This is a genomic window from Tissierella sp. QWL-11 (assembly GCF_058683765.1).
On the sequence record NZ_CM178750.1, the window covers coordinates 288,358 to 346,028 of the forward strand.

Sequence of the window (57,671 nt, forward strand, 5' to 3'; positions counted from 1 at the left end):
TGGAGTAATAGGAGAAATGTCCTTTGGTAGAGCTATGGGAGCAGGGCCATTAGGAGCTTTTAAAAAAGCTTTTAAGATGAGAGGAAAAGATTATGGTGGAGTAATAGGAATGGTCCCTGTAATAGGTTCTTTAGGTATTGCAATAGGATATTCTGTAGTAGTAGGCTGGATATTGAGATTCTTAATCGGATCCTTTACAGGGTCTATGATAAATGCTCCAGATAGCGTAATGTACTTTGTAGAAATTGCAGGACCCTTTGGAAGTATAGTTTGGCATTTAGCTGGTCTAGGGGTATTGCTTATTATTTTATCCTTAGGAGTATCTTCAGGAATAGAAAAAGTAAATAAAATCCTTATGCCTACATTTTTTGCACTATTTTTAATATTAGCCATGAGAGTAGCCTTTTTACCAGGAGCAGTTGAAGGATATAAATTCATGTTTTTACCAAGATGGGGAGCTTTATTAGATGTAAAAACATGGGTATATGCACTTGGTCAAGCTTTTTTTTCTCTTTCTTTAGCAGGCTCAGGCACAGTAGTATATGGATCATACCTTAAAAAGAGTGAAGATATAATTGATAGTGCAAAGTATATAGCAATATTTGATGTTATAGCAGCTATGCTTGCAGCATTAGTAGTAATACCATCAGTATTTGCATATAATCTAGATCCAGCATCTGGACCACCACTAATGTTTATGACACTGCCAGAGGTATTTAAACAGATGCCCCTTGGAAATATATTTGCTATGGTATTTTTTGTAGCTGTATTCTTTGCAGCAGTTACTTCACTTATGAATCTTATGGAAACCCCTATAGAAGCATTACAAGATAAGTTTAAAATGTCTAGATTTAAAGCAGTAGCTACAATAATAGGTCTTACTGCATTCGTGGGAATATTTATAGAAAATGGAGATATAGTTTCGATTTGGATGGATGTATTATCTATATATGTAATTCCAATGGGAGCACTACTTGCAGGAGTAGTATTCTTCTGGGTAGCAGGAGTAGATTTTGCAAGAGAATCAGTTCAAATGGGTAGAAAGGAAAAGATAGGTCCTTGGTTTGAACCCATGACAAAATATCTATTTGTAGGAACAACTATATTTATATATATAATGGGAGTTATATATGGAGGAATAGGATAAAAATAAAAACAGAGCAGAGTTTTAGTCACTCTGTTCTGTTTTTATTTTGATACTTTTCGTATATATCTATATAGGGTAGGGGTTGAAACTTCTAGCTTCTGGGCTACTTCGTTTACAGCTCCTTTTAATTTAAAAACACCCTTTTCATTTAACTGTCTTACAATATCTATTTTTTCTTCTTGATTTAGCCTACTTGGGGGTATATCTAAATAGTCGAAATTTTCTTCTAAAAGATCATCAGTTACATTTGCAATAGAATTTGGGATATTTTCCATGAACTCTGAAGTATGTAGTGAATCGCTCTCAATAGAAGCGTTCTCCATCTGAGTAAGTCTCAATATCTTTTTAGAGAGGTTCACATATTTACTTCCATCGAAATTGATACATAGCATACCAGTTAGATTATTGTCCTTGTCTTTTATAAAGAAGGAAGACGAACGGATTACTTTGTTATTTTTAGTTATACCTTGATTACTTACAATATAGTTGTTGTTTGAAATAGTAGTATCAGATATAAATTTAAAATTTTTATCTCCTAAAGGCTCTTCTATACTTCTACCACTTATATGAGAGTTAGAAAGATAGATTATACTATCTTTCTCACCATCTATATCATGTAGTGCTATTTCGTATTCTGAACCCAATGTCTTAGTTAAGAATTCTGCTAATAAGATATATTGGGATTTTGTTTTATTATCCATTGTGTCAGCTCCATTTCTGTATTCATAACCCTATAAATCAATTTTATCACAATGACAATTGACTTTCATCTTAATAATGCAAAAAGAGACCTAAGGTCGATCTCTTTAGCCTTGTAAATAATCAATTTATATATCTATAGATTTCTTTACCTTATTGTTAGCAATTTGATAATTAGAAAATTTTATAAACTTACTTGACAAATTATTATAATGGTGATAATATTTTATTAAAGATTGAATTGTTGGAAATTTAAGTATCTTCAATAAATTCAAAATCTAATTATAAAAATGGGGGTTTTAATAATGACTGTAAAATATGTACCAGAACCATTTAGAATTAAAATGGTGGAGCCTATTAAGATGTTGACAAGGGAAGAGAGGGAACAAAAGATTAAAGAAGCTAAATATAATTTATTCAGCCTTAAAGGTGAAGATGTTTATATTGACCTTTTAACAGATAGTGGAACTAATGCTATGAGTGATATACAATGGGCTGGAGTTATGCGTGGAGACGAGGCATATGCTGGTGGAAGAAGTTACTTTAATTTAGTAGAAACCTGTCAAGATATATTTGGGTACGAATTTATACAACCAGTTCATCAAGGACGTGCAGCTGAAAAAGTATTGTTTGAACTTTTATTAGGAGAAGGAAAGTATGGAATATCTAATATGTTCTTTGATACTACAAGAGCTCATGTTGAACTAGCAGGAGCAAGGGCAATTGACTGTGTAGTTAAAGAAGCTACAGATCCATCACTTAGGGTTCCTTTTAAAGGGAATATGGATGTTGAAAGATTAGAGGGACTAATAAATGAACATGGAAAAGAGAAAATTGGAGCAGTTGTAATGACTATTACTAATAACTCAGCTGGCGGTCAACCAGTATCTATGAAGAATATGAAGGAAGTTTCAGAAATATGTAAGAAACATGGAATAACTCTTGTAATAGATGCTGCTAGGTTTGCAGAAAATGCTTATTTTGTAAAATTAAGAGAAGAAGGATATAGTGATAAGTCGATTAAAGAGATAACAAAAGAAATGTTTAGTTATGCAGACATATTTACTATGAGTGCTAAAAAAGACGCTATAGTGAACATGGGTGGATTACTTGCAATTAAAGATGATGCAGAGTTATACCAAAAGGTAAAGGGAAGAACCATATCATTTGAAGGATTCACTACTTACGGTGGTTTATCAGGAAGAGATCTTGAAGCTCTATCAATAGGACTCCACGAAGGTTTAAATGAAGACTACCTAGCTTATAGACATGGGCAAATGGAATATCTTGCTTCTAGATTGGATGATGCTGGGATAGCTTATCAATCACCAGTAGGAGGACATGGAGTATTCGTAGATGCGAAAGCATTATTACCTCATATTCCATATAATGAATATCCAGGGCAAGCTTTAGCTGTAGAATTATATAAAGAATCAGGAATTAGAACCTGTGATATAGGTTCATTCATGCTTGGTAATGATCCAGATACTGGAAAGCAACTTAAGGCAGATTTTGAATTTACAAGACTTGCAATTCCAAGAAGAGTATATACTCAATCTCACATAGATATAATGGCAGATGCACTTATTGCTATTAAAGAAAGAGGGAGTGAAGTTAAAGGTTATAGGATTACCTGGGAACCAGAAGTACTTCGTCATTTCCAAGCAAGTTTAGAACCACTTAAATAAGAATTATAATTTATATGGATAATGATTAATCATTATCCATATAAATATAAAAAATATATAAGGGAGAGGGTCTATGGTGGATAAAAACAGGGGGATTAATGATTCTGTAAGTCTTGAAAATGATAACAGAGAAACATTTGGTACAAAGTTTGGCTTCATTTTAGCTTGTGTGGGTTCAGCTGTAGGTATGGGCAATATATGGCTATTTCCATATAGAGTTGGACAGTTTGGGGGAGCTGCATTTTTAATACCATATTTCATATTTGTTGGACTTATTGGTTATATTGGAGTAATAGGAGAAATGTCCTTTGGTAGAGCTATGGGAGCAGGGCCATTAGGAGCTTTTAAAAAAGCTTTTAAGATGAGAGGAAAAGATTATGGTGGAGTAATAGGAATGGTCCCTGTAATAGGTTCTTTAGGTATTGCAATAGGATATTCTGTAGTAGTAGGCTGGATATTGAGATTCTTAATCGGATCCTTTACAGGGTCTATGATAAATGCTCCAGATAGCGTAATGTACTTTGTAGAAATTGCAGGACCCTTTGGAAGTATAGTTTGGCATTTAGCTGGTCTAGGGGTATTGCTTATTATTTTATCCTTAGGAGTATCTTCAGGAATAGAAAAAGTAAATAAAATCCTTATGCCTACATTTTTTGCACTATTTTTAATATTAGCCATGAGAGTAGCCTTTTTACCAGGAGCAGTTGAAGGATATAAATTCATGTTTTTACCAAGATGGGGAGCTTTATTAGATGTAAAAACATGGGTATATGCACTTGGTCAAGCTTTTTTCTCTCTTTCTTTAGCAGGCTCAGGCACAGTAGTATATGGATCATACCTTAAAAAGAGTGAAGATATAATTGATAGTGCAAAGTATATAGCAATATTTGATGTTATAGCAGCTATGCTTGCAGCATTAGTAGTAATACCATCAGTATTCGCATATAATCTAGATCCAGCATCTGGACCACCGCTAATGTTTATGACACTCCCAGAGGTATTTAAACAGATGCCCCTTGGAAATATATTTGCTATAGTATTTTTTGTAGCTGTATTCTTTGCAGCAGTTACTTCACTTATGAATCTTATGGAAACCCCTATAGAGGCATTACAAGATAAGTTTAAAATGTCTAGATTTAAAGCAGTAGCTACAATAATAGGTCTTACTGCACTTGTAGGAATATTTATAGAAAATGGAGATATAGTTTCAATTTGGATGGATGTATTATCTATATATGTAATTCCAATGGGAGCACTACTTGCAGGAGTAGTATTCTTCTGGGTAGCAGGAGTAGATTTTGCAAGAGAATCAGTTCAAATGGGTAGAAAGGAAAAGATAGGTCCTTGGTTTGAACCCATGACAAAGTATCTATTTGTAGGAACGACTATATTTATATATATAATGGGAGTTATATATGGAGGAATAGGATAAAATATTAAAGAGACCTAAGATAGGTCTCTTTAACTTTGCAAATCATCAATTTGTAAATCATCAACTTGTAAATCATCAATTTGTATCTCTATAGGTTTCTTTGGCTTGTTATTAGCAAGTAGATAATTATAAAATTTTATTAAATCATTATTTATAATATTGTAAGAGATATCAATTTTTTGTTCTGTCTCTTGACTTGCTATTAAAAACTCTTCCTTTAAATTTTCGTCCTCCACTAATAAATTTGTCTCTAAATCATAAGTTTTAGAATTAGATGCAAAGTAATAGTGATTTTCATCTACAAAGTCTCCATTAGGAAATGATACTTTGTTTTGTTCTACACTAAATATATCCTTTCCTATTTGATATGGATTAAATATTCCTACCATATTTGCTAGGGTTGGAAATACATCTACCATTCCCATAGGTTTATCTATTTTAGCTGTTATAGTTTTATCCTTTGACCATATTACAAGTGGAGTTTTTCTTATTTGTTTTAAATAGGATTTGTTGATTTTAACATATTCAGGATCTTCTTTATCTTTAAAAACTTCTAAATCTTTATCGTAATTATATATCTTTTCATAATCATCTTTAGATATTTTAGCATGATGATCTCCATATAAAACTACAATTGCATTATCTAAAAGTCCTTGTTCATCCATCCCATTTATGAAGCTCTCAAGGGCCATATCAGCATAGTGATAGGATTTTAAGTAATTTCCTATAGCTGTGTCTTCTAAATAATCTACTGTGAATTCACCATATTTTTCTAAATCATCAAATGGGAAGTGATTTGAAAGAGTTATCAAAGTTGCCATTATAGGCATATTTGTTTCTTCCTTTATTACCTTTAACTTTTCAATAGATTGTTTAAAAAATGATTTATCACTAAGTCCTAGACCTATTTCTTCATCTATTATATAATCCTGTTTATTGAAAAATCTGTCATAACCTAAAGTTTTATGCATTATATTTCTATTCCAAAAATCTCCATTATTACCATGCATACTTAAGGTGTAATAACCTTGTTCTTTAAGTAATTTTTGGATAGTTACATACTCTCTATCTGCATGAGTCATAAAAACTGTACCATTATTTACAGGAAGTAGAGAAGTGCTAAATGTAAATTCTGAATCACTACTTGTGCCTGTAGAGTGTTGAGGATAGAAGTTATTAAAATATAATCCTTCATTAGCCATTTTGTTTAAAAATGGAGTGACTTCTCCTTCAGAAAACTCTAAATCCATAGGAAATGTTTGGGCACTTTCATAGTGGATTACATATATATCTTTGCCTTTAAATATATCTGTATATTCATTAGTATTCTTAGAATTAGAATTAGTGTCTACTAGATTTTCTAACTCACTTGTGAACTCTTCATTGTCTACCTTGGCTTCGCTATTTGCAAGGGCATTTTTTACAAAGTCGGCAGTAGTATAGGAGTAAATTCCAAGTTGTTCTACTAGGTAAGGCCTATTCCACTGTTTTATAAGCCTACTTATATCTGTAGAAGTAAGGGTCAAAGACACCAAAAATAGCATTATACTACCTAATATAAAAGGTCTTATTACTTCTTTTTTATACTTTGTACTCTCTATCTTTTGAAAAAACTCTAGTTTCTTTAATTTTTTAAAGATCAAAATCAAAGTTATAGTAGGTATAAAAAACAATATTATCCCAATATCTAGTGTTTTATACAAGCTACCCTTCATATCTCCCAATTGATCAAATTGTTTTAATAGGGAAAAGGATAAAAATGAATTAAAATGTTTATAATATAAGTAATTGGCACCACTTATAAATCCAAATATTCCAGATAGGATTATATAAACATAGTTTCTATTCTTATAGTTTAAGAATAGAGCTAATATACTTATAATAAGTATTATTGAAACACTTGTTACTACAGGCTTAAATTTAAATGCGTCCCCCAGAGTTAAAGCCCTTAAACTAAAGTCATTAAAAATACCACCTAGTACTAAAAGTATAAGCATAATATTATTTTTAAAATTTGAATATATAGTATTTCTTTTTTTCGTTTTAATATCTTTATTTTTCATTTTAACATCTCTTTCTAAAATATTTTCATTATATTATATCATAATATATTTATATTGCACATTGGTTAATTTTAGGTTACAATTTAGTCATATATATAATAAATTTACAGTTTGACTATTTTTAAAATATAATGTATAATATAGTTTAATTAAATATCAAAGTGTAGAAGGGAAATAGTAAATAAAAAGATCTTTTAGAGAGCCAATGTTTGGTGGAAATTGGTAGATTAAATTATTGAATCCATCCTGGAGCTTGTGACTTTTTAAGTGAACTTTAAAAGTTAATTAGGGTGGCAACGCGGGTAACTCTCGTCCCTAGATTTATATCTAGGGAGCGAGAGTTTTTTTATGACCTAACACAACAAGCGTAGCGAGCAAACAAATCTGAGTTGAAAAGTAGGAGGAGGAAAAGACAATGTTAGATATTAAAAGAATTAGAATGAATAAAGAAGCAGTCAAAGGAGCTTTAGCAAAGAGAAATGGTAATTATAATATAGACCAAGTTTTGGAATTAGATGAAAAAAGAAGAAATATATTAGCGGAAGTAGAAAAGATGAAGGCGGAACAAAATAGAGTTTCAAAAACTATCCCACAGCTTAAAAAAGAGGGAAAGGATACAGAAGAAGTATTTAAAGAAATGAAAGAACTATCTCAAAAGGTAAAGGATGAAAATGCTAAGGTAAAGGATATAGATGTAGAACTTAGAAATATGCTTCTTGAAATTCCAAACACTCCCCATGAAAGTGTTATAATAGGAAAGAGTGATGAGGATAATGTTGAAATTAGAAGACATGGAGAACCAAAAACGTTTAACTTTGAACCAAAGGCCCATTGGGATTTAGGTACTGATTTAGGGATATTAGATTTTGAGAGAGCATCTAAAATTACAGGAGCAAGATTTACATTATTTAAAGGCTTAGGGGCGAAATTAGAGAGGGCAATAATAAACTTTATGGTAGATTTGCATACTGAGGAGCATGGATATACAGAAATGCTTACACCATTTATGGTAAATAGAGATAGTATGACAGGTACAGGTCAACTTCCTAAATTTGAAGATGATATGTTTCATCTACCTAGTAAAGACTATTTCCTAGTACCAACAGCAGAAGTACCACTTACAAACCTTCATAGAGATGAAATATTAGAAGAAGAAGATCTACCTATTTATTATACAGGATATACTCCATGTTTTAGACAAGAAGCAGGAGCTGCAGGGAGAGATACTAGAGGCTTAATTAGAAATCATCAATTTGATAAGGTTGAATTAGTAAAGCTTGCTAAACCAGAAGAATCTTATGATGAATTAGAAAAATTGACATTAAATGCTGAAGAAGTATTAAAGAGATTAAATATTCCATATAGAGTGGTACTTTTAAGTAGTGGAGACTTAGGATTTTCATCTGCTAAGACTTATGACATAGAAGTTTGGATGCCTAGTTATGATAGATATGTAGAAATTTCAAGCTGTAGTAATTTTGAAGATTTTCAAGCTAGAAGGGCTAATCTAAGATATAGAAATGAAGATTCAGGCAATGTAGAATATGTTCATACTTTAAATGGATCAGGCTTAGCTGTAGGAAGAACTTTTGCAGCAATTTTAGAAAACTATCAAAGGGAAGATGGAGGAGTAGATATACCAGAGGCCTTGAGACCTTATTTAGGCAATATAAATAGATTAGAAAAATAAATTTAAATAGAGTAGAATGAATGTCGAAAACCAGCAAATATTCAGATATTTGCTGGTTTTTTATCGCTTTGGTTCATTATTAAAAATTTTTAATCAAATATCACTGGTAAAAACTAGCTGCATATTGTATAATATTAATAAATTATATATTTAGAAAATTGTATAAATTGCTAAATATATAAAAAACATATTCGGAGGGGGATTTATATGTCCAAGAAAACGATTTCTTTACTATTGGTATTTGTATTAGTAACATCATTACTTGTAGGCTGTGGAGGAGATACTACTACAGACGGTGGTGGAGATGGTGGTGGATCAGATGTAAAAGAAACATATATATCTATAGCTACTGGTGGTACAGCTGGTACTTATTATCCATTAGGCGGAGCAATAGCAAAAATCTTTAATGACAATGTTGAAGGGGTAACTGCAAATGCTCAATCAACAGGTGCATCTGTTGAGAATATAGGTTTAGTGGCAAATGGAGAAACTGAAGTTGCATTTGTACAAAGTGATATAACTTATTATGCTTACAGTGGAACTGAAAGTTTTGCTGACAAAGAACCAATAGAAAATGTTCGTGGTATGGCTATGCTTTATCCAGAATTGGTACAGATAATAGCAACTAAAGATTCTGGGATAGAGTCTGTAGAAGACCTAAAAGGGAAAAAAGTGGCAATAGGTGCCCCAGGTTCAGGTACAGAGGCAAATGCTAGACAAATATTAGGAGCTCATGGAATAACTTATGATGATCTTGGAAAAGCAGATTATCTATCATTTGGTGAGGCGGCAGATCAACTTAAAAATAAACAAGTAGATGCAGCTTTTGTAACAGCTGGACTTCCTACTGCTGCAGTAACGGAAGTAGGTCAAACTTCGGATATAGTTGTTGTTCCAATAGAAGAATCTAAAATTGCAGAATTAAGTGAAGAATATCCTTTCTACACTAAGGTAACTATTCCAGCTGGGACTTATAAAAATCAAGATGAAGACAGAGACACAGCTGCTGTTATGGCAATGTTAGTAGTTCCGGAAGAATTAGATGAGGAATTAATGTATAATTTAACCAAGCAATTATTTGAGCAAAGACAAACAATAATAGACACTCATGCTAGAGGAAATGATATTAAATTAGAGACAGCAATAGAAGGTATGCCTATAGAGTTACATCCAGGTGCAGCACGTTATTATGAAGAAGAAGGAATCAAGTAAATCATATAATTGGGTAAGGGGTATTGGAAAAATTTCCAGTACCTTACCCAATTATATAAAATTTTTATCTATTGTATGTATCTTTTTACTTATAATATCATTTGTGCCTATAAAAGTTTTATTAGCAAAGGATTATAAAACAAATGAGTATATAAAATCATGGAAAATTAAAGAAAATGAAATCTTTACTATTTGGTATACTCACTCAGTGCAATTAACCCCTGTAACAGAAACATATAGAGTAGAAGAAGAAAATATAATTTTAACAGATTCTTTTTTTTATTCATTAGGTGCAGGACTTCCTGCCACAACACCTTATAAGTTTAGATTAAAAGATGAAGGATTTGAAATATATGATATCAATCAAAATTTGGAATATCTAGTATATAGAACTGGAGCTGAAAGGGCAAACCATAAATTGATGTTTGAAGATGTGGAATACGATTTTTTAGACTTTTCAAAACCAAGAACTGGGATAAAATTTCAAATAGACAGTATATCTATATTATCATTTATATTAAGGGAGGGTTTTAATTGACAGATAAAAACAATATCACAAATTCAGAAGAAGTCAGAGATGTAGAGAGTCTTATGGAAGAATATGATATGGAAACATCTAGGCTTAGGAAGCTAAAAGGACCTGTGGGAAAGGCTACTACAGTTATAGCCATAGCAATGTCAATTTTTCAATTATATACTGCAGGATTTGGTACTCTTTTATCAGCTAGGCAAAGATCTCTACACATAATGTTTGCATTTACCCTTGGATTATTGTTGTATCCTGCTCGGAAAAAATCTAGAAAAGATAGAGCGCATATATTAGATTTTGTACTTATTGGAATTGTACTTATAGTATTTGGTTATTTATTTATATTTGTAGAAGAAGTAGCTATAAAAGGTGGTATGGCAACTACTACCGACCTTATCTTAGGTGCTACGGCTATAATTTTAACTTTGGAAGTAACTAGAAGGGTAGTAGGACCTGAATTACCTATAGTTTCAATGCTGTTTTTATTGTATGCTAAGGTAGGACCTTCATTACCAAGTTTAATAGCCCATAGAGGATACAGTGTAGAGAGAATAATTTCTCATATGTACTTAACTCTAGAAGGGATAATGGGTATACCTCTAGGTGTATCCGCAACATTTGTATTTATGTTTATATTATTTGGTGCATTTTTAGATAAAACTGGAGTAGGTAAATTCTTTATAGATTTAGCTTATTCTCTTACAGGACATTTAAAGAGTGGGCCAGCAATGACAGCAGTAGTAGCGAGTGGACTTATGGGTTCTATATCTGGTAGTTCAGTTGCAAATACAGTTACTACAGGTGCATTTACCATACCACTTATGAAAAAAACAGGTTATAAACCTCATTTTGCAGGTGCAGTAGAGGCGGCTTCTTCAACAGGAGGACAAATCATGCCTCCGGTAATGGGTGCAGCAGCTTTTATAATGGCGGAGTTCACAAGTATTCCCTATCTACACATAGTAGCGGCAGCAGCCATTCCAGCAACTCTTTACTATTTTGCAGTAGGTACTATGGTTCATTTAGAAGCTTCTAAATTAGGATTAAAGGGACTTCCAAGGGAAGAATTACCTAAATTAGGAAAGATATTAAAAAATGATGGTTATCTTCTTCTACCACTTATTTCAATTATAGCTTTATTGATTATGCAGTACACACCTACTCTATCAGCTTTTATAGCAATAATAATAAGTATAGTGATAGCTTTAGTGGCGAATGCAATTAAAAAGGACAATAGCTTTGGATTAAAAGGTATTCTTGCAGCTCTAGAAGCAGGAGCTAAGGGTTCTGTTGGAGTAGCTTGTGCTTGTGCTTGTGCAGGTATGATAGTTGGAGTAGTTACACTTACAGGTTTAGGACTTAGAGTAGCAGAGCTAATAGTAACACTTGCTCAAGGCAATTTACTTCTTACTCTATTCTTCACAATGATAGCATCAATAATACTTGGAATGGGACTTCCTACTACAGCAAAATATATAGTTCTTGCAACTATGGCTGTTCCGGCTCTATTAAATTTAGGTGTAAACTTAATGGCGGCTCACTTATTTATCCTATACTTTGGAGTAGTAGCAGATATAACTCCTCCAGTAGCGTTGGCAGCATATGCAGGTGCAGGTATAGCAGGTGCTAACTCTATGAAGACTGGTTTCCAAGCATTTAAAATAGCCATAGGAGCATTTATAGTTCCTTATATCTTTGCAGTAGATCCATCTCTTATTTTAGTAGAGGGAATAGTTGATAATCAGATAGTATTTTTACCGTTTTTCAGTGCTATACCAATGATAATATCTTCAATAATAGGTATAGTATGCCTTGCGGCAGCTGTAGAAAACTATCTAGTAACTCATTGTAAGATTTACGAAAGACTAGTACTTGGAGCAGCAGCACTTTTATTATTAAAACCAGGACTATCTACAGATGCTTTTGGTATAGTAGCTCTAGTTGGAGTATACGTCTTACAAAAACAAAGAGAGAAAAAGGTAAGTGCAGCATAGTATATCCACAGTTTTGATAAATTGGAAAGGACATCTGTGGATATTTCTAAAGAAGTTATAGACTTATCCACAATTAAAATTATAATATCATGTAGTAAAATAAAAAAAGTTCTCAGATTTGAAGTCTGGGAATTTTTTTTGGATAATTAAATTTTAAAAAAGGATTTTTTCCTTACATATAGAATATACTAATAAATAGGATTAAATTTTTATTGGGGGGATACTTTGAATAGTAAAAGGAACTTTATAATTTTATTACTTTTCTCTTTAATTATCTTGCTTGGATGTGAAAAAGAGGAGGCATTGGGAACACAGACAATTATTGATAATAGTCATAATGAAATAGATTTAGATAAAATAGATAATTACAATATAAATGTAGATCTAGACTATGAAAAAAAGACTATGAAAGTAGAACAAATTACAACATATATAAATAAGGGAGAATTAGAATTAAATGAAGTATATTTTCATCTTTATCCCAATGCTTTCAAAACATTAGAAGATGCACCTATACTTTTTGAGAATCAAAAACTATATAATTCCTATAAACAGGGATATATAGATTTAAGAAGAGTATCTATAGGAGATGCAGATATAGATTATGAAATAGATGAAAATTTAGAAACTATACTTAAAATAAAATTAGATAAACCTTTAAAAAAAGGAGAAAAAATAGATATATTTTTTGAATATAAGGTAGTATTCCCATCAGTTCAAGAACGATTTGGATATGGAAATAGAGTGATAAACTCTGGAAACTGGTATCCTATAGCTTGTGTTTATGATGAATATGGGTGGAATTTAGACCCATATTATAAGGTGGGAGATCCCTTCTATTCGGATATAAATAATTATGATGTAAAAATTGAGACTGATAAGGATGTTATAATTGCAAGTAGTGGGAATCAAATATCTAATGAGGAAAAAGACGATAAAAAGGTATATGAAATTGAAGGGGAATTGATTCGAGATTTTGCCTTTGTGGCTAGTAAAGACTTTAAAATAGAAGAGACTAAAGTAGATGATACAAATATTAAATTATATTATTTAGATTACGATAGAGATATGATAAAGAAAACTTTAAAAATTACTTCAAATTCAATAAATACTTTTAATAAAAAATTTGGAAAATATCCATATGGGGTGTATTCTGTAGTAATGACAGAATTTCCATCAGGAATGGAGTATCCTGGAATTGTCTTTATTTCAGAAGATGCCTTTAGATTAAAATTGGTAGATATATTAGAGCAATTTATAGTACATGAAACAGCCCATCAGTGGTGGTATGGTTTAGTTGGAAATAATCAAGTAAAAGAAGCTTGGTTAGATGAAGCTCTGACAACTTATTCAGAAACTATATATCAAGAGGAAGTCTATGGAAGAAAAAAAGGCAAAGAGTACTTTCGGGAAAATATATTAATAGGATATGAACACAGTAAAATATATTTAACAGGAGATACAGTTGTAAACAAATCTTTAGATAAATTTTCAAATTGGAATGAGTACAGTATGCTAGTGTATACAAAAGGAGCTATGTTTGTAGATAGACTTAGAAATGAAGTTGGAGAAGAAAAGTTCAGTCAAATTCTAAAAATATATTTTGATAAATATAGGTATAAAAATGCAAGAACAGAGGATTTTATAAAAATAGCCGAAGAAGTCAGTGGGATAAACCTAGATGATTTAGTTGATAAATGGTTATTAGGTAAGTAGGGGAAAAAATTATTTTTACCCATAATTGACAATGAATTAAAATTGTTGTAAAATATATGGGTAAAGTATGCACCCGTAGCTCAGATGGATAGAGCAGTGCCCTCCTAAGGCATGTGCAGGGGTTCAATTCCTCTCGGGTGCGCCAAATGGTGATTTAAATGGATAATTTTTATATGAGACAGGCAATTATACAGGCAAAGAAAGCTTATAGCACCTATGAAGTTCCAGTAGGTGCTATTATTGTATATAAAAACAATATTATAGGATATGGATATAATCAAAGGGAGAGTCTAAAAAGTCCATTAGCTCATGCAGAGATTATGGCTATAGAAATGGCTTCAAAAAATATTAACGCTTGGAGATTATTAGACTGTACCATGTATGTAACACTAGAACCTTGTGCCATGTGTGCAGGGGGAATAGTAAATTCTAGGATAAAGAGATTAGTAATAGGGGCTAAAGATGAAAAAAGAGGGTGTTGTGGTTCGGTTTTAAATCTAGTAGAGCATCCAAAGTTTAATCATAAAGTAGAGTTGGATTTTGGAGTCTTAGAGGAAGAGTGCAGAGGACTATTGCAAAGTTTCTTCAAAAAATTGAGAAAAAACAAAAAAATAACTCATAAGACTTGACAAAAGTCCTTTATCCCTTTATAGTAAGAATAATATACTAAAAAAGGAGGTAAAAGACAATGGAGAAAAGAGAAGGTTTTGGTTCCAGGTTCGGAATTTTAGCGGCATCAATAGGATCTGCAATAGGACTTGGAAATATTTGGAGATTTCCCTATGTTACAGGTAAATATGGAGGAGGTGCCTTTCTGATTATTTACCTAGCCATAGTTGCAGTTATAGGATTGCCTTTGATGTTAAGTGAATTTGTAATTGGTAGAGAAGGACAAAGCGATGCAATAGGCTCGTTTAAAAAATTAGATTCTAAAAAACCCTGGTATCTATCAGGAGTACTAGGAGTATTGGCAGCATTTTTTATATTATCTTATTATGGAGTTGTAGCAGGTTGGACTTTAGAGTATGTAATGAGCTCTATTACAAATAGTTTTGCAGGACAATCAGCTGAAGGTATTGAAAATATGTTTGTAAACTTTATAACACACCCTATTAAACCAGTTTTCTGGCAGATTACATTTATGTTAATAACAGGATTAATAGTTGCAACAGGGGTTCAAAAGGGAATCGAAAAATTTGCTAAGATAATGGTACCAATGCTATTATTAATAATTATTATATTAGATATTAAGGCCCTTAGCCTACCAGGCAGTATGGAGGGAATTAAATTTTTATTTAAGCCAGATTTTTCTAAAATAGATGGAACGGTAGTCTTAGGAGCTCTAGGTCATGCTTTTTACTCTTTAAGTCTTGGTATGGGGATTATGATAACTTATGGTTCCTATATAGGTAAAAAGGAGAATCTAGGAAAAACTGCATTACAGATATCTATAATGGACACGATAATAGCTCTACTTGCAGGAATAGCTATATTTCCAGCAGTCTTTGCTTATGGAGTAGACCCTAGTCAAGGAGCTGGATTAGTATTTATAACACTACCAAATGTATTTAATCAAATGGCAGGAGGATATTTCTTTAGTATACTATTCTTTATACTTTTAGCATTGGCAGCCCTTACAAGTACTATGTCACTACTTGAGGTTGTAGTAGCTTATCTAGTAGATAGCTTTAAGATGCAGAGGAAAAAAGCCACAATACTATCCTTTATATCTATTACATTTGTAGGAGTATTTGCTTCACTTTCTCAAGGACCATTATCTCATATAAAAATATTTGGGGATAACTTCTTTGATTTTTTAGACAATACAACTGCAAATTATTTTTTAACAACAGCAGCACTTATAAGCGTTGTATTCTTAGGTTGGTTTTTTGATAGAAAAACAGTGGAAAATCAACTTACAAATGAAGGTAGTATAAAGGTGAGATATATAAATGCTTTTTATACAATTATCAGATATATAGCACCTATAGGAATTGTACTGGTATTCTTATATCAATTAGGTGTATTTGGAAAGATAGACTAAAAAAATCGATAAGCTTTAGCTTATCGATTTTCTTTTATTAATTTGTCTTTTACATTCCAAAGGTCTTTAGATAAATCCACTATATATTCATGGGGATTTTCAAATCTCTTCACTTCATCCCATAGAAGATCTATTTGTTCCATAGAATATTCTCTTATATCTTTTATATTTGGTTCCTCATAGACTTGAACTCCATTTTCAAATATCTTTACCAATAATTCCTTAGCGTAAAAATTATCTAGAGTTTTTCTCTTCCAAGTAAATAAAGGGTGAAATAGCTCATAGGGCTTTGAATCATCTACTACTTCATCGTGTAGAGTTATTAAATCTGCCATGGCTTTATTGGTAGTTTTATCAAATAGTCTATATATTTTTTTAAACCCAGGAGTTGTTATCTTACCTACATTTTCACTTATTTTAATTTTAGGGATTAGTTTACCATTTTCTTCTATAGTAGTAAGCTTATATACTCCACCAAATATAGGTTCTGACTTCGCAGTAATAAGCCTTTCACCCACACCAAAGCTATCAATCTTCGCTCCTTGATTTATCAAATCTCTAATGATATATTCATCTAATCCACTTGATGCCATTATGGTACAATCACTAAATCCTGCATCATCCAACATTTTTCTAGCTTCTTTAGAAAGATAGGCAATATCACCACTATCTATTCGGATCCCCTTAGGTCTAAAACCTCTAGGTATTATTTCTTCATTGAAAGTTTTTATAGCATTTGGTACACCGGTTTTTAAAACATTATAAGTATCCACTAGTAAATAGCAATCATCAGGATAAACTCTTGCATAAGCTCTAAATGCTTCTAATTCAGAGTCAAACATTTGAATCCAACTGTGTGCCATAGTTCCTAAAGCAGGTATTTCCAAATCTCTATCTACAATAGTATTTGCAGTTCCTAAACAGCCTCCTATATATGAAGCTCTAGCACCTAGAATAGCTGCATCATAACTATGAGATCTTCTACTACCAAATTCTATTACAGGTCGATTATCAGCTGCTCTAACTATTCTATTTGCTTTAGTTGCTATTAAAGATTGATGATTTATAGTAAGTAAGATCATAGTTTCTATAAGTTGAGCTTGGATGACAGGTCCTCTTACTATTACTATAGGTTCTCTGGGAAATATAGGAGTACCTTCGGGAATTGCCCATACATCACATGAAAATTTAAAATTTTCTAAGTAGTTTAAAAATCTTTCTCCAAACATGTTTCTACTTCTAAAATAATCTATGTCTTCTTTTGAAAATTTTAAATTATTTAGATAGTCAATTATTTGCTCGACTCCTGCCATTATAGCAAATCCACCATCATCAGGAATAGATCTAAAGAACATATCAAAATAGGCTGTTTTTTCTGCCATTTGATTTTCTAAATATCCATTTGCCATAGTAAATTCATAAAAATCTGCCAGCATAGTCAAGTTTCTTTCTTCGCTCCAATTAAGTTTGCTCATGTTTTTCTCCTTTTAAGTTATTAAGACAATTATAGACAAAATATCCTGTAAATTCAACTAGAAGTTCAAAAATATAAATAGGTGATCTCCTAATATACATTATTGGAAATCACCTATCAATTTAGATAAAACTTATTGAGACAAAACCATCCTAAACATTTTGATTCTATCGATTCTTCTATGCTTACCTACTCCTTAATTCAATTACTTTTATTTAAAATGCTATGACATTCTTAAACATTTTAAATAAAGAGCTTTTACCATTTACTAAATTTGTTACTTTATTTTTACATCTTTCCTAATCAATCTCTAATTCTCTATTAATTTGTACTTGTTACTTTTTCATTTAATTCTTTACTAAATGTTTAGTACAGTCACCCCAACAAGCTTTATTTGCACAACCATTATTTAAATCACATTTTAAGTGAAGGGATATAAACTAAGAATACTGTTAATGGTTGTATTTATATTATACCCAATATATTTATTTTAAACATTTATTTTAAATATTTATTTAAAATAAATGTTTATTTATTTAACAAAGCCTTTCCTTTAGAGGTTATCTTGTACATCTTTATGGGGGTTGTATTGCAAGAAGAAAGGGCACAGCTGCTACATTTAGTTTTGCAAGTAGGTGACCCTAAATCTTCTTGTAAATAATTCATTCTTATTAATTGTTGTATTAAATCTTCTAATACTGATTCATTTATATTTAAATCTTTACTAATTTTAGATTTTAAAAGAGCACCAGATTCATCCATAGATCTTAAAACATCTTTTAACATAAGATCATCTCCTAAAGAATAAATAAACTACCTATTTGATATACTAAAACTGCTCCTAACCACCCTAAGAAGAAAGTATATAAAGCCATAAATATGGCCCATTTATACGAGTTTGTCTCACTTTTTACAGTAGCTATAACTGCTGCACAAGGAGTATATAAAAGCACCATTACCATAAAGCTTACTGCACTCAATGGAGTAAAAGCATTTTGAATTGCAGTTATAAGTTCTTTACCCTCAGTTACTCCAGCATACACCATACCAAGTACCGCTACTACAGACTCTTTAGCTGCAATACCTGCAAAAAGGCTTACACTAGCTTGCCAAGTTCCAAAACCAGCAGGCTTGAATATAGGAGCTATAAAAGTACCTACCATTCCTAAAACACTTTCCTGACTATAGGGCTCTACACCAAGAGGAAGTCTTGAGAAAACCCAAAGTAGAGAAACTACGGCAAATATAATAGTTCCTGCCTTTTTTAAGAAGCTCCAAACTTTCTCCCACATATCTCTTAGGACATATTTTAAAGCAGGTATTCTATAAGGAGGTAATTCCATGATAAATTCTGAGGATTCTCCTTTAAATAAGGTTTTGCTAAATATTTTACCCATTATTAAAGCTACTAAAATTCCTAAAAAGTATATACTAAACATTACAAGTCCCCCATTATCTGGGAAAAATGCTGCTATAAATACTAGATATATTGGAATTCTTGCACCACATGACATAAATGGATTTATAAGTAGAGCTATCATCCTATCTTTTTTATTATCTAAGGTTCTTGTTGCCATAATTCCTGGGACATTGCAACCAAAACCTACGATCATGGAGATAAAAGTTTTCCCTTGAAGTCCCAATGCTCTCATTATAGTATCCATTATATATGCTGCTCTTGCCATATATCCTATATCTTCCAAAATACCTATAAAAAAATAAAGAGTCATAATTAGGGGTACAAACTCAACAACTGTACCAACTCCTCCTATAAAACCTTCAGATATAAAGGAGATAAAAAGTGCCGGTGCATTTATACTCTCTAAGAGTCCTACTAAAATATTACCTATTCCTTCTACTAAAGATGCTGCAAAACCTCCCAAAAGTTCCTCGCCTATTAAAAATGTAAGCTGAAAAACAGTAAACATTATAATTGCAAATATTGGTAGTCCAAACCACTTATGTGTTATTATATGATCTACTTTATCTATAAAGGTCTCTTCATAGTTTTCTGGTTTAATTAGACTACCGACTAATATATTTTTTATAAACTCATATCTTTTGTCTATAATTTCAAGTTCATAGTCAAAGGAGGAGTCTTTTAATTCTTCAATTTTATTATTTAAAATAGGGGAAGCTTTTCCTTTCAGAAGATTTAAAATAGCAGGATCTTTTTCTAAAACCTTTAAAGCCAGCCAATTTTTAGGATAATTTAAGTTTAAATCATCTAATAATGGGGTTAGGACTTTTATTTCTTCATTTACTTTTTGTCCATACTCTATGTCTTTGCCTATATACTTGCTTTTATGAATATAATCATGAGCTTCTTTTAATAATTCATCTAATCCCTTTTCCTTTAGTGCGATGGTGGGGATTATGGGAACACCTAGTTTTTTAGATAGGCTTTTTAAATCTATATCAATATTCTTAGCCTTAGCTTCGTCCATCATATTTAATGCAAGTATTACTTTTGTATCCATTTCTAAAATTTGGGTTGTAAGATATAAATTTCTCTCTATATTTGTTGCATCTATAACATTTATAACTACATCAGGGTTTCCTTTTAAAATAAAATCCCTTGAAATTACTTCATCTTCAGAATACGCGCCCAAACTATAAGTACCAGGTAGATCTACAATATTAAATAATTCATCCTTATATTTAACTTTTCCTTCTTTTTTTTCAACTGTAACTCCAGGCCAATTTCCAACATGTTGATTTGAACCTGTTAATGCATTAAAAAGAGTAGTCTTCCCTGAATTAGGGTTTCCTACCAATGCAATTGTATGCATAACATTTCTCCCTTCCAATTAATACTTGTGAGGATGTAATTAATATTCCACAAGTATTTTTTTAGCTAAGCCCCTACCTAGGGCTAATTTATGTCCATATATATTTAAAATGATGGGACCGAAGTCATTTTTTATAACTTTAACTGGAGTCCCTTTATTTAAACCTAATTCACATAGTCTTCTTCTAGCATTACCACAACTTGTAATCTCCTTTATGGTACAAGATTTATTTGCTTTAAGACAAATTAAATTAGTACTTTGCATATTTATCTTCCTTTCATAATCAGGCTTAAGTGATAATGGTTATCATATGTTATATAATACATTATTTTTAAAATAAATACAAGAGGAAGACAAATAAAAATAAATCCAACCCTTAGGGTTGGATTTATTTTTATTTACCATCTACTAAATTTTTCACTTCCGGAGCTTGTCTTATAATATTTAGCTAAATTAGATTTATCATCTGTATCGTATGCATAACCTTCTATATCAGCTTTTCTCCATTCGTCTTCTATATCATCGTATATTTTAGCCATAAGCTTCTTGATATCTGAATCATATAGCTTGTTCCATTCTCTCTTATATTTATCATAATCAACATTTATAAAGAATGTCACATCATCAGAATCTCCAGTAAGCTCTATATCTATAGTTATATCTTTAAAATAATCATAATAATCATCATCTAAATCATCTTCTAAATCTCTAAGACTTGTATTTCTTCTGTCTTTTTTATGATCTATCACCACTCTACCTTTAGATCTAGTGTAGAAAGTATATAGATCATCTCTACTATCTGAATCTCTGATGTATCCAGTAACTTTTGCATCAGGATATTCATCTAATACATCATCAACTATATCTTCTATAAATTCTTCTCTGTCGTCGTCATCAAGGTCATTCCATCTAGATTTATCTCTATCTAAATCTACTTCGATTCTAACTTCTATTTCATCTTTCTTCTTTTCTTTTAGAGAGATATCAAAGTCAACTCTTTCATATCTTCCATAATCATCGTTCAAATCATCTTCTAAATCCTCTAAAGACCCTTCATTATTCTCTAACTCTTTTTCTAAATCTTTAATTTTCTTTTCTAATCGTGTGATCTCAATATCTTTTATCAATATTTCACTTTCTAATTGAGATACATTCTTGTTGGACTTGTCTGTGACTGTAGCAGTATAAGTATAAGGATTCCACTTTACATCCTTATCGAAGTAAGTAGAAAGTATTCTCAGTGGAACATATGAATTACCATCCTTATCTACAAATGGTTTTAAATCATCAGTTACATCCTTACCATTGTATACAATACTCATACTATCATACCACATTTCAAGTACTTTTTTAGTCCTTTCAGCATAAGTAAAAGAGGAAAGTATCAGTACAGTCAATAAAGAAACTACTACAATGAACGTCCACTTTTTCTTATTAAATAGCATATAATCACTCCTTTTCTATAATTATAGCATCTTTTGTCTTAGGATTCCATTATAAAACTATTACAATATGGTTAAATATCTTAGAAATATTCTACAAGTCTTGACAATTATAATATTATTTCATTTCAAAAGGTTATAAGATAGGTCGATTTGTGACGGACTGCAAAAGAATTATCAAAACCTATTTGATTTTTTTGGAAAATATATTATACTTATTAAATAGTATGACCTACCAGTCGGTCATTTTTTTATATAAAATCAATAAAAAATATAATATAGAAATTAATCAGGAGGGGAAATATGTTTGAAAAATTAAATACTAAATATTTGTCATTGGTGCTAATGCTTAGCTTTATAATGATATTATCAGGATGTACAAAAGATAAAGAGGTAGATGCTCAGGTAGAGGAAGATTATACACCAGTTGAAACAATGATAGTAGAAAAGAATAGTATAGGTAACACGAGAAAATTTGATGCTACTGTGATGGCAAATGAAGAGGTAATGGTAATCCCAAAGATGCCAGGGACTGTAGAGGTTTTAAATGTAGCACTTGGAGATAGAGTAAATAAAGGAGATGTTCTATTTAAAATAGATCAAAAAGATGTATCGAATGGAGCTAATCAAGCAAATGTAGCTATAGAATTAGCTAGGAAAGGTGTAGAACAAGCTGAAAATGGTATGGAAACTGCAAATACAAATTATGAACTTGCAAAAGAAAAGTTTGAAAAGGCAAAGACAGATTTACAAAGAACAAGAGAACTATATGAAGAAGGGGCAGTTTCAAAATCTCAATTAGAACAAGCAGAATTAGCTGCATCTCCAAATCAATTAGAATTGGCTAAAAAGCAAGTAAATCAAAGTGAAATTGCTATCAAACAAGCAAAAGAACAATTAAGTCAGACACAATTAGGTTATGAGCAAGCACTAAATAATTTAGATAATACAGTTGTAACAGCGCCAATATCTGGAGTAATATCTGCATTAAATGTAAAGATAGGTCAGCTTGCATCCAATGCACAAACAGCGGCTACTATAGTAGATATAGATAAAGTATACTTACAAATAAACCTAACTGAAGACTTAGTAAATAAAATCTCTGTAGGTCAATCAGTAGAAGTGGAAATTCCAGCAGCCTTTGAAGGAACTAGAACAAGTACCATAAGCTACATAAGTTCTACAGCAGATGTAGGAAATAAGCTTTACTCAGTAAAGATCTACACAGATAATGAGGATAAAAAGATAAGACCGGGAATGAATGGTGAAGTCAAGTTAGACATAGAAAAAATAGAATCTGTAATAGCTATAGATAAAGGTGCCATATTAGATGAAGATGGGGAAGAAGTAGTATATGTAGTAGAAGAAGATTTACCAATAAGAAAAATAGTTGAGCCTGGATTTGATAATGGAATATATGTAGAAATAAAATCAGGATTAAGCATAGGAGAGGAATTAATCACAAAGGGACAACATTATGTAAAAGAAGGCAAAAAAGTTAAAGTGATAAGGGGTGAGTAGTTTTGAATTTATCAAAATTTGCAGTAAATAGACCTGTTACTATAACTATGATAATTTTAATGATAATAGTCATAGGTATAGTATCTTTGACAGGATTGCCTATAGATCTATTCCCAGAAATTGAAATACCAGTAGCCATAGTATCCACATCATATTCAGGAGCAGGACCTCAAGAAATGGAAAACTTAGTTACTGATAGGATAGAATCTGCTATTGCAACAGTAGGCAATATAGACAAGGTAAATTCTATATCCTCTCAGGGGAATTCAATAGTAATTGCCCAATTTAACTTTGGAACAGATATGGATTTTGCAACCCTTGAGATGAGAGAAAAAGTAGACCTAGTAAAAAGAGCCTTGCCTGCAGATGCAGATCAGCCCATGGTAATAAAATTAGATCCAAATGCTGCTCCTATAATGCAAATTGCTCTTTCAGGTGGAAAAAGCTTAGAGAGTTTACAAAACTTAGCAGAAGATACATTTGAACAAAGACTTGAAAGAATAGAGGGGGTTGCATCTGTAGATACAAGTGGTGGACTTGTAGAAGAGATAAGAGTAGTAGTAAATCCTTGGGAACTATCTGAATATGGTTTAAGTATAGATCGAGTAAGTCAAGTACTTGCAGCCACAAATCTAAATCTTCCAGGTGGAACAGTAAATGATGGAAGCGAAGAACTCTCCATAAGAGTTGTAGGAGAATATACTAATATAGAAGACATAAAGACTCTACCTATAGCTCTACAATCAGGAGGTATGATCACTATAGATGATATAGCTGATGTAGAGCTTACTCACAGTGATATATCCACTATGAGTAGAACAAATGGAAAAGATAGTATCAATATTTCTGTACAAAAACAATCAGGTCAAAACACAGTAGAAATAGCAGAAAATATACAAAAAGAAGTTGATAAATTAATACAAGAATATCCGGATATAGATATCCAAATAGTTATGGATACATCTGAATTTATTACAGACTCCATAGACAGCGTTATAAACAATGTACTAATGGGAGCTATATTTGCAATTATAGTTCTATATATATTTTTAAAAAATATTAGAACTACTTTAATAATAGGAGTAGCTATTCCAATATCTTTTATAGCATCTTTAATACTATTGTATTTAAATGATATTACTTTGAATATGATGACTCTAGGTGGCTTGGCTCTGGCTGCTGGTATGTTAGTAGACAGCGCCATAGTAGTGCTTGAAAATATATATAGATATAGAAGTGATGGCTATTCTAGACAAGAAGCAGCTATAGAGGGAGCAGGAGAAGTTGGCATGTCTATAACAGCGTCCACACTTACTACAGTAGCAGTATTCTTACCTATAATTTTTGTAGAGGGTATGGTTGGAATACTATTTAAAGACTTTGCCTTGACAGTAACCTTGGCATTGGGAGCATCCCTATTTGTAGCCTTAACATTTATACCTATGCTATCTTCTGAATTTTTAAAAGTAGATACAGTTTCAGAAAATGGAGAAGGTCAGAAGAAAAAGAAAAAATTAGAATTTTTATATAAAGTTTTTGATAACATATATGAAAAAGTAGAAAATGTATACTTAAAGACATTAAGCTTTGCACTGGGTCACAGAAAGTTTACAATACTGCTTTCTATAGTAATATTTTTTGTAAGTTTAGCAAGTCTATTTGGAGTGGGAATGGAATTCTTCCCATCATCAGATGAAGGAAGCATATCCGTCAATGTAGAATTGCCCATAGGATCTCAAATAGAAGAAGTAGATGAAGTAATTAGAGATATAGAAGATAAATTAAAAGATATACCTGAAATAGAGATAATATTTGCTAATGTAGGTGGTAGCCAAATGGGTATTTCAGGTAGTGCATCACACACAGGTAGTGTATCTGCAAATTTAGTAGATTTAAAAGACAGAGACAGATCTACAACACAGGTAGGGGAAGAAATAAGAAAATATATAAAAGATATACCAGGAGCTGATATAAGCGTAAAAGAAGCCTCTAGTATGGGTGCAGGTATGGGAGGTTCATCTAATCCTATAAGTATAAAAATAAAAGGTAATGATTTAGATATCCTTGAAGATATATCAAATGACTTCAAAGATATAATACAATCAGTAGAAGGAACCAGAGATGTAAAGACTAGCTTGAGTGATGCTGTAGATGAATTAGAAATATCCATAGATCGTGAAAGAGCAGCAAAAAATGGATTGAGTACATCTCAAATAGCTTCTGCAGTTCGAACTGCTACCTCAGGAACTACAGTGACAAAATACAGGGAAGATGGTGATGAAACAGATATCATCATTAGAGGACAAGATGGTATCAAAGAAAAACTATCAAATATAGAGCAGTTAAATATAAACACTCCAAGTGGAGTAAATATAAGCCTTAATCAAGTAGCAGATATACAAGTAGTAAAGGGACCTATAGAGATCAATCGTGAAGACCAAGAGAGAACAGTTACAGTAAATGGTCAAATCACAGGAAGAGATTTAGATAGTGTTACAAGGGAAATAGATGAAAAATTACAAGAATATATTTTACCAGAGGGATATATCTATGATGTAGGTGGAGAACAAGAACAAATGATGGATGCCTTTGGACAATTATTATTGGCACTACTGCTTGCAATTGTGTTAATATATATGGTAATGGCGGCACAATTTGAATCATTGATATATCCATTTATCATAATGTTCACCATCCCATTAGCATTTGCAGGGGGAGCATTAGCCCTATTTATAACTAGAAAGTCTTTTGGTGTAACAGCTTTTATAGGTGTTATCATGCTAGCTGGTATCGTAGTAAATAATGGTATAGTTCTAATAGACTATATAAACATCCTTAGGGATAGAGGAAAAGATAAATACGAAGCTATAAAAACTGCTGGTAAAGTCAGATTAAGACCTATACTAATGACTACCTTAACCACAGTACTGGGACTCTTACCACTTGCACTTGGAATAGGAGTTGGAGCAGAGACACAACAGCCAATGGCTATAGTAGTAATAGGAGGACTGATTTTCTCCACAGTACTGACATTGGTATTTGTACCCACACTATATACTATATTTGACAATATCTCCAATACTCTAAAGGCAAAGGTAAAATCCAAAAAAAGGATATCTAAAGATGAAAGGATGATATAATGACTGATTTAAGAGAAAAAAGAAAATCTCAAATAATATTATCTGCCATAGAAGTGTTTGGAGAAAATGGGTTTTATAAAGGTAAGGTAGAAGATATTGCTATAAATGCAGGCATAGGAAAAGGCACAATTTATGAATACTTTACGAGCAAAGAAGAGATATTTCAAGAAACCCTCCAATATATGTTCGAAGAGTTTATTGGGTCAGTCAAAAAGGTTGCTGAAGATAAAACAACTGCCAAAGACAAACTAATAGCTATATTGGACTTAAAATGGGAAATTATGATGCGATATGAAGATGTAATGGAACAAACCTTTTTAAAATTTGAAAATATGACTAATTCAATTAAACCATTTATTATAGATACTCATATGAGTATCTATAAACTTATATTAAATATAGTAAAAGAAGCTATGGAAACTGGGGAAATAAATAAAGATTTAGATTCTACAAAGGTTACAATACTCCTGCTTAGCACTATTGGCTCATGTGGATTAAATAGAATTATATTTCAGAGTAAAGACATAGATAGCCAAGGCATTATAAATATGGTGTTTAAAGGAATCTCAAATTAAATAAGTTTAAATCCAAGAAAGTGAGTGATAAAACATGAAAAAGATGTTTAAAAGAAAAGTATTTCTTCTAATAGTATTTGGGATGCTATTTACCAATATAGGATATATATCATATGGAGCAGCTGTAGAACCAGAAGAAGTAGATTTAAAGTCGGAAATGATATTCATGGAAAAGATGATAGAATTGATAGACGCAAATTACTATCATGATGTAGATAAAAGAGATATGGTAGATGGAGCCTTAAAGGGACTATTTTTAAATCTAGACAAGCATAGTAGTTATTATACAAAAGAAGAATTTGAACAGCTATCAGAAGATTTATCAGGAGACTTTGGAGGAATAGGCGTAAATATCACTACTAATTCAGGCTATATAACAGTCATAACTCCACTAAAAGGAACTCCAGGATATAGATCAGGAATACTTCCAGGAGATATAATAGTATCTGTAGATGGTCAAGATGTAAAAGGATTTACAACTCGTGATGTATCAAAACTTATCAGAGGCGAAGTAGGCACAAATGTAAAACTTGGGATACTAAGAGAAGGAAATCAAGGACCCATATATATAGATGTAAAAAGAGAGATAATAGAGATAAATCCAATAGACTATAAAATATTAGAAGAAAATATAGGATATATAAGAATAGGAGAGTTTAACAATCATACCTATGATAATGTATTAAAAGCTCTATATGAAATGGATAAAAACAATGTAAAAGATATAGTATTTGATGTGAGAAACAATCCAGGTGGTAGTCTAAACCAAGTAGTTAAAACTCTAAGACGCTTGGTGCCAAAAGGACCTATAGTTCATATTAAGCATTCAGATGGTAGTCTACAGACTTACAAATCATATAATATGACCCCAGAGTACAATATAGCAGTCCTTACAAACAAAGGAAGCGCAAGTGCATCAGAGATATTTGCCGCAGCTATAAAAGAAACTGGAGTAGGCACTGTCATAGGAACTAATACCTATGGAAAATCCACAGTTCAAACTTTAATCCCTCTAGTAAATGGTGGAGGAATAAAGATAACAACAGCAGAATACCTTACAGCAAATAAGAATTCAGTAAATGAAATAGGAGTAGAGCCAGATATAAAAGTAGAGGATAGCAAAGAAAAAGATTTACATTTAGAAAAAGCCATAGAAATCTTTAAAAAAGGAGTAATATAAGATGAAAAAGCAGATAATAACTACTATGCTTGCATTATCAATAATGACAGTACCTATGAATCTCTATGCAGAAGAACCCCAAGCACAAGAAGAAAAACTAAATATGAATCTATCACTAGACCAAGCCATAGAAATAGCCATAGAAAAATCACAAGAACTTGAATTAAACAAAGTAGATATAGAAGTAAAAGAAATAGAAAAAAAGGAAGCTAAATATAGAGAAAAGAAATACGATAAACTAAATTTTTCACTAGGAACAGTAGAAGGATTTTTATTAGATGAAAATATGATGTCTACTCAGGCAAAATATGCTCTAGAAGAAGAGATACTAAAGACAGATTATATAAAAGAAGATATAAAATATAGAGTTACAAATGCATACTATGGAGTGCTAAAAGCTAAGCAGCATCTAGATGTAGTAAATAGCAATGTAGAAGATATAAAAAGAAACTACGAAATAATACAAAAAAAAGTGGAACTTGGTGTTGCCTCTAAATCAGAAGAAATAATGTCTGAAGTAAGTTTAAACGAAGCCTATACTAATAGAGAAAAGGCAAAAGAGGACCTAGAAATGGCAAATAGAGGACTTAAAATGACAATAGACTATCCCCTAGATGCACAAATAAAGCTTACATCAAACTTCAAACAACAAGAATTTGACACAAATCTAGATGAAGATATAGAGACAGCTTATGAAAAAAGATTTGATATAATTCAATTGCAAAATAGCTATGATTTAGTAAAATTAGACTTTGAAACAAATAAAAAAGTTTATACTCCAAATACATTTGTATATAAATATAAAGAACAAAGCATAGCAAAAGTAAAAAGTCTATTAGATAATATCAAAAAGAATATAGAATTTGACATCAGAAACAAATATGATAGTATACAAAGTGCAAAAAAACAAATAGAAATAGCAAATGCAAATATAGTTAAAGCTGAAGAAGGACTTAGACTAAGAGAACTTGCATATAATGCAGGAACAGGAATTCAATTGGAAGTAAAAGAAGCTCAAACACAAGTATATAATGCAAAACTAGCACTATCAAACGCCATATCAAACTATAATCTGAAAATTTTAGAATATGATAAGGCAGTAAGTATAGGCAATATAAGATAGAGGGGGCTGTTTATCATCCTTAGGAAAAGTTTTAAAATCATAATTTTAACATTTATAGCCATAGTACTCCTAAGTAATACAAACTCAGTATATGCTGAAGGGAAAGTGAAAATAGCACAATTACAAGACAATTCTATAGAAGAATTAAATGAAAACTATGAAAAGGGATACAAGATACTAAGTGTATATCTAGAAAAGGATCTAGACTCAGATATAATCCTAGAAAATGGAATAAAACTAGAAAAATTAGTCCACTGGATGACAAAACATCCAGATATACAGATCCTATTTAGAACTAGAGATTTAAATTTAGAAATATTACAAGAGGCACATAAAAAGTATCCTGAAATTAAAAATCAAGGAATAGTTGAGATAAAAGATCCAGAAAATTATAGAAAGATAAGTTTTAATGGATTTAAAAATATAGTTTTAAACACAAAGTTTGAAGACTATACAGATACAGATATAAGACAGATGGCATATACCTATCCATATTTTGGTTTTATAGCAGATAAGGACAAGCTAAGTCCAAGTCTCCTAGAAGGTATAAGAGGCGGAAGAACTTATCTCTATCTAGAAGAACAAGTACCTGGAAATTTTTCTAGACATATAATGGAGAAAATGGCAGATGGATATATCGTAAATCCAAAAGATGAAGATTTAGATTCACTAGATCCTACAATAGAAAACCCATATATAGTGGCACATGCAGGAGGACAGCTAGGTTCACATACCTATACAAATTCCATAGAAGCTATGGAAAATAGCTACAATAATGGGATAAGACTTATGGAGATGGATTTTGAATGGTCTACAGACAATAAATTAGTAGGAGTCCATAGTTGGGATGGATTTATCACAAAATTTTTCAATATCCCATCCAAAAGATATTCAAACTTAGAATACGAAAACTTTAAGATGATAAATGGATGGCAACAATCTACATTAGAAAAATTAGATAATTGGTTTAAAGAACATCCAGATGCCTATCTAATCACTGACATAAAAGGAGACAATATAGAAGGACTAAAGGTCTTAAAACAAAGATATCCAGAAATGGCAAAAAAGACTATACCTCAGATATATCAAATCTCAGAATACCCAAGGGCAAGAGAACTAGGGTATGAAAATATAATCCTCACTTTGTATCTCATGAGGGAAAATGATGATGAAATAGTAAAGTTTGCTAGTGAAAATGAATTATTTGCAGTGACTATGCCAGGCTTAAGAGCAGAAACTACTTTACCCCAAAGATTAAAAGATATAGGGGTATATGTATATGCTCACACTATAAATAATTTAGAACAAGCAGATAGATTAGAAAAACTAGGAGTATCAGGATTTTATTCTGATATGATGTGGAACGACAATTTGATAATTTTCCCATAGAGAGCTTAGCTCTCTATTTTTTTTAAAGATAATACTTAACACATTAAATATTAATATATAAAATATATACAGTTATACTATTTACAACTTAAGTAAAAAAGGTTATACTAAATATTGTCAAATAAAAAAATACTCTAGAGGTGAAATAGTTGGAGAGATTAGAAAAATTATCAGAGAGTTATGCATGGATAGAAAAGATAGCCGGAAGAACAGTTATAGAATTCTTAAAGGCGAAAGATATGCTAGAAGAATCCCATGATAGATTCTTTAAACAATATGAACTATCCAATCCCAAGTTTAATGTACTAGTTATATTATATAAAAAGCATCAAAAAGAACCTATGTATATGTCCCAAGTAGGAGAGAGAATGCTTTTATCCAATGCAAACATCACAGGTCTAGTAGATAGATTGGAAAAGCAAGGCTATGCAAAGAGAGTTCGAAGCTCCAAAGACAGAAGAAAGATAGGAGTAGAGATCACAAAAGAAGGTATAAAATGTGTGGAAATAGTTATAAAAGACTATGTAATTTGGTCTGAAAGGCTAATGAAGATATTGGATGTGGATGAAAAAAAACAATTAGTAGAATCTTTGAGAAAGCTACAATTAGGGATTATAGAAATTGAAAAAGAGAATCTAGAAAATATAAAGGAGATAAGTCAAGATGAATAAACTAAAAAATATATTTGCGTGGATACTTGCATTTTCTTTTATATGTTCTTCATCTGTAGGAGTATTTGCAGAGGAAACTTTAAAGCTGGACATAGAAACTGCAGTAAACAAGGGGATAGAAAACAGTATTCAATTAGATAAAGTAGAAAAAGAGATAGAACTATCTGATGTATCAAAACAAAGGGCAAAGTATTCAGCTAAAAAGCTTAGAAGAGGAAAAGATGATCTAAGAGATGCGACTAGTAAAATAAATGAAGCTCAAGGTCTATTAGATAAAAATATCGCCCCAACAGATATAGATATAAATGGAAAAACTATCTCTGCAGGTACAGATTTAAGTAAATTGCCTGATAGCCAACAAGAAGCTATAAAAAAAGGAATACAAGAATCTCTAGATAATTCTAGAAAACAAATTGCAAGTGGTGATTATAAGATTATAAATGGCTTACAAGAGGCAGGAAAGACCATAGCATCAGAATTAGACTTTGCAAGTCTAGATTCTCTCACAGTAGAGTCCACTTCAGATGTAATGGAAACCATGGCAAATATAACATTTGAAGTCAGTCAAGCATCATTTGATATCTACAAAAATTCCATAGCACTATTAATTCAAAAGAACTATTATGATGTCCTAAAGGCTCAGCAATTAGTAGATGTAAGGAAAAAGGCTATGGAGAGAGGAAAAACTCAATACGAATTTTCAAAAGCTAGTTATGAAGAGGGAATGAAGTCAAAAGATGATATGTTAGTTAGTAATATTTACTATAAGACTACAAAGATTCAATATGAAGATGCAAAGGGAAAGCTTGAAAATGCAATTGTAGAATTTAAAAAGAGTATAAATCTAGACTTTGAAAAAGAGATAGAGCTCACAGATGTATTGGTAGAAGAAATAGATGGATTTGACTTAAAGACAGGTCTTATGAATGGGATGCAAGAGAGATTAGAAATGAAAAAAGCTGTAGGAGAAGTAGCTATATATGTATTAAACTTTGATGAGACAAAGAGAAAATACACTCCAAATACTTTCCAATACAAAGAAGCAGAAATACTTAGGGACAAATCAGCTATAAACTTTGAAGAGGCAAAGGTAGAAGTAGAAAACTCTATACGCCAATCATATAACAATGTAAATACAGTTGCAAAAATGCTAACAGAGACAAAGGAAATGGTAAAAGAGGCAGAAGAAAATTTAGAAATTGCAAAACTAAAATACAAAGAGGGCTTTGGAGTAGAGACGAGTCTGCTTCAGAACTTAAACTTACAAGACTCTGCAGGTACTATAGTAGAGGTCTTAGCCGCAGAAGAAAAATTAGCAGAGATTGAGGAAAATGTAGTAAAGATAATTTATACTTATAATCTAGCTCGTATGCAGTATCTAAACAATATAGGAGATTTCATATATTAAAATAGAATAAAAAGACATAAGGGGATATATAATATGAATTTTAGAAAAAAGAAATTACTCATTTTAACTTTGATAATGATGACAATATTATTTGGGTGTAAAAAAGAAGAAGTAGTGCAAACAGAAGAAGTATTTAAACCTGTGAACATAATGGAAGTCAATACTACAAAATATTCTAATGACATAGAAATCAGCGGTAATATAAAACCTTCTCAATTAATAAAGAGAGGATTCAAAGTAGCAGGTGTAATAGAAAATGTAAATGTAAAAGAAGGTGATACCGTCTCACAAGGGGATGTGCTTATGACTTTAAATTCACATGATTATGAATTGGGAGTTATAGCAGCTAGATCTCAATATGATTCTATAAATATGGAATTAAATAGTAAAATAAACTCATCTGTAAACAAAGCAGAGGCAAATGTTGAATTTATAAAGACCCAATTGGATAGGGTAAAAAGACTCCACGAAAAGGGAGCAGTAGCCACAAAGACAGTAGAAGAATTAGAATTGAGACTACTAGTAGCAGAAAATGAACTACAAGAAGCTCAAGATGCAAGAGATACATCTATATCACAATTAAAACAACTAGAAGCAGCTCTAGAACTAGCTCAATCTCAATTAGATGATACAGTCCTCACAAGTCCTATAAATGCAACTGTGGTAAAACAAATATCAGAAATAGGAGAAACTACAGCTCCTGGATATCCAGTTTTAGTTTTAGGTCAATTGGATACATTGGAAGTAGAAGTGGGGATACCAGATAGACTAATAGACCATGTAAAAAAAGGAGAAGAAGTCAAAGTATTTGTATATGGTGCTGAAAAAGAAATAAAAGGAATTATAACAAATATAGATACCACAGCAGATATAGAGACTAGAACCTTTGGAGTAAAGATAGATATAGACAATAGTGAAGGTGATATAAAACCTGGTATGATTGCCAATGTAATAATGCCACAAAAAGAAATGAACTCCATAATGCTACCTATAGATACAGTTACAGATGATGTAGAAGGTTCATTTGTATTTGTATACAAGGAAACAGAAGAAACAGTAGAGAAGAGAATGGTTGAAGTAGGTGAAGTCTATCAGGATAAAATCCAGATACTTGAAGGGTTAGAAAATGGAGAATTAGTAGTGTTTCAAGGTCAATATGGACTATTAGATGGTGAAAAGGTGAACGCTAGGAGAGTTGAAGAAAATGACTAAATGGTGCATAGAACATAAAAGCATTATAGCGGTCTTATCTATTTTTATAGTAGTATTAGGTGGGATACTCTATACAAGGATGGAAAGACAAGAAAACCCAGAAGTAGTATCGCCAGGTGCAACTATCATGACTATATATCCAGGGGCAACTCCCGAAGATATAGAAAGGCTTATAGTAAAACCTCTAGAAGATAAAATCAATGAAGTAGCAAATATAAAACTAATGGAAAGCTACTCCTTAGACAATGTAGGTGTTATAGTAGTCCGCTTAGAAGATATCACAGACAAACAGATCAACGAAGCTTGGAGTGATTTAAAGGACAAAGTAGACGAAACAGAATTACCAGAAGGGGCACTAGAACCAGATGTAGACACAGGACTTACAGAAAGCTATGGCATGTTATTTACCATAAGTGGTGAAAACTACAAATATAGTGATTTTAAAAAGGTAGCAGATGATGTACAAGAAGAATTAGAAAGACTAGATGGAGTAGCAGCAGTAGATATAGATGGACATATACCAGATGAGATTCATATAAACTTAGACTTGCTCAGGATGAAACATTTTAAAATCTCTATGAATAATATAGCCACTCTATTAAAGGCTAGAAATATAAATATACCTGGAGGTAGCTTAAAGTTAAATAAAAGCAATATTCCAATCACTACTACAGGTGAATATGAAAATATAGAAGATGTAAAAAACACCATAGTAGGAATGTCAGAAACTGGGAATATAATATACTTAAAAGATATAGCCGAAATAGAGAAATCAGAAGGAGAAAGAGATGTATTTGTCAATAGCAATGGAGAAAAATCATTACTATTAACTATAAAATATTCCACTGGTGAAAATATAGTTAAAATATCAGAAGGCGTACATGAAATATTAGATAAATACAAAGAAACCATGCCAAATGGTATGAATCTAAGGATAATAACAGATCAATCAGAATATGTAAATGATGCCATAAGAGATTTTGAAGGGAATCTTTTATCAGCTATATTTTTAGTTATACTAATAGTATTGATCACCATGGGAAGTAGAAGTGCTTTAGTAGTATCATCTTCTATACCACTTACAGTAGCAACTACCTTTGTATTTATGGGGGTATTTGGTATAGTGCTACATCAAGTAAGTATAGCCTCACTCATAGTGTGTCTAGGACTATTAGTTGCAAATGCCATAGTTGCAAATGACAATATGTATCTTCAACTATCACAGGGCAAAAAAAGAAAAGAAGGTATAATAAATGGAATAAAAGAAGTGCGTATACCAATACTGACTTCTACACTTACAACTATAGCTTCCTTCTTACCTCTTACTATGATGAAAGGTGTAGCTGGAAAATTTGTAAAAGATTTACCAATTATGGTAACTATAGCCTTAGCTAGTTCCTACTTAATTTCATTGACAGTAGTACCAGCTATGGGATATAAATTCTTAGAAGAAAATGGGCAAGATGAAAAGAGTAAAAAGAGCAAAAAAAATAAAAAAACAAAAATAACAACTAAAAAACTTGCAGATTACTTCAATAATTTATATAAAAAGCTATTAATGGGAGTGTTAAAAAAACCTAAAACTACTATATTTGCAGCTATTGTAGCTTTGGGACTTAGTAGTTTGTTGATACCTAGTCTTGGTTTACAATTGTTTCCATTTGTAGAAAGAGACCAATACGTAATAGATGTGACTTTGATGGAAGGAACCACAGTAGAAGAGACTAGAGAAGTGGTTTCTGATATAGAACAAATACTCTTAGACGATCCATCTATAGATACATTTTTATCAAAGGTGGGAGATGGAATACCTAAATTTTATACATCTTTTTTTGGAAATCAAATAGCCAGCAATAAAGGACAATTTGTAGTAAATGGAAAGATAAAGGATATAAATAATATTCAAGCAAAGTTAAACAAAGAAGTCCAAGGGGCTAGGATAGAAGTAAAACAATTAGAAAATGCAGTACCTATAGATCTACCAGTACAAGTTAGAATAAGTGGAAAAGATGTAAATGTACTAAAAGAATTGGCAGCAGAAGTAAAAGATGTACTCTATACTATAGAAGAAGGTCAGCATGTCCAAGACAATTTTGGTACAAAGACTATGAAATTAAATATAGATGTAAATCAGGATAAAGCAAGTATGGTAGGGCTTACAAATTATGATGTATCCTCTACAGTGAGGATGGCAGTAAATGGACTTGAGATGACAAAGTTAAGACCTAAATATCAAGATGAAGATATCCCAGTCATACTTAGAGTACCAGAAAAAGATAAGAAAAATGCACAAAATCTAAACAATATATTTATCACATCCCAAGTAACTGGGGAAAATATACCTATAAATCAAATAGCAGAGGTAAAATCTGAATTTAGTCTAAACAAGATACTCAGGAGAAACAGACAGAGAACCATAACTGTAGGTTTCCATCCTAAATCAGGAAATACAGCAGCTGAAGTACTAAAGATATTGGAAGAGGAGATGGAAGGGTTTGAAGTGCCAGAAGGTTACTCCTATGAGTTTGGAGGAGAAAGTGAAGATAGACTAGAGGCTTTTGAATCTCTAATTGGACCATTTTTCTTGGCGGCAGCCCTAATATATCTTATACTAATGTTCCAATTCTTTGATCTAAAACAACCCCTGATAATAATGGGAACAATTCCACTTTCTTTTATAGGAGTTATATGGGGCTTAAAGATCACCGGATACCCATTAGGATTTATGGCGATGATGGGTGCAGTTAGTTTAATGGGTATAGTAGTAAATAACGGTATAGTTTTATTAGACTATATAAATGTACTAAAAAGACAGGGCTTAGAAAGTATAGATGCAGTGATGGAAGCTTCTACTGCCAGACTAAGACCGATAATGGTAGGAATGGTAACTACAGTGATAGGTTTAGTCCCCATGGGACTTAGAGGGGGTAGCCTTTGGGCACCAATGGCATATACTATAATATTTGGACTTATGGTATCATCTGTACTCACTGTAATAGTTATACCTGCTTCATACATGGCATTTGAAGGTAAAGATAAGGGCGATAAAAAGGAAGAAAGTGAAATGTAGGGATATAGTAATACATTTGTAATATAATTGTAATGGTAATTTTCATTTTAATTAGATATAATAATATTAAGTTAATGAAGTTGGATATACCATATATCTAATATTACAGTTATATTACAACTTTTTAATATCATTGACCTAAGTTTGGGTTGATGGTACAATAATTAATGCAGTATGTTAATGAAATAGCATATTGTAAGTATCTTAAATAATTTTTAGTGTTGGTTGAAGAAGTGGTGCCAACGATAATAACAAACCATTTCAAAAAAGAAAAATAAGGGAGGAAATATCACATGAGTAAAATGAAAAGAATATTTTCATTAGTTCTAGTATTCGCAATGGTACTAGGAAGCTTTGGTACTGTGTTCGCTGCAGCTGATGTAGCAACTGAAGACTTGAAAAAAGTACCAAAAGATGTAATAGGAACAGAATATGAAAAAGCAGTATCAAGATTAGTAGCGTTTGATGTTTTAAATGGTTATAAGGATGGAACATACAAACCAGAGCAAGATGTAACTAGAGCAGAGTTTGCTAAAATTTTAGTAGAAGCTCTAGGAATAGGCAACGCTGCAAAAGCAGCAGAAGGAAAAGTTACATTCCCAGACGTACCAGCTAGTCACTGGGCATCAGGATATGTAAATGTAGCATCAGGACAAGGACTTGTAGAAGGATTCCCAAATGGAGAATTCAAACCAAATGATCAAGTAACATATGCAGAAGCATTAACTATGTTAGTTAGAGCATTAGGTTACCAAGACTCATTCCTAAAAGGTGTATGGCCAGGAAGTCACATTGCAAAAGCAGCTGAAGCAGGAATTACTTCAGGAGTAAGCTACTCAGATGCTCGTGGATTTGCTAATAGAGGTAAAGTAGCTCAAATGGTAAACAATACATTAGATGCTGATGTTGTTAAAGTAGACACATACAAAGACGGTACAGTAGAGTATCTAGAGTCAGATGTTAGTTTATTAAAAGACAAATTAGATATTAGTAAATATGAAGACACTAGAGTTGTTGCTGACAAAATAGTAAATGATGGTCTAAATAAAGATGAAATAACTGTTTTATTCTTAAAAGACATTGATAAAGATGATGAGGGAGTTAAGAAGTCATATGACGAAGGCGACGAGAAAGACTTCTCAATCACAAAAAATGTAAATCCAAGATTAAATATTGGTGAAGAAGTATCAGTATATATGAACGACAAAGATGAAGTAGTTTATATCGAAACTGAAAATGATGACAAAGCTCACTTTGATTATATTGAAGAAGTAAAAGGTGACGACGATGAAACAGAAGAAATATCATTAGTAAAATTTGATAAAGACTATAACTTTGATAAAGATGCAAAAGTATATGTATACGATGCAAAAGATGACCAATACAAAGAAATAACTGTAGACAAAGATGGTGCTAGAGTTGATGCAGATAATCTTTTAGGTAAAGTAGGTAAATTTGTTGTTAAAAACAACAAAATCGTATATGCAGAAGTAATGGAAAGTTCAGAAGCTCTTCCATGGATGCTAGTTCTTGAAAATAACAAAGGTTTATTGGAAGGAATCAATGAAACTACTGAAGACTTCGATCTTGATTTAAGTAAAGATGGTAACTATGATGGAGTATTTGCATTTGATACATTAGGAAACTCTCTTGATGTAGAAGATATAGAAGAAGGAAATATAGTATATGTTCAAAAACTTGACTATGACGGAGACGATTATGTTCAAGTAGTAGTAGTACAAGACAATATGGTTGAAGGTGAACTATCAAAGGTTAAATATGATAGAGTAACTCTAGATGATAATACATTTAAGGCTATAAAGGATTCAGATGGAGTTCATGCATACTATAGTGTAGAAGGCTTCGAAGATATCAAAGAATGGAAAGATGAAGACTTTGATAACGATATGGAAGATGCAGATGGAGAAAACATGGTAGCATATCTAGATGCTGCTGGAAAAATTGCATTCTTATCAACAGAAGCTACAGGAACATCAGGATTTAAATATGGTGTTGTAACTAGAACTTACTATGATAATGATAGAATCAAAATCTATACTCATTTAGAAGACAATGATGGAGATGAAATCACTTATAGAGTAGAAGAAGAAGATAATTTAATCCATCCAATTATGCTTGACAGATATGGTAATGAAGATAAAGTAAGTAAAGATGAATTTGGAAAAGATTTACAAGGTTATGTTGTTAAATTCAAACTTAACAAAGATGGAGAAATTGCAGAAGATGAATTCTATGTAATGGATAAAGATAATACTTGGGTAATGAAGAAAGATAAAGATTTTGGTAAATCAAGTTTATACTCAACTGATTCTGATGGAGATCATAAATCATTTGCAATAAACGATAGAGCAGTTATTGTTGATGCAAAAGGTTTAACTCCAGGTAAAGCTACAGGATTTGACACTGATGACTTTGGAATAGCTAAGTGGTCAGATATGGCAGAAGATAACTATAATGATAAATTAGAATACTATGTATTCACTAAGAGAAACAATGACGTAGATGTAGATGCTTTAGTATTTGTTGGTACTGAAGGAGCTAATACAGCTTCAGATGAAGAAGCAATCTATGTAATCGACAAATGGAGTAAAGGTGGAGACGACTACGTAGAATACATCTCTTATGAAACTGGTAAAGTAGAAGAAAGAGAAGTAGATAAAGTAAAAGGTAAAGGTAAGTTAGCTGACGAAAGACCATATGTTGCTAAACTTAAGAGTGATGGCAAGATAGATCTATATAATGAAGATGAAGGTACTTTAGACTATAGAGAAGGTGTTGTTACTAAGAAGTCAAACAATGTTATAACTGTAAATGATAAAGATTACAAATTATCAAGTAGTGCTATAGTGTATGAAGAAGATACTAAGAAATCAACTTCAAACATTAGAAAAGGTGATGCAGTATTCTTTATAGTAGAAAATAATGTAAACATCAGAGTAATCGAGAGATTAGTTGGTAGTGAAGCAGATGATGTTAAAGATGGCAAAGATGATGAAGATGATGAAATAAAAGGAAAAGAAATAGAAGCAAAATTCACAGTAAGAGATAATGTTTGGATTACAATTGAAGGTGTAGACTATTTATTACCAAACGAATTAGCTGGAAATGAAGAAATCAAAGTAGGTGCTAGAGTAGATTTCGAATTTAGAACAGTAGATGGAGACAAAGTTATTACTAAAATTGAAGTAAAAACTTTGGCAGATACTATTGCTAAAAAAGAAGCTATAAAAAAAGCAATAGCAGCTATAAAAGAATTACCTGAAGAAATAACTTTAGAAAATAAAGAAGCAGTAGAAGCAGCAAGAGCATTGGTTGTTAAGGCTAAAGGGTTAGAAGCAGAAGATGCGGACATTACTAATTTAGAGGACTTAACAAAAGCAGAAGCAACTATAAAAGCTCTTCAAACAGAAGCAGATGAGAAAGAAAAAGCACAAAAAGACTTAGATACAGCTAAAGAAAAAGTTGGAAAAATGGAAGTTGAAATAAATAAGACAGCTGAAAAATTAGCTAGAATAACTGCAGTTGAAACAGCAGCTAAAACAGCAGCTGGAGAAGGAATAGACGTTGCAGTTAAAGAAACTGACGTAGATTCAGCAAAAGCTTATTATGAAGTAACTCTTTCAAAAGCAGGTTTAACAGAAAAAGTTAACTTAGAATTTGAACTAAAAGCTGAATAATAAAAGTGCGAAACGTTACTCTATAAACTTATAGTAATATAAGTGAAATGGGTGAAGCATAAGCCCTATACCTTAAAGGTATGGGGCTTTTCTTCAACTATATATTACCAATTATTGGGTGAAATCCCAATCTATGCAATAGCCTTCAAAGCATAGAGCCTAATCCTCCTGCATATTGCTTGAGATTACTCTCTTAACAGTATGAAGCCAGGTGAAGACGTAACTAAATCAGTTGAGAGTGGACAGTTGAAAGTTGACAGTTTTTAAATCTTTATTGATTTTAACTATTAACTTTCAACTGTAAACTATCCACTGAAATTAGTGCGGGGCTCCTTAAAAGGTGATTATGATTAAGAATATGAATCCATGTTTTAAAGCTAAGTAAGCTAGTCGGTGATATACAAATATACCTTCAGCTTATCATCTACCTCTATATCTGAAATGATATAGTAGAATCAGATATAATTCAGGCTATTAAATCTGATTTTCTTACTGTGCATAGTGGAGATCTAAGATCATCAAAGATTCAGTTGACAGTTGAGAGTTGACAGATGACAGTTAAAACCAGTTTTAAAAGAGAGGATACTATGAAAAGTATTGTTTATGAAAAAGCATTTTGTTTTTCTGTTAGAATAGTCAATCTATATAAGTATTTAACTACTGAGAAAAAAGAATATATTTTGTCAAAACAAATACTAAGGTCAGGCACTAGTATTGGTGCAAATATTAAAGAAGCTTTACAAGGACAAAGTAGAAAAGATTATCTATCAAAGATGAATATAGCACTAAAAGAAGCAAGTGAAACAGAATATTGGATAGAGCTTCTAATAGAGACAAACTATATAGATGATAACCACTCAAGTTCAATATTACAAGATTGTGCAGAGATAAATAAAATGCTCATAGCAATAGTTAAAACAACAAAAGAATCCTTAAAATAACTGTCAACTGTCCCCTGTCAACTGTCAATTGATGTAAGGGATGGTATGTATGGAACGTTTGAGGTCCTATATAAGGAGGAGGAGTAACTCCATTGATCTATATAGGGAGTCAGCGGGTTCGTAGTAGTGTAGATCACTTGCCGTTTGAATTTGTATGGTAACATATGAAGAGGATAAAACAAGTGGGAGCGAAGGAACCTAGTCGGTTATACAGTTGAAAATTGACAGTTGATAGTTAGTAGTTAAAAAACTATCAACTGTCCACTATACACTATCAACTGTATAACCGAGGGAACGCCGTATGCGATGAAAGTCGCACGTACGGTGTAGACCGGTCGAAATCTCGGTGGAGATAGACACGGAATGGTGAAACACCTACACAAACACCTGAAGAAAAATTACAAGTCGCTATAGATAAAGCAGTAGATGGTGGAACTGTAACATTGACAGAAGACGTTACTATGGATGTAGCCCTTACTAAATTAGTAAATCTTGATTTAGCTGGTAAAACTATAACAGGTAATGTAACTATAACAAGTGATACTTCAGGAACAATAGATATTAAAGCAGGAACAATCACTGGAGATTTAACTGTAAACACACCAAATGCTACAGTTAACAACCATGCAACAGTAAATGGAACTGTAACAATTGAAGATGTTTCAGGAAAGACTTGGAATGAATTAGTTTCAGGAAATAAACTTGTATTTAATGCAGAAGGAAAAACATTAAATATAACTGATACGGTTGCAGAATTGACTATAAAAGCAAATGCTACTGTTATAACACCAAATGTAGTAAATGCTGTAGTTGAAAAAGATGTAACAGTAATTGTAAAGGCTAATGCAGAAGTATCAGATGATGAAGCAGTAAAGATTACTGGTACTGAATCAACAGAACCAGTTGAATTAGATCCAGAAGTAAAAGAACCAGTAGTAGACAAAGAAGTATTAAAAAATGCAATAGCAGCTGTTGAATATGTAAAAGTATCAACAGATGGTTCTGATATAGAGAAAACAGAAAAGTGGACTACTCAAGAAGCTAAAACAGTACTTGAAAATGCAGTAAAAGAAGCTCAAGCAGTAGTAGATAAAGTAGAAGCTACTCAAGAAGAAGTTGCTGAAGCAGTAACAACATTAGCATCAGCAGTATCAAATTATGGAAAAGCACAACAAGCTGGAACTAAAGTAGATGCGGCAGAAGTAGAAACAAACTTAAAAAATGCCATAGCTAAAGCAAAAGAAGGTGTAGGAGAAGAAGGATCATTTACTTTTACAAATGAGCCAACAGTTGAAGGATTAAATATAACATATACACCTACTAATTTAAGTGATTTTGTAGCATCTGAAGATTCCAATGCACCAGCCACTAAAGATTTAGCTCGTGTATTAGGTGGATTATATAGAATAAACGCAGGTATAGAAGAAATTGGATTTAATGGTGCAACTTATAAATGGAATCAAGAAGGCGAACTAATTGGAAGTAATTGGGAAGTTAATGGTAGTGGTGAAACTCTAGTAACTACAATTGCTGGGATTATAGATGAGAATAAATCTGATTTATCAAAATTAGAACCATTCGAGTTTATAATTAAAGGGCAAACAGTTACAATCACAATTGGTTTAAGTAACTTATCTTAAATAAATAACAAGTTCGAGGGGATAAACTTCCTCTCTCACAAAGGTACTATCCAGTACACAAAAACTAGATCTCTTACAGGCAGAAATGCTTGTGAGAGATCTTTTTTATAATAGTAATCCTTGTTTCCTATTTCTATATATTAATTAGAAGGTGAAAATTATGAAACTTGAAGAACACCATATAGCCCTAAAGAGGGCTTTTTTCTATGCCAAAATATTTTAAAAATATAATTACTAGGAATAATTGATACTATAATAAAGGGGAGATTAGGATTTGGGAGATATTCAAACAGAGCTAGGAAAATATACCAATCTTACTCCAGAACATATAAAAGCGTATCTCAACTTTAACACTTGGATTTTCAAGATTTAATGTGCGAGAAATTGTAGTAGATACTAAATATGAGACAATAGAAAGTTTCCTGGCAGGTGCTTTTGAAACTATAGGAGGTGTTCCAGAAGAACTGGTTATTGATAATATAAAGTGCTTAGTAGATAAGCCTAGAACAAAAGATACAGAAGCTATTTTAAATGTAAAGTTTGAAGAATTCTTAAGAGATTATAATATTAAATGTAAACCTTGTATGCCATATCGTCCTGAAATGAAAGGAAAAACAGAAACTCAAAACAAGAAACCATCTCAACTTGAAAATTACAATGGAGTATATAATGATTTACTTAATGTTCATGAAAAATTGAAAATAATAAATGATGAAGATAATAAAAGTATTTCTCAAGCAACAAATATGCCTAGAATAGTTTTATTAAATCAAGAGAAAGGTGACTTTTCGCCCTTTCCACCACGAAGAATCCGAGAAAAATATCACCTTTAGAATCTAAGATATTCTTTCAACTAATAGACATGAGATATACGAAGAGATCTACCATATTTACAAGCAATATCACATTTGATAAGTGGCCAAGCATATTAGGGCAAGATGAAATGATAACTAAAGCTATCCTAGATAGAATATTGCATTACTCGTATTTATTTAATATTACAGGACCATCTTATAGAATTAAAGATAAATTAAAAATGAATAAAAGTGAGGAGTCTTAATTGCACAGAAATGAGGAATTTTAACTTGACATTCATAAGATTGACTATGACTTTTGACAAAATAATAAATTCATAGTATAATTAAAGCATAATAAGAGTAGTGTTAGCATATAATATTGATGATCATACTCCGGTGACCTACGGGCCCGGGGTTTTCTTAATTTAGGTGATAATATGGATAAATTATTTTCAACAATAGAAGATCAGATTAAAAAATTGGACTCCAGAGGACTGAATGTATCAGACCCTGGGGTTAAAGATATTCTTGAAATGGAGAATTACTATAATGTAATTAATGGTTATAAAGAACTCTTCATTGATAAGACTTATACAGGACCTGATGAGAAGTATAAAGAGGGTGCTGATTTTTACGAGTTATACAATCTGTACTTATTTGATCGTGAGTTGAAAAATATATTCATTAAATACATATTGGAAATAGAAAACAATATCAAGGCAGTCATCTCGCATGACTTTTCTAAAAAGTATGGTCATGATAATTACTTGAAGATTTCAAATTTTGATATCACTGTTAAGCCTTGGGAGAAACGTAAAACTGCAGCGCAGAAGATTGGTGATGTCTCTTCGTTAATCGCAAATATTCAGAGAGATATTTCTAGACAACTTTCAAAGAATAATGCTATGATTTCTCACAATATGCTAACTTACGGATATGTGCCATTATGGGTGTTAGTAAATTCACTTACGTTGGGGACAATGAGTGTTTTCTATAGTTACTTAAAACAGAAGGACCAGAATGATGTGGGGCGAAAGTTTAATCTAAGGCCTGATGAAATGACAAAAATATTATCTGTACTGACCATCTATAGAAATGCATGTGCCCACGATGAACGTTTTTATAATCTTAAAGCCTTGAGAAATGATACGAAACCTAATATGATAAAAACAAATTCAATTCATCATAAGTTAAATATTCCTAAAGATAAGAGTAACAACCCTATAAGTGGAAAGAATGATTTGTTTACAATTGTAATAATATGCAAGCTTATTTTGAAGAAGGGCTCATTTGATAAATTTGTAGATTTGGTTAAAATAGAAATAGATAAGCTGTCAGGAAGTCTGTCTACGATAGGTATTAATGATGTGCTTAGTGAAATGGGTTTTCCACTAAATTGGTATGAAATAAAAGATTTATAAGTATTTTGGGGATAATAAAACTATAATAATCAATTATTTATAAGGAAACCTTTATGAATAATAAGCTTATAATAAATATTAGTATGGATAATGGCACTCATCATATAAAAGGGTGGCATATGGGGTATTAAGTAACCGCTGGAACCTTTGAATTTATGGGGTTTATGGCGGTTTTTTATGTGCCCGGTTTCCGTCTGTTTCCTATTTCTATATATTAATTAGAAGGTGAAAATTATGAAACTTGAAGAACACCATATAGCCCTAAAGAGGGCTTTTTTCTATGCCTATTAAAACATGGGAAGAAATTACCCACATCAATAAAACATAGGTAGAAAAATGAATAAATTACCCATATTTCATTGTAATGGAAAATATTTACCTATATAATGTACTTATTATACTAAGTAGGAGTGAGAAAAATGGATAATTCATTAAAAATGCTTCCGCCTAAAATTGAACTTGAAACGAAGATTGTATTGAAACAATTAGCAAGATCTCATAGAGCATTAGCTGAACTTAAAGGTTTTTCTGGTATGATACCAAATAAAAACATACTAATAAACGCTATTACAATAAATGAAGCTAAGGATAGTTCGGAAATAGAAAATATTATTACTACTCATGATGAGTTATTTAAAACAATGAGTAGAGAGAACTATGAATCTCCTGCAGCTAAAGAAGTTGTTAGTTATAGAAGTGCTATATGGAAAGGATATGAATTAGTAAAAGAGAATGGATTCTTATCTACTAATATAATTATAGAAATACAAAATGTTATCGAACCTAATAAAGGTGGAATTAGAAAGCTTACAGGAACAGTACTTAAAAATAAAAATACTGGAGAAGTTATTTATACACCACCAAGTGGAAAACAAGAAATTGTATCGCTATTGAGTAACCTTGAAGATTATATGAATAATGATTATGATAGTATTGATCCACTTATAAAGTTAGCTGCGATTCACTATCAATTTGAATCTATTCATCCTTTTTACGATGGTAATGGTAGAACTGGAAGAATTGTTAATATTTTGTACCTAGTTTTAAAGGATTTGATGGACAGTCCAATACTATATTTAAGTAAGTTTATTATTAGAAACAAGACTGCCTATTATTCACTATTACAAAAGGTAACTGTAGAAGGCAAATGGGAAGAGTGGATACTGTTTATACTTCAAGGGATAGAAGAAACAGCAGATGAAACATTGATGCTTGTAAAAGCTATGAATGGATTACTAGAAGATACATCTAAAGAAATGATGGAGAAGTTTCCTAATATGTATTCGAGAGAGTTAGTAGATTTGATTTTCTTTGAGTTTTATACGAAGATAGCTTATATAGAAGATGGGCTTGGTGTTTCAAGAAAGACAGCAGCTAAGTATTTATCTAATTTAGAAGAGGAAGGATTTCTTGTATCAGAAAAGATTGGAAGAGAGAGGATTTATCTTAATGAAAAGCTATTTAAAATAGTTAAAGAATCTGGCGAGAAAAAATAAACTGCAAAGCTATTGGGTACCCAATGTCATCAACTTAAGGATTTAAAAATTAAGAAGCTTTAAATTTCAATAATTCAAAGTTTCTTTTTACATGTATTACGGTGCCAGGCACTTAACTTATTGAGAGATCTAACTTTGAAAAGAAGGGTAATTATAACTACTTCATATCTTTTCACAGAAATGCATTTAAACCTGTTTAAGAAAACAAGGATATATAGTAGTGATTGTGAGAAATCAAAAGTTCTATAGCAATTAGCTTTAGGGCTTTTTCTATGCCTGAAACTGGAGGTATGAAGAAAGGTAATAGTTACGCTTCGATTATTTTCTAATTTGCAGTATAACATTTATTGTATTCTGGGAAATTATAGTATAAAATGAATATGATATAAATATTGTGATGTATATTTAGAAAGGGGATCTAAAAGTGGGGAAAAAGAAAAAAATAATAATTACCATTTTAGGACTAATTATTTTAATAGGGATTATTGGATGGAAGACAGGAATGAAAAATAAAAATTCTATTCAAGCTGTAGTTCAAACTACATCTATAAAAAAAGAAAATATAAAATCTCATATTAAGGGAACTGGAAAAATATTTTCTATGGACAAAAGAGATGTTGTATCTGACGTTGAAGAAAAAATTGAAAAGATGTTTGTTAAAAAAGGAGATAAAGTAGAAAAAGATCAGGTATTGATGAAATTAGAAGAAACTAATATTCAATATAAAATCAAAGATGCCAAGTTGAGACTTTCAATAGAAGAAGAAAATTTAAAGAAATTAGAAAAAGAAGGCAATACAGGACTGGAGATTAATTTATCTAATGCAAAAATAAGATATGAAGATGCAAGGGATACATATGAAAGAAATAAGGAATTATATGAAGAAAATGCAATTAGCAAGGTAAGTTTTGAAGAATCTGAAAATGATATGAATAAATTATACAATGACTATTTTTTAGCAGAAGAAAAACTAAAAAATTCTAATTATGAAAATGAAATTACTATTCAAAAACAAAGAGCACAATTAGCTAAATTAGAGGTAGAAAAACTACAAAGAGATTTAATGAAATATACTATAAGAAGTCCTATTACAGGAACTATTGTAGATACTAATATTTCAGAAAGTGGAATTATAGAATCTCATATAACTTTAATGTCTATTCAAGATATAGATCACTTAGAGGTTATAGTGGATATGAATGAATATGATGCAAGTAAAATAAATGTAGGAAACCATGTCAAGATTACAGGAGATTCATTTGAAAATAAAACATATGAAGGAAAGGTGAAATATGTAGGTTCGATTGCAAAACAAATGGATACAGCCCAAGGGAAAGAGAGTGTAGTAGAAATAAAAGTTGATATTGAGAATAATGATGAATTTTTAAAGCCAGGATTTTCTGCAAAACTAGATATTTTAACAGATCAGAAAGATAATGTTTTAACAGTTCCTTATGAGACCATATATACTCAAAAAAGTGGTGATGAAATTATCTTTACTGTAAAAGATGGAATTATAAAAGAACACAAAATAAGTACAGGTATAGAAAGTGATTTTTCACTTGAAGTTATAGGTGATATAGAAGAAGGAGAAGAAGTGATATTAAATCCAAATGAAGAAACAAAAGATGGAGATCAAGTTATGGTGGATAAGGTGATATAATATGATTAAAATAGAAAATTTGAAGAAGGTATATAAAACAGGAAGTATATGTGTAGAAGCTTTGAAAAATATTAATTTGCATATAGGTGAAAAAGAATTTGTATCTATCATGGGTCCTTCAGGTTCTGGAAAATCTACACTTATGAATATACTAGGATGCTTGGATAAGCCAACAGAAGGTATTTATGAATTAGATGGGGAAAGTGTCCAAGATATGAATGATAATCAGCTTGCTGTGGTTCGCAATAAGAAAATAGGTTTTATTTTTCAGTCCTTTAATTTGATTCCTCGTATAAGTGCTTTAAAAAATGTAGAACTTCCTATGATTTATGCTGGTATTTCATCTAATGAAAGAAAGAGAAGAGCTATAAAAGCGTTGGGGAAAGTGGGGTTACAAGAGAGAATGGATCATAATCCTAATGAGCTTTCAGGTGGGCAAAGACAAAGAGTTGCTATTGCTAGATCCTTAGTAAATAATCCTTCTGTAATTTTTGCAGATGAACCTACAGGAAATTTAGACACTAAATCAGGGAATGAAATAATGGGTATATTTCAGGAATTGAATAACGAGGGAGTAACTATTATAATGGTCACTCACGAACTAAATATAGCACAGCATACTAAAAGAATGATTTCATGTTGCGACGGAGAAATTATAGAGGATATACCCGTTAGAGAACAAACTATTATTTTTAAATAAGGGGAAATTATATGAATATACTGGAGAGTATACAAGTGTCAATAAGTGCTGTTTTGGCTAATAAAATGCGTTCACTTCTTACTATGTTAGGTATTATTATAGGGATATCATCAGTTATTACTGTAGTAGCACTAGGTGAAGGAAGTCAAAGGATGATAGATGAAGAATTTGAACAATTTGGTGCAGGGCGTGCCTATTTTTCAGTTAATTGGAGTGAAAATTATTCCATGAAAGACTTGTTCAGCCATGATGATATAGATGTATTGAAAGAAACTTTTTCAAATGATTTAGAAGCCATAGTACCTAGTATATCAGAGAGGGGGAAAATTAAATCTAAAAATAATAAAATAGATATAAGACTAGTTGGTGGGGATGAAAATTATATAAAAATAGAAAAAGTAAATATAATCAAAGGTAGATATTTAGTGGATGCAGATGTGAAAGGCAAAAGAGCTGTGGCTATTATAGATAAAGAAATGGCCTTAGACTTATTTGGTAGAACAAATGTATTAGGAGAAAGTATTAATATAGAAATTAGAGAAAGTAATATTTCATTAGTTATTATTGGTATTTATGAAAAACCAAAGAGTACTCTTCAAAATTTAGGAGGGGAATCCCTGGCTAATGTTTTTGTACCATTTACAACTTTAGAAAAATTGATGAACATGGGAGATTTAATTTGGAGTATGGATGTTAGTATTAGCAAAGAGGCAGATATAGACTCTGTTACAAATAAAGCGATTAACTTGATTGAGAGAAGGCATAGCAATGAAGGAGAAAATAAATATCGCTTTCAAACAGCAGAAGGAGAGTTAGAGTCTATAAATAAAATAACAGGAATTATAACATTAGTTATTGGAGCAATTGCAGCTATTTCTCTTTTAGTAGGAGGAATAGGAGTTATGAATATTATGTTTGTTTCTGTCACAGAGAGAACTCGTGAAATAGGAATAAGAAAAGCAATAGGAGCAAAGAGGAGAGATATTTTGCTACAATTTCTAATAGAATCTGTTATTGTATCAGGGATTGGAGGAGTAATTGGAACTGTTATAGGTGTGAGTTTAGCCTCTATTATATCAAGCTTTATTAAAATACCTCCTAGTGTATCTTTTAAAACTATTATTATTGCTTGGTTTTTTTCAGCTGGTGTAGGTGTATTTTTTGGTATTTATCCTGCTAATAAAGCTTCAAAATTGGACCCTATTGATGCTTTACGATATGAATAATGAATATATCACTCTCAAAAATAGCTATAATTACAACCGCCTTTATAGTATATGAAAAATTAGAATTCCGATACATATATTACAAAGGTATAGAGTACTCAATTCATTGACTTTGAGTACTCTATACCTTTATCATTTTTGCATCAGTAGACCATTAGGTTTTGGTAATTCATTTCCATTTATATGGTTAACTTTACAAAAATATTTAAAAAACCTCTCTGCACTCTCATGTTCTCCAGATTTCTTTTTCAAAGAAATAATATCCTTTAAAATTTGTGCCATCCATATATTGTCAAAATAACGTTGCCTTCCTGAATTCCATGTCATACTATTATGAGAATTTTTATTCATGTAGTAATTCCAAAAAAGCATCTTATCCGATTCTTGTTCTGAAAGACGAAGTTTGTATTCTGGATTAGCTAGAATATATCCATCATCACATGTCTGCCCATCAAAACCTTCAGCTGCCATAAATACACCTAAGATGCGTCTATCTCTTTCTGGCATATCAGGTTCTCTCCTAGTTAAAAGACATCCGCTTTTCCAATTTATTCGAGCTAGTCGTCTTGGCTGTCCTTTGCTTTTCCCATTTTCAACTTTTCCTATAAAAATTTTACCTTCTGTAAAAATTTTATCCTCTTCTTCTGTTTTACACCAGAATACAGATTGTTGTCTAGAATGGTTTTTATTACTTTGAATAGGTTTTTTATTCTTTGAGATGTTTTGAAGTTTCTGTTCTAAGTTTTTTTCTTTTTTTAGTCTTAATTCTTTTTTCTTTACTTCTTCTTTTTGAATTTGTATCTTTACTAAATTAGCCGCTTTTTGATCAACAAGAGTTATATATTTTCTGAATACATCAGGGAAAACGAATTTTTTGGAGCCTGATTTGAAATTTATTTTTACATAATTACCATTACAACTAGTAATGATTCCTTTACCAAAAGTCTTATGTATTACTTTTTTATCAACTAAATGCATTAATTTATACACCTCCATTTCACATATGTAATCTTTTGTTGACGTCATTTTATTGTATCTATATTTAACTTATTCTTATTAATATTATAACACTAAAAGTAAAATAGTTCAAATTTTGTATTGACACAATTGTGGCTTTTGTTATATAATATATTATTTATATAATTAAAAGATATATGTAATTTATCTAGTTTCTAAGTTGTTAAATTATATGGAAGGATTTACTCCTCATTATAATACACAGGAACCTTGTCCTATTTTTGACCTCCAGTCAAATTTGCAATTTTTTTCTTGGTTTCTTTATCTTTTATGACTATAACACTCCGTTGCTGCCCATTTATAGAGGAAGGAGCAAACTGAGTACTTTTAAGGATTTTGTCTAAATCTTCACTTTTTACATCTTTATCTTTATATTTTCTAATAGATACATGATTTGATACAACTTCATAAACTTTATTCATATTATTTTCCTTTCTATTTTTAATTATATATCTTTCAATTCATTTATACACATATTTAATGTAAACTAATCTTATTGTAGTACTATTTAGAATTTATTATATAAATAGAAAATTTTGTAAATTTATTTTTAGTATGAAGTAATGTCAAAATAAACCTTGAAATATATTTAAAATTGTATATAATTGTTGATAGAATAGATTTACAATTTAATACTACATTATGCTTAAGAGATGGAATCAGGTGTAAATCCTGAACAAACCGGTTACTGTGATGCGGAGTAAACTTCAAATGCCACTTAAAGGGAAGGCGGAGGGAACTATGAAGCTAAGTCAGAATACATACTTAAACATTTTAGTATAGTTATTTTCCTGGATATAGAATAACTACTATAGAGTCGTGCAATTTAAACATAAACTTTTAATTTACATAAGTAAATGACATCTATATTCCATGGAATATAGGTGTTTTTTAATGATTTTATTTAATAGAGGGGAATGCAAAGCATGCAAAAGAATCTAATGTCAAATTAGATTACTTTAGAGGAGGAGTTTGATGAAGAACAAGGGTAAAGCTATAAGTTTAGCAGTGTGTATTGGTATTTTAAATGCTCAAATGGCAGCACCTTATTATACCACTATAGCTAGTGCACAGGGAATTACAGAAGAAGTAGATACTAATTCAGAAAATGATTATTCTGAATTAGGGAACTCAGCAAGTGATGACCATGGGAAACAAGACAATGCAGATTCAGAATTAGACAAAGAAGGGACAAGCAAAGAAGGAAACGCTGAAACTGAATCTGACGATTTAAAAGACAATAATGATAATGAAGAAGGGCAATCAGTTGAGGAAGGAGAAGAGACAGAGGAACCAGAAGAAGACCCAGAAGAGGAACCAGAAGAAGACCCAGAAGAGGAACCAGAAGAAGACCCAGAAGAGGAACCAGAAGAAGACCCAGAAGAGGAACCAGAAGAAGAACCAGAAGAAGACCCAGAAGAGGAACCAGAAGAAGACCCAGAAGAGGAACCAGAAGAAGACCCAGAAGAGGAACCAGAAGAAGACCCAGAAGAAGAACCAGAAGAAGACCCAGAAGAAGAACCAGAAGAAGAACCAGAAGAGGAACCAGAAGAAGACCCAGAAGAGGAACCAGAAGAAGACCCAGAAGAAGACCCAGAAGAAGACCCAGAAGAGGAACCAGAAGAAGACCCAGAAGAGGAACCAGAAGAAGAACCAGAAGAGGAACCAGAAGAAGAACCAGAAGAAGACCCAGAAGAGGAACCAGAAGAGGAACCAGAAGAAGAACCAGAAGAGGAACCAGAAGAAGAACCAGAAGAGGAACCAGAAGAGGAACCAGAAGAAGAACCAGAAATACCTGAAGAATTGGATGAAATTTTATTGAAATTTGAATTATTAGATTCCGATTATAAAGGAGAATTACCTGAAAAGGTATCTAGAGAGAATCTAGAAGAAGTATTAAAAAAAATAGGTGAAAATCTGATAAAAGAAACAGATGAAGATATTTTCTTTTCAGTATTTGAAGGTTGGTATGAAGATGAAGCTTTGGAAACTAAGCTTGAAATAGATGAATTAGAAGAGATAGAAAATTTAATATTATATCCTAAATGGGAAGATGTTAAGGAGATAAAAGTTAAATTTCATAATTACTCTAAAATAGATATTTTTCTTCCTGATGATAGAGTAATATCCAAGGGAGAAACTATTGAAATAGAAGAATTAGATCAGAATATACAAGGTTTTACACTTAAAGATTCAGATAAACTCTGGGACTTTGAAGAAGATAAAATAGAAAATAATCTTGAAAGTCTTGAAGATATGAATATTTTAAATTTATTTGCTAAATTAAACTTAGACATAAATATAACAGAATCTTTATCTAAGGGCGGAGACTATAAATTAAAAGGAAAAATATCTTCTGGAGAAGAAGCTAAACTTTTGATAAATCCAGATCTTGGATTTATGGTTGAACAGGTTAAAGTTAAAGATTCAAAAGGAGACATAATAGCTGAAGGAAATAGTGTAGAAGTATTAGAATTCATAGTACCTGAGGAGTCTATGGAAATAGAAATTACATTTATGGAAAGGCCAGAATCTGTAGAAGAGTTAAATATTTCTATCCATGGAAATGGTGGTAAATTTGTAATTGAAGATAAAGAAGAAGAATTACATGAATTTAAAACAGACTATTATACTAATGTAGAAATATTAAATGAATTAGAAGAGTCTATATATAGAAATATAGATATAGATGAATCATTTAAAATTTATGATTTTAAAGGTTGGTTTTTAGACAAGGATGCCACTGAAAAGTTTGATCCAAATATTAAATTAACAGAAGATACGGAAATCTATGCTGGGTGGAAAGTTACTGAAACAGATGAGTTAAACATTAGATTTAATTCTAACCTCAAAGATGATGAAGGGATAGAACTTCCTAAGAATCAAACTTTCAAAGTAGATGCTATAGAATTAGAAGAACCAGAAGAGATAAAATATATAGATAAAGACTTTGATGAATATACTTCAAAAGGCTGGGCTTTAACAGACATAGAAGAAGAAAAAGATAAGCTTTGGAATTTTGAAACTGATAAAGTGGAAGATAATTTATATGCTTTAATAGGTAAAGATGGAAAAGCTTATTTAGATTTATATGCTAGATGGGATGTAATAGACTTATTTGAAACAGGAACTAAAGCAGAACCTTTTGAGATAAAGTCTGCAGATGCATTGGTAGCACTATCTAAGAAAGTTAACAAACAAAAAAGCTATGAAGATAAATATTTTTCAATAGTTGATAATATAGACTTATCTAATAATAAAGAATTTAAAGCAATAGGAAATAAAGATAATTTCTTTAGTGGAAATATTAAATCAGAAAAAGTTAAAGTGAAAGTACCAGAAACATCAGAAGAAGATAAAAAAGAGGAAGACAATTCATTTACTGAAGAAGATTTGGAAAATAAGGTGGAGGATTCAGAGGAAGTTTTAAATGAAGAAGAAAGTTTAGATAATGACTCCAAATTTGAAGAAGAGAAAGAGAAGGAAGAAGACGGAGAGGATGAATCAGAAAAGGAAATAGAGTCTAGTGATGATCATTATAAAATAGTGGGATTAGATATAAACACTAATGAAGATTATGTTGGATTATTTGGACATATAAAAAATGCTAAACTGGAAAATATAATAGTTGAGGGAAATGTGAAAGGGAAGAATTATGTAGGCGGTATAGTAGGTTCAGTAGGAGAAGATAGTAAACTTGACAATGTAATATCTAGAGTTAAAGTATTTGGTGAAGAAAATGTAGGTGGAATTATAGGTTCTACTGATGACAAAGTAAATATAAAAAATGCTAAAAACGAAGAAAATGTAAAAGGAAAGAAGAATGTAGCTGGAATAGTAGGATATTTAGGAGAAAATTCATCTGTAAAAAATTCTAGTAATATGGAAGAAGTATCCGGAGATGAAAATATAGGTGGTATAGTAGGTTCATCTGGAAACTCTGTAAATCTATATGATGTTAATAACAACTCCGATAAAATACTCGGAGATAAAAAAGTAGGCGGGATTGCAGGACATTTAGAAGAGGAGTCAGTAGTAGAGTATTCAAGAAATACGGCTAAAGTATTTGGAGATAGAAAAGTATCTGGTATAGTTGGATCAAGTACTAATGCTCTAACAATAAAAGATTCTTCCAATGCAGGAGATATATCTGGAGAAAAAGAGATAGGTGGAGTTTTAGGATATTCAGAATCATCTATAAAGGAAATAAAAGACTCATATAATACAGGTAATATTACAGGTACAGGAACACAAATTGGTGGAGTAATTGGCTTAATAGATTATAAAACAAATAAAAGAAGTAAAATATCAAAGGTCTATAATACGGGGGACATTGATGGTGGAGAATATACTGGAGGTATTTTAGGTGGTAAATATGGAGAGGTCACTGGTATAAATATTGAAAAAAGTTATAATGAAGGAAATGTATCTGGAGGTAGCAATGTAGGGGGACTAGTAGGATTCCTACCAAAGGCTTCTTATATAACAGATTCCTACAATATAGGGAAAATTACTGGTGGAAACAAAGTAGCTGGTATAGCAGGTGAAGTTTACTATAAAAATTCTCATATTGAAGTAAATTCAACTTATATTAGGGATTCTTATAATTATGGTTTAATAAAGGGAAGCAAAATCGGAGCAATTGTTGGAGATGGGTATACAGATAAGAACAAAAATAATTTCTATTTAGATTCAAGTGTATCTGATATAAATGATGATGTAGATAGCTTGAAATCTAAAAGTGAATCTGAGTTTAAATTAGGAGAAGTAGCTTACTTTTTAGATTTAAAAGCAAATAGGCTTAGGAAAGGTTTATGGAGTCAAGGTGATGAGTATCCCGTATTTTCAGATAAAGATAACAAAGCAGTCTATAAAGTAGATTTAGATATTAAAGGATTTAGTAATGGTGATGTTGTATTTGATAAGCAATACGTTAATGGGAAAGATAAAGTAGAAATCTATGCTAAAGCAAAAGATGGATATATTCTGAAATTTATAAATATCAAAGATAGTAAAAATAATGACTATGATATTATCATATCAGGAGATAATTATTCTTTTAATATGAAGGAACAAGATGTGAAAATATATGTAGAATTTATTGAACAGCCAATAGAAGCTGAGTATACTGTTGACTTTAAAGTAGGTGGACAAACCTACCATAGTGAAAAGGTTAAAGCTGGTAAGAGAGTTAATCTACCAGAAGAACCTGAAAAAGAAGGATTAAGCTTTATTGGATGGTATTTGGGAGAAGAAAAATATAATTTTACAAATGCAGTGTTACAAGATTTAGTTCTGGAAGCTAAATTTCAAGAAGCAGATCAAGTTGAAGTTAGATTTGATACTAATATTCCAGAAACTCAAGAAGGAACAAAAGAGATTGAAACTGTAAAGATTAAAAAAGGAAATACTATTGCAAAACCAGTTGATCCAATAAGAGAAAGTACAAATAGAATGTTAATATATGAATTCAAAGGCTGGTTTACAGAAAAAACAGATGGAGAGGAATGGAAATTTTCTGATGCTGTAGAAAATAATATGACTTTATATGCTCAATGGGGAGAAAAATTTGAAATACCTGATGAATTTGTATTTGAAACAGCTGAGGAGCTTAAAGCTTTGGCAGATAGTGTAAATGCTAACGATACCCATGAGGGAAAAACTTTTTATTTAGGAAACGACATTGATTTAAATGAATTAGAAGAACCATGGGAAGCCATAGGTTACCATAAACATAAGCAGATAGATGTACCTGGTGGAAATGGTAGTAAAAAGGTAGAGAATGGTAGTATAGTATTTGATGGTACCCTTGATGGAAAAGGATATAAATTGACTTTACAATCAGAACAGTTATATCCCTT

General features: G+C 31.4%; 40 protein-coding genes, 1 tRNA gene, 1 riboswitch and 1 other annotated feature (2 of these 43 only partly in view). Of the genes, 32 read left to right on the top strand and 9 right to left on the bottom strand.

Translation table 11 applies throughout. The features are described from left to right. A protein-coding gene (locus AC4PG3_RS01435; protein WP_492197304.1) for a sodium-dependent transporter crosses the window boundary here: on the top strand, nucleotides 1-1,147 show its 3' portion. Its footprint begins 167 nt before the window's first position; only the last 1,147 of its 1,314 coding nucleotides appear in the window; its start codon lies beyond the left edge, outside the window; its stop codon occupies nucleotides 1,145-1,147. A gap of 41 nt (nucleotides 1,148-1,188) precedes the next feature. Here the strand turns inward: AC4PG3_RS01435 and AC4PG3_RS01440 are convergent, their stop codons facing one another. Further along, entirely contained in the window at nucleotides 1,189-1,848 is a 660-nt protein-coding gene (locus tag AC4PG3_RS01440) for a helix-turn-helix transcriptional regulator (protein WP_492197305.1), read from the bottom strand. A gap of 303 nt (nucleotides 1,849-2,151) precedes the next feature. Between AC4PG3_RS01440 and AC4PG3_RS01445 the strand changes: the two genes are divergently transcribed. Both AC4PG3_RS01445 and AC4PG3_RS01450 read left to right on the top strand, forming a co-directional pair. Then, nucleotides 2,152-3,534: a tryptophanase gene (locus AC4PG3_RS01445; protein WP_492197306.1), complete on the top strand. Its 1,383-nt coding sequence runs from the start codon at nucleotides 2,152-2,154 to the stop codon at nucleotides 3,532-3,534. Nucleotides 3,535-3,607: 73 nt separating this feature from the next. Then, the gene (locus tag AC4PG3_RS01450; RefSeq protein WP_492197307.1) at nucleotides 3,608-4,966 is read left to right on the top strand and encodes a sodium-dependent transporter; all 1,359 of its coding nucleotides are present in this window, start codon (nucleotides 3,608-3,610) and stop codon (nucleotides 4,964-4,966) included. 29 nt (nucleotides 4,967-4,995) lie between these two features. Here AC4PG3_RS01450 and AC4PG3_RS01455 read toward each other — a convergent pair whose 3' ends face one another. After that, nucleotides 4,996-7,029 (bottom strand): LTA synthase family protein, encoded by a 2,034-nt coding sequence (locus tag AC4PG3_RS01455; RefSeq protein ID WP_492197308.1) that lies wholly within the window; start codon nucleotides 7,027-7,029, stop codon nucleotides 4,996-4,998. A gap of 155 nt (nucleotides 7,030-7,184) precedes the next feature. Beyond that, nucleotides 7,185-7,349: a binding site (T-box leader), on the top strand. Nucleotides 7,350-7,444: 95 nt separating this feature from the next. Here AC4PG3_RS01455 and serS point away from each other — a divergent pair. The 8 genes from serS (at nucleotide 7,445) to AC4PG3_RS01495 (ending at nucleotide 16,214) form a co-directional block, all read left to right on the top strand. Beyond that, nucleotides 7,445-8,719 carry a serine--tRNA ligase gene (serS, locus tag AC4PG3_RS01460; RefSeq protein ID WP_492197309.1) on the top strand — a complete coding sequence of 425 codons (1,275 nt, stop codon included), beginning with the start codon at nucleotides 7,445-7,447 and terminating at the stop codon, nucleotides 8,717-8,719. Nucleotides 8,720-8,926: 207 nt separating this feature from the next. Then, the gene (locus AC4PG3_RS01465; RefSeq protein ID WP_492197310.1) at nucleotides 8,927-9,931 is read left to right on the top strand and encodes a TAXI family TRAP transporter solute-binding subunit; all 1,005 of its coding nucleotides are present in this window, start codon (nucleotides 8,927-8,929) and stop codon (nucleotides 9,929-9,931) included. Next, nucleotides 9,909-10,469 (top strand): DUF1850 domain-containing protein, encoded by a 561-nt coding sequence (locus AC4PG3_RS01470; RefSeq protein ID WP_492197311.1) that lies wholly within the window; start codon nucleotides 9,909-9,911, stop codon nucleotides 10,467-10,469. Before AC4PG3_RS01465 ends, AC4PG3_RS01470 begins: the two co-directional genes overlap by 23 nt. Continuing rightward, nucleotides 10,466-12,454, top strand: coding sequence for a TRAP transporter permease (locus AC4PG3_RS01475; protein WP_492197312.1), 1,989 nt, complete (start codon nucleotides 10,466-10,468; stop codon nucleotides 12,452-12,454). Before AC4PG3_RS01470 ends, AC4PG3_RS01475 begins: the two co-directional genes overlap by 4 nt. Nucleotides 12,455-12,679: 225 nt before the next feature. After that, a complete protein-coding gene (locus AC4PG3_RS01480; protein WP_492197313.1) occupies nucleotides 12,680-14,170 on the top strand; it encodes a M1 family metallopeptidase in 1,491 nt (496 codons plus the stop codon). A gap of 69 nt (nucleotides 14,171-14,239) precedes the next feature. Continuing rightward, a tRNA-Arg gene (locus AC4PG3_RS01485) sits at nucleotides 14,240-14,315 on the top strand. Between the two features lie 13 nt (nucleotides 14,316-14,328). Further along, complete coding sequence (gene tadA, locus AC4PG3_RS01490) at nucleotides 14,329-14,799, top strand: tRNA adenosine(34) deaminase TadA (protein ID WP_492197314.1); 471 nt, start codon at nucleotides 14,329-14,331, stop codon at nucleotides 14,797-14,799. 59 nt (nucleotides 14,800-14,858) lie between these two features. Further along, entirely contained in the window at nucleotides 14,859-16,214 is a 1,356-nt protein-coding gene (locus AC4PG3_RS01495) for a sodium-dependent transporter (protein WP_492197315.1), read from the top strand. A 20-nt stretch (nucleotides 16,215-16,234) separates the two neighbouring features. Here the strand turns inward: AC4PG3_RS01495 and AC4PG3_RS01500 are convergent, their stop codons facing one another. The 5 genes from AC4PG3_RS01500 to AC4PG3_RS01520 all read right to left on the bottom strand — a co-directional run bounded on the left by AC4PG3_RS01500 (nucleotide 16,235) and on the right by AC4PG3_RS01520 (nucleotide 21,925). Beyond that, nucleotides 16,235-17,689: a nicotinate phosphoribosyltransferase gene (locus AC4PG3_RS01500; RefSeq protein ID WP_492197316.1), complete on the bottom strand. Its 1,455-nt coding sequence runs from the start codon at nucleotides 17,687-17,689 to the stop codon at nucleotides 16,235-16,237. A gap of 527 nt (nucleotides 17,690-18,216) precedes the next feature. Further along, nucleotides 18,217-18,474, bottom strand: a complete 258-nt coding sequence (locus AC4PG3_RS01505; protein WP_492197317.1) for a FeoC-like transcriptional regulator — start codon at nucleotides 18,472-18,474, stop codon at nucleotides 18,217-18,219. 11 nt (nucleotides 18,475-18,485) lie between these two features. Further along, complete coding sequence (feoB, locus tag AC4PG3_RS01510; protein WP_492197318.1) at nucleotides 18,486-20,480, bottom strand: ferrous iron transport protein B; 1,995 nt, start codon at nucleotides 20,478-20,480, stop codon at nucleotides 18,486-18,488. 39 nt (nucleotides 20,481-20,519) lie between these two features. Next, on the bottom strand, nucleotides 20,520-20,744 hold the full coding sequence (locus AC4PG3_RS01515; protein ID WP_492197319.1) for a FeoA family protein: 225 nt from the start codon (nucleotides 20,742-20,744) through the stop codon (nucleotides 20,520-20,522). 134 nt (nucleotides 20,745-20,878) lie between these two features. Further along, nucleotides 20,879-21,925, bottom strand: coding sequence for a stalk domain-containing protein (locus AC4PG3_RS01520; RefSeq protein WP_492197320.1), 1,047 nt, complete (start codon nucleotides 21,923-21,925; stop codon nucleotides 20,879-20,881). 300 nt (nucleotides 21,926-22,225) lie between these two features. On the opposite strand from AC4PG3_RS01520, the gene AC4PG3_RS01525 reads away from it, so the two are divergent. The 20 genes from AC4PG3_RS01525 (at nucleotide 22,226) to AC4PG3_RS01620 (ending at nucleotide 50,793) form a co-directional block, all read left to right on the top strand. Continuing rightward, nucleotides 22,226-23,443 (top strand): efflux RND transporter periplasmic adaptor subunit, encoded by a 1,218-nt coding sequence (locus tag AC4PG3_RS01525; protein WP_492197321.1) that lies wholly within the window; start codon nucleotides 22,226-22,228, stop codon nucleotides 23,441-23,443. Nucleotides 23,444-23,445: 2 nt separating this feature from the next. Continuing rightward, nucleotides 23,446-26,583: an efflux RND transporter permease subunit gene (locus AC4PG3_RS01530; protein WP_492197322.1), complete on the top strand. Its 3,138-nt coding sequence runs from the start codon at nucleotides 23,446-23,448 to the stop codon at nucleotides 26,581-26,583. Continuing rightward, nucleotides 26,583-27,158 carry a TetR/AcrR family transcriptional regulator gene (locus tag AC4PG3_RS01535; RefSeq protein ID WP_492197323.1) on the top strand — a complete coding sequence of 192 codons (576 nt, stop codon included), beginning with the start codon at nucleotides 26,583-26,585 and terminating at the stop codon, nucleotides 27,156-27,158. Before AC4PG3_RS01530 ends, AC4PG3_RS01535 begins: the two co-directional genes overlap by 1 nt. A gap of 34 nt (nucleotides 27,159-27,192) precedes the next feature. Beyond that, a complete protein-coding gene (locus AC4PG3_RS01540; protein WP_492197324.1) occupies nucleotides 27,193-28,338 on the top strand; it encodes a S41 family peptidase in 1,146 nt (381 codons plus the stop codon). Between the two features lies 1 nt (nucleotide 28,339). Next, entirely contained in the window at nucleotides 28,340-29,461 is a 1,122-nt protein-coding gene (locus tag AC4PG3_RS01545) for a TolC family protein (protein WP_492197325.1), read from the top strand. 105 nt (nucleotides 29,462-29,566) lie between these two features. After that, a complete protein-coding gene (locus AC4PG3_RS01550; RefSeq protein ID WP_492197326.1) occupies nucleotides 29,567-30,850 on the top strand; it encodes a glycerophosphodiester phosphodiesterase family protein in 1,284 nt (427 codons plus the stop codon). Between the two features lie 149 nt (nucleotides 30,851-30,999). Then, a complete protein-coding gene (locus AC4PG3_RS01555; protein WP_492197327.1) occupies nucleotides 31,000-31,521 on the top strand; it encodes a MarR family winged helix-turn-helix transcriptional regulator in 522 nt (173 codons plus the stop codon). Further along, nucleotides 31,514-32,929, top strand: a complete 1,416-nt coding sequence (locus AC4PG3_RS01560) for a TolC family protein (RefSeq protein WP_492197328.1) — start codon at nucleotides 31,514-31,516, stop codon at nucleotides 32,927-32,929. The genes AC4PG3_RS01555 and AC4PG3_RS01560 overlap by 8 nt, the downstream gene beginning before the upstream one ends. Nucleotides 32,930-32,962: 33 nt before the next feature. Then, nucleotides 32,963-34,141 carry an efflux RND transporter periplasmic adaptor subunit gene (locus tag AC4PG3_RS01565; RefSeq protein ID WP_492197329.1) on the top strand — a complete coding sequence of 393 codons (1,179 nt, stop codon included), beginning with the start codon at nucleotides 32,963-32,965 and terminating at the stop codon, nucleotides 34,139-34,141. Then, nucleotides 34,134-37,211, top strand: coding sequence for an efflux RND transporter permease subunit (locus AC4PG3_RS01570; protein WP_492197330.1), 3,078 nt, complete (start codon nucleotides 34,134-34,136; stop codon nucleotides 37,209-37,211). The genes AC4PG3_RS01565 and AC4PG3_RS01570 overlap by 8 nt, the downstream gene beginning before the upstream one ends. 293 nt (nucleotides 37,212-37,504) lie before the next feature. Beyond that, nucleotides 37,505-40,909 (top strand): S-layer homology domain-containing protein, encoded by a 3,405-nt coding sequence (locus AC4PG3_RS01575; protein ID WP_492197331.1) that lies wholly within the window; start codon nucleotides 37,505-37,507, stop codon nucleotides 40,907-40,909. 587 nt (nucleotides 40,910-41,496) lie between these two features. Continuing rightward, complete coding sequence (locus AC4PG3_RS01580) at nucleotides 41,497-41,850, top strand: four helix bundle protein (RefSeq protein WP_492197332.1); 354 nt, start codon at nucleotides 41,497-41,499, stop codon at nucleotides 41,848-41,850. 443 nt (nucleotides 41,851-42,293) lie between these two features. Further along, nucleotides 42,294-43,490: a hypothetical protein gene (locus AC4PG3_RS01585; RefSeq protein ID WP_492197333.1), complete on the top strand. Its 1,197-nt coding sequence runs from the start codon at nucleotides 42,294-42,296 to the stop codon at nucleotides 43,488-43,490. Nucleotides 43,491-43,864: 374 nt separating this feature from the next. Next, nucleotides 43,865-44,323, top strand: coding sequence for an IS21 family transposase (locus AC4PG3_RS01590; protein WP_492197334.1), 459 nt, complete (start codon nucleotides 43,865-43,867; stop codon nucleotides 44,321-44,323). A 29-nt stretch (nucleotides 44,324-44,352) separates the two neighbouring features. Then, nucleotides 44,353-44,550: an ATP-binding protein gene (locus AC4PG3_RS01595; RefSeq protein WP_492197335.1), complete on the top strand. Its 198-nt coding sequence runs from the start codon at nucleotides 44,353-44,355 to the stop codon at nucleotides 44,548-44,550. A gap of 174 nt (nucleotides 44,551-44,724) precedes the next feature. Then, nucleotides 44,725-45,708: an Abi family protein gene (locus AC4PG3_RS01600; protein ID WP_492197336.1), complete on the top strand. Its 984-nt coding sequence runs from the start codon at nucleotides 44,725-44,727 to the stop codon at nucleotides 45,706-45,708. A gap of 419 nt (nucleotides 45,709-46,127) precedes the next feature. Then, a complete protein-coding gene (locus AC4PG3_RS01605; protein ID WP_492197337.1) occupies nucleotides 46,128-47,204 on the top strand; it encodes a Fic family protein in 1,077 nt (358 codons plus the stop codon). A 424-nt stretch (nucleotides 47,205-47,628) separates the two neighbouring features. Beyond that, on the top strand, nucleotides 47,629-48,867 hold the full coding sequence (locus tag AC4PG3_RS01610) for an efflux RND transporter periplasmic adaptor subunit (RefSeq protein WP_492197338.1): 1,239 nt from the start codon (nucleotides 47,629-47,631) through the stop codon (nucleotides 48,865-48,867). A 1-nt stretch (nucleotide 48,868) separates the two neighbouring features. After that, the gene (locus AC4PG3_RS01615; protein ID WP_492197339.1) at nucleotides 48,869-49,567 is read left to right on the top strand and encodes an ABC transporter ATP-binding protein; all 699 of its coding nucleotides are present in this window, start codon (nucleotides 48,869-48,871) and stop codon (nucleotides 49,565-49,567) included. An 11-nt stretch (nucleotides 49,568-49,578) separates the two neighbouring features. Next, a complete protein-coding gene (locus AC4PG3_RS01620; protein ID WP_492197340.1) occupies nucleotides 49,579-50,793 on the top strand; it encodes an ABC transporter permease in 1,215 nt (404 codons plus the stop codon). 132 nt (nucleotides 50,794-50,925) lie between these two features. On the opposite strand, the gene AC4PG3_RS01625 is transcribed toward AC4PG3_RS01620, so the two are convergent. Continuing rightward, nucleotides 50,926-51,771 (bottom strand): hypothetical protein, encoded by an 846-nt coding sequence (locus AC4PG3_RS01625; RefSeq protein ID WP_492197341.1) that lies wholly within the window; start codon nucleotides 51,769-51,771, stop codon nucleotides 50,926-50,928. Between the two features lie 254 nt (nucleotides 51,772-52,025). Further along, a complete protein-coding gene (locus AC4PG3_RS01630) occupies nucleotides 52,026-52,232 on the bottom strand; it encodes a nitroreductase family protein (protein ID WP_492197342.1) in 207 nt (68 codons plus the stop codon). 185 nt (nucleotides 52,233-52,417) lie between these two features. Beyond that, nucleotides 52,418-52,593, top strand: a riboswitch (cobalamin riboswitch). Nucleotides 52,594-52,785: 192 nt separating this feature from the next. Between AC4PG3_RS01630 and AC4PG3_RS01635 the strand changes: the two genes are divergently transcribed. Continuing rightward, nucleotides 52,786-57,671 carry the 5' portion of an InlB B-repeat-containing protein gene (locus tag AC4PG3_RS01635; protein WP_492197343.1) on the top strand. Its footprint extends 2,164 nt past the window's final position, so the window shows 4,886 of its 7,050 coding nt (coding positions 1-4,886); the start codon lies at nucleotides 52,786-52,788; its stop codon lies beyond the right edge, outside the window.

Coding starts and splice junctions, on each gene's coding strand:
- AC4PG3_RS01440 (WP_492197305.1), bottom strand. CDS start 1,848: ATGGATAATAAAACAAAATCCCAATATATCTTATTAGCAGAATTCTTA.
- AC4PG3_RS01445 (WP_492197306.1), top strand. CDS start 2,152: ATGACTGTAAAATATGTACCAGAACCATTTAGAATTAAAATGGTGGAG.
- AC4PG3_RS01450 (WP_492197307.1), top strand. CDS start 3,608: ATGGTGGATAAAAACAGGGGGATTAATGATTCTGTAAGTCTTGAAAAT.
- AC4PG3_RS01455 (WP_492197308.1), bottom strand. CDS start 7,029: ATGAAAAATAAAGATATTAAAACGAAAAAAAGAAATACTATATATTCA.
- serS (WP_492197309.1), top strand. CDS start 7,445: ATGTTAGATATTAAAAGAATTAGAATGAATAAAGAAGCAGTCAAAGGA.
- AC4PG3_RS01465 (WP_492197310.1), top strand. CDS start 8,927: ATGTCCAAGAAAACGATTTCTTTACTATTGGTATTTGTATTAGTAACA.
- AC4PG3_RS01470 (WP_492197311.1), top strand. CDS start 9,909: ATGAAGAAGAAGGAATCAAGTAAATCATATAATTGGGTAAGGGGTATT.
- tadA (WP_492197314.1), top strand. CDS start 14,329: ATGGATAATTTTTATATGAGACAGGCAATTATACAGGCAAAGAAAGCT.
- AC4PG3_RS01495 (WP_492197315.1), top strand. CDS start 14,859: ATGGAGAAAAGAGAAGGTTTTGGTTCCAGGTTCGGAATTTTAGCGGCA.
- AC4PG3_RS01500 (WP_492197316.1), bottom strand. CDS start 17,689: ATGAGCAAACTTAATTGGAGCGAAGAAAGAAACTTGACTATGCTGGCA.
- AC4PG3_RS01505 (WP_492197317.1), bottom strand. CDS start 18,474: ATGTTAAAAGATGTTTTAAGATCTATGGATGAATCTGGTGCTCTTTTA.
- feoB (WP_492197318.1), bottom strand. CDS start 20,480: ATGCATACAATTGCATTGGTAGGAAACCCTAATTCAGGGAAGACTACT.
- AC4PG3_RS01515 (WP_492197319.1), bottom strand. CDS start 20,744: ATGCAAAGTACTAATTTAATTTGTCTTAAAGCAAATAAATCTTGTACC.
- AC4PG3_RS01520 (WP_492197320.1), bottom strand. CDS start 21,925: ATGCTATTTAATAAGAAAAAGTGGACGTTCATTGTAGTAGTTTCTTTA.
- AC4PG3_RS01525 (WP_492197321.1), top strand. CDS start 22,226: ATGTTTGAAAAATTAAATACTAAATATTTGTCATTGGTGCTAATGCTT.
- AC4PG3_RS01535 (WP_492197323.1), top strand. CDS start 26,583: ATGACTGATTTAAGAGAAAAAAGAAAATCTCAAATAATATTATCTGCC.
- AC4PG3_RS01540 (WP_492197324.1), top strand. CDS start 27,193: ATGAAAAAGATGTTTAAAAGAAAAGTATTTCTTCTAATAGTATTTGGG.
- AC4PG3_RS01545 (WP_492197325.1), top strand. CDS start 28,340: ATGAAAAAGCAGATAATAACTACTATGCTTGCATTATCAATAATGACA.
- AC4PG3_RS01560 (WP_492197328.1), top strand. CDS start 31,514: ATGAATAAACTAAAAAATATATTTGCGTGGATACTTGCATTTTCTTTT.
- AC4PG3_RS01565 (WP_492197329.1), top strand. CDS start 32,963: ATGAATTTTAGAAAAAAGAAATTACTCATTTTAACTTTGATAATGATG.
- AC4PG3_RS01570 (WP_492197330.1), top strand. CDS start 34,134: ATGACTAAATGGTGCATAGAACATAAAAGCATTATAGCGGTCTTATCT.
- AC4PG3_RS01575 (WP_492197331.1), top strand. CDS start 37,505: ATGAGTAAAATGAAAAGAATATTTTCATTAGTTCTAGTATTCGCAATG.
- AC4PG3_RS01580 (WP_492197332.1), top strand. CDS start 41,497: ATGAAAAGTATTGTTTATGAAAAAGCATTTTGTTTTTCTGTTAGAATA.
- AC4PG3_RS01595 (WP_492197335.1), top strand. CDS start 44,353: ATGAGATATACGAAGAGATCTACCATATTTACAAGCAATATCACATTT.
- AC4PG3_RS01600 (WP_492197336.1), top strand. CDS start 44,725: ATGGATAAATTATTTTCAACAATAGAAGATCAGATTAAAAAATTGGAC.
- AC4PG3_RS01605 (WP_492197337.1), top strand. CDS start 46,128: ATGGATAATTCATTAAAAATGCTTCCGCCTAAAATTGAACTTGAAACG.
- AC4PG3_RS01615 (WP_492197339.1), top strand. CDS start 48,869: ATGATTAAAATAGAAAATTTGAAGAAGGTATATAAAACAGGAAGTATA.
- AC4PG3_RS01620 (WP_492197340.1), top strand. CDS start 49,579: ATGAATATACTGGAGAGTATACAAGTGTCAATAAGTGCTGTTTTGGCT.
- AC4PG3_RS01625 (WP_492197341.1), bottom strand. CDS start 51,771: ATGCATTTAGTTGATAAAAAAGTAATACATAAGACTTTTGGTAAAGGA.
- AC4PG3_RS01630 (WP_492197342.1), bottom strand. CDS start 52,232: ATGAATAAAGTTTATGAAGTTGTATCAAATCATGTATCTATTAGAAAA.